This window comes from Enterococcus sp. DIV1083b, assembly GCF_051713705.1.
Lineage (GTDB): Bacteria > Bacillota > Bacilli > Lactobacillales > Enterococcaceae > Enterococcus_D > Enterococcus_D casseliflavus.
In genome coordinates this window covers 1,957,672-2,015,342 of sequence record NZ_JBIOQJ010000001.1, presented here as the reverse complement: position 1 = coordinate 2,015,342, position 57,671 = coordinate 1,957,672, and the positions used below count along the sequence as shown (strand labels likewise).

Below are 57,671 nucleotides of genomic sequence, written 5' to 3'. Positions count from 1 at the left end.
TCGCTTTGATATTGGCGTTTTTTTCGTCTCCCGTGCCCAGTTGCCCCGGAACGACGCCTAACTGATAAAGCGTGCCATTTTCTGCTAGTGGTTCGTTGTTTCGGTCGAGAATCTCACCGCGAGTGGCATTATCTACGGAAATGCTGACTTTGTCTTGTCCCTCCATTCCTGGAAAGATCAACTGAGGGGACCAATCGATCTTGGCTTCGTTATCAGCTACAGTGATCGTGCCACTATAAGAAAGCTCGGTTAATTCACCTAACGAGGTGGTCAAGGAACCGTTGTATTGGAAATTGAATTGATCGGAATCCTTGTCATTAGGAGTTACCTCAATCCCAGATGCTTTAAATGATTCGGCACCGATACCAGTGAAGATCGCTTCGTATTTTGCAGAGACTTCGTCTGCGGTAAAGCCGGTTGATGCTAAACTGTCTTCAGACACGAAGGCAGGCAAGTCACTGTACTTCTGATCGGCCAAAGCGTCGATAAAGGAAGTGAGGGCTTTTTTAGCAGCGGCTTCTTCTTGCCGATCCTGATAGACGGTATAACCATAATAGCCGCCGCCTAGTACCAATAAGGCGGCAGGAAGTGCCAACCAGACGAAGCGCTTGGGCTTTTTCGCTGGCTTTTCGTTGCGAGAGCGCCGATTTTCTGACATATTATTGTTCCTCCTTCAAAGCCGTCATACGGGCATGATAAAGCGGCAACAGTGTTTGATAAACTGCTAAAATATCCGCCATCTCAACGTCTTCGATCATTTCTTTCGGAAAAATCTTTCCAATTTGAAGCTCGCTTTTTTTGACTTTCTTCAATCGTTCCAGATAGGTTGGCCACATGGCGATAGGGTGGTGGTCGTATTTTGTGTGATCGGGAGAAAGTGTAAAGTCAGCTGGTAATTGATCGAATAATTCTTTTTGGGCCAACCAGGATTCAGCGATCGTTGCCTGATTTTTCGGTTGGTCGATCACGCTGAGCCAAACAAAGACATACGCTTGATTGATCCCAATTTGAAAGTGGGCATCCATTTTATAGCCTCGTTTGTTCGGACCGATCCCTGCCCAGGTTTCGGCAGGAGGGTAGACGGTTCTGCGCCGGTGCTGAGCAATATGCAAATAAAAAGGCTCTTGGCAGCTTTCTTCAATTAATGGGATCGCTGTCTCACCGATCGTTTGAAAAATCGGCTGAATCTCGGCACGGATTTTTTCCATTCGTTCGTCTAACGTTTCTAAAGAAAAAGCATCAAATGATTGTTTCGTAAATAGCATAATCGTATCCTTTCTGTTGTCTGAAAATAGTATAACAAAAAAAGCCCGATAAATTACGGGCTTTTGTTTATTTTACCTTTTTTTATCGAAGGATACTCAGTCAATTTGCCGCTGGACTCAATTTAAACGTTGGTGTCTGGCTTTGTTCCTTCAAAAGATGCAAAAGATCATCCAAGAAAGAAAAGTCCATTTCTTCTAAATTAAAATAAATCCGAAAAGAATACGTATGTTTAAATAAGCTTTGGCGATGGATTTGATGAATGATCAATTCGTCATTGCGCTCATTTTGAAATTGTAGAACACGCTTTTGTTCTTCGGCATAATGAGGGCGCGCCCCTTTTTTGAAGGGACTGAATAAATAGAAACTTGTTTGTTGGTTGATGGAAAGGATTTGCTGCACGGCCAATAATTCGTTATGGAGCTGTTGTTTTTCTTTGTCTGATAAATGAGCTAAAAAAAGTTCAGCACGATTCTTTAGCGACCACATATAGTACTCCTCCTTGAATGTAGCTACAATACGACCTAAATATAGCATGAAAAAAGAATATTGTAAACGCTTTATAAATCCTTCGCTGCTTCTAAAGAGGAATTTGCTTTCAACCAGCTGGGTAAAAAGCGAACATTCGTGTTTATTAATATGTAAATGTACAGATAATCGTTGACCCGCTTTTTCTGCGTTGTTAGAATAATAAGCAAATAAAGATGTGTGTCATCGCTATGTGAAAAATATTACTTAACTGAGGTGGATTATGGAATCAGAAGTGCTTCTTTATGAAGGAAAAGCCAAGAAATTGTTTAAAACCAACGAAGAGGATGTATTGAGAGTCGTTTATTTGGATCAAGCTACTGCATTGAATGGTCAAAAGAAAGATGCCGTTGTAGGAAAGGGTGCCTTGAACAATCAGATCACTGCGCATCTTTTTCAGCGCTTAGCCGACAAAAACGTCCCAAGTCACTTTCTTCAATTAGTGTCTAAACACGAACAATTAATTCGAGCTGTTGCTATGATTCCTTTAGAAGTCGTTGTTCGCAACACGGCAGCTGGTAGTTTTTCAAAGCGCTTGGGCATCGAAGAAGGAACCAAACTGCCAAAGCCGATCGTGGAGTTTTACTACAAAGAAGATCGCTTGGATGATCCGTTTATCAATGATGATCATGTGTTTTATCTAGGGCTTGCCTCAGAAGAGGAGCTGGACCAGATCAAAACATTGGCGCTGCAAGTCAACGCTGCGTTACTGGAAATCTTTGCGAACATCAACATTCGCTTGATCGATTTTAAAATCGAGATCGGCAAAACCAAAAAGGGCGAGTTGCTTCTGGCTGATGAGATTTCACCAGATACTTGTCGTTTATGGGATATGGGGACAAATGAGCATCTTGATAAAGATGTTTATCGACGTGATTTAGGGGACATCGTTCCTGTTTATGAAGAAGTCTTAAATCGTTTAGAAAAGGAGAATTCAGCATGTATTTAGTCAAAGTTTATGTAACCTATAAGGAATCTGTTTTAGACCCTCAAGGGGAAGCTGTGAAAGGAGCGGTTCATCGCTTGGGGTATCAAGATGTCAGTGATATTCGGATCGGGAAATACTTTGAAATCAAAGTGACACCTTCAAACAATCAAACACAAGCAGCTGTAGCAGAAGAAATCGAAGCGATCTGCGACAAGCTTTTGGCAAACGTCAATATGGAAACCTACCGTTATGAAATGGTTCAAATGGAGGAAGCGGCCCTATGAAACTTGCAGTGATCGTTTTTCCTGGATCAAATTGTGATGTTGATTTGATGTGGGCAATCAAAGATATCATGGGGGCAGAAGCAGAATATGTGCGCCATGATGCAGACAGCTTAGCTGGTTTTGACGGTGTTTTGCTTCCAGGAGGATTTTCTTATGGTGATTACTTAAGATGTGGAGCGATCGCCCGTTTTTCAACGATCATGTCAGAGGTCATTCGTCTGGCAAATGAAGGCAAACCTGTCTTTGGTACCTGCAATGGGTTTCAAATTTTAACGGAAGCGGGCTTGTTACCAGGGGTTTTACAAAGAAATGAATCACTCCATTTTATTTGCAAACCGGTCCGTATGCAAGTGAATAATCAAACAGCTTTTACTTCTGAATATGAAACGGATCAAGTCATTACGCTTCCTGTCGCTCATGGTGAGGGCAATTATTATTGTGATGAAACGACTTATCAGGAATTGGTTGCCAACAATCAAATCGTTTTCCGTTATGAAGATAACGTCAACGGTAGCCTACACAACATCGCTGGTATCTGTAATAAAGCTGGCAATGTTCTAGGCATGATGCCTCATCCAGAACGAGCGATGGAAAGCTTATTAGGCTCAGAAGATGGCAAGAAGTTTTTTGCTTCATTATTGAAAAATTTTGGGAAGGTGCCGGTAAATGGATAAAATGATCGTAAAAGAACCTACACCACAAGAAATCAAAGACACGAAATTATACGAGCAATGGGGATTGACCCAAGAAGAGTATCGGATGATCTCAGAAGATATTTTGGGACGTTTACCGAACTATACCGAAACTGGACTCTTTTCAGTGATGTGGAGTGAACATTGTTCTTACAAAAATTCCAAACCTGTTTTGCGGAAATTCCCGACAGAAGGGCCGCAAGTACTGCAAGGACCTGGCGAAGGTGCGGGTATCGTGGATATCGGCGATGATCTAGCCGTCGTTTTTAAAGCGGAAAGCCATAATCATCCTTCTGCGGTGGAACCTTATGAAGGAGCAGCAACTGGTGTTGGTGGGATCATCCGCGACATCTTCAGTATGGGTGCAAGACCGATTGCTGTTTTAGACTCCTTACGATTTGGTGAGTTAGATAATCCAAGAACGAAATATCTTTTGGAAGAAGTCGTTGCTGGGATCAGTGGCTATGGCAACTGTATTGGGATTCCGACCGTCGGTGGTGAAGTGGCATTTGATCCTTGTTATGAAGGCAATCCATTAGTCAATGCGATGTGTGTAGGGATTATTGCTCACAAGGATATTCAAAAAGGGCAGGCTAAAGGTGTTGGAAACACCATCATGTATGTCGGCGCAAAAACAGGACGCGACGGGATACACGGGGCGACTTTTGCATCGGAAGAATTTGTCGAAGGAGAAGAACAACAACGTTCCGCCGTACAAGTCGGTGATCCTTTTATGGAAAAACTTTTGTTGGAAGCTTGTTTGGAATTGATCGTGGATCATTCGGACATTTTAGTCGGAATTCAAGATATGGGTGCTGCTGGATTGGTTTCTTCTAGTGCCGAGATGGCATCAAAAGCCGGATCAGGGTTGCGCTTAACGTTAGATGATGTTCCACAACGAGAAACCAATATGACGCCTTATGAAATGATGTTGTCAGAATCTCAAGAGCGGATGCTGATCTGTGTCAAAAAAGGACATGAAGCTGAAGTGGAAGCACTCTTTAAGAAATACGATCTAGAAGCCGTCGTGATCGGTGAAGTAACAGATGATGGCAACTATCGTTTGTTCCATCACGGACAGGAAGTCGCTAATTTGCCAGTAGATGCTTTAGCTGAAGATGCGCCGACTTACTACAAAGAGATGGCAGAACCGAAACGGATCAAAGTGTTTAAGGAAACACCAGACTTTGTTCCAGTGATTCATTCAGCAACGTCTGTATTTGCCGATCTACTGCAGCAGCCGACGATCGCTTCAAAACGCTCGATTTTTGAAACCTACGACTCGCAAGTTCGTACTAATACCGTGGTAGGACCCGGCAGTGATGCCGCTGTTTTACGAATCAAGGGAACCAATAAAGCCTTGGCGATGACGACTGACTGTAATGCTCGTTACCTGTACTTAGATCCAGAAGTCGGCGGACAGATCGCAGTTGCAGAAGCTGCTCGAAATATCGTCGCTTCCGGTGGGCGTCCATTGGCGATCACTGACTGCCTTAACTTCGGCTCGCCAGATAAACCAGAAGGATTCTGGGAGTTATCCACGGCTGCTGACGGGATCTCAGAAGCTTGTCGTGTGCTAGAGACACCAGTCATTTCTGGGAACGTCTCGTTATACAACGAAACGGACGGACAATCGGTCTATCCAACGCCGGTAATTGGGATGGTCGGATTGATCGAAGAGCTGGCGCATATCACGACGCAGCATTTCCAAGCAGCGGGGGATCTGATCTATGTCCTAGGGGAAACCCATGCTGACTTCAATGGGTCTGAATTGCAAAAACTGCAGACAGGAAAGATCGCTGGGCGTTTAATGTCCTTTGACCTTGAAACAGAAAAAATGAACCAACAATTGGTTACCGCAGCGATCCAAGCAGGTCTTGTTCAAAGTGCCCACGATTGTGCCGAAGGTGGTTTAGCGATCGCTTTAGCCGAATCCGCTTTTGACAAGGGCTTTGGTCTAAATGTGACCGTGTCATTGCCAGCAGCACAATTGTTTTCAGAAACCCAATCCCGATTTGTGCTTTCAGTCGCACCTGATAAGCAAGCAGCTTTTGAAGCGCTGGTAGGCGCTGCTGCAACAGCGATCGGGGAAGTGGCTGCTGATGGCCAGATTCGCATGCAAGCACAAGATGATACGATCGAGATGCCCCTTACTGAGGCGAAATTGAAATGGGAGGAAGCCATTCCATGTTTAATGAAGTAAAGAGCCTCAACGAGGAATGTGGGGTTTTTGGTGTTTGGGGTCATCCAGATGCCGCTCGTGTCACCTACTTCGGACTACACAGTTTGCAACATCGCGGCCAAGAAGGTGCAGGGATTGTCACGAATGATGCGGGGAAACTCAATGGCCACCGTGATTTAGGGTTGCTAGCGGAAGTCTTTTCGGATGAACGTGTCCTCCAGCGTCTGACAGGAGATGCTGCCATTGGTCACGTTCGTTACGCAACTGCTGGTAATGGTAGCGTTGATAATATTCAACCATTTTTATTCAAATTTTTTGATCAGCAGATTGGCTTAGCTCATAACGGCAACTTGACGAATGCGAAAAGTCTACGGAAATCCTTAGAAAAGGCTGGTGCGATTTTCCACTCGAATTCCGATACAGAGATTCTCATGCACTTGATCCGTCGCAGCGAAGAACCGCTTTTTATGGATCGGGTCAAGGAGGCATTAAATCAAGTTAAAGGTGGATTTGCGTACCTTTTACTGACCGAAAATGCCATGATCGCAGCACTAGACCCCAATGGCTTTCGGCCATTGTCAATCGGGAAAATGGTCAATGGTGCTTATGTGGTGGCTTCAGAAACCTGTGCGTTGGAAGTCATCGGTGCGGAATTTATTCGTGATGTCCGACCAGGCGAAGTCGTGATCATTGATGATGCAGGCATTCAAATTGAACAGTATACCCAAGAAGTACAACCTGCGATATGTTCGATGGAGTTTATCTATTTTGCCCGTCCTGATTCCAACATCGCTGGCGTCAATGTCCATCGTGCCCGTAAAAATATGGGCCGTCGCTTAGCACAAGAGGCGCCGATCGAAGCGGATATGGTCATTGGTGTACCGAATTCATCCTTATCTGCTGCCAGCGGGTATGCAGAAGCTTCAGGTATTCCCTATGAATTAGGCTTAGTAAAAAATCAATACATCGCACGAACGTTTATTCAACCGACGCAGGAGTTAAGGGAACAAGGCGTACGGATGAAGCTCTCAGCTGTTCGTGGCGTAGTCGAAGGCAAACGAGTGATTCTAGTCGACGATTCGATCGTCCGAGGAACCACCAGCCGCCGTATCGTGCAACTGCTAAAAGAAGCCGGTGCCAAAGAAGTTCATGTACGTATCGGTTCGCCGCCTTTGCGCTATCCGTGTTTTTACGGGATCGACATTCAAACGAGAAAAGAATTGATCGCAGCCAAATATACGGAAGCTGAGATTTGTGAAAAAATCGAAGCAGATTCTTTGGCCTTTTTAAGTGAAGACGGGTTGATCGAAGCGATCGGTTTAGATTTTGACGCACCTTACTCAGGATTGTGTATGGCCTATTTCAATGGCGATTATCCAACCCCTTTGTATGATTATGAAGAAAACTATCTCGCGTCTTTAGCTGAATAAATTGTAGGCAAAAATGGTTTTTCAAACGAAGCAGTGAAGGACCGCTGGTTTACTTGCGTTAACGACGAATGAGCTGAATGAAGAAAAGCGGATGAATGATTGAGGAGGAACGAACGTGGCAAATGCATATGCAAAAGCCGGTGTCGATGTCGAAGCCGGTTATGAAGTAGTCGAACGGATCAAAAAGCATGTGAAACGAACAGAACGTCTAGGCGTGATGGGGGCAATCGGGGGTTTTGGTGGCTGTTTTGACTTATCATCGTACCAATTGAAAGAACCAGTACTCGTTTCTGGGACAGATGGTGTAGGAACTAAGCTTTTATTGGCGATCCAGCAAGAACAGCATACAACGATCGGCATTGATTGCGTCGCAATGTGCGTGAATGATATCGTCGCTCAAGGGGCAGAACCTATCTACTTCCTTGACTATGTTGCAGTCGGTAAAAACGATCCTGCAAAGATCGAACAAATCATTGCTGGTGTCGCAGAGGGCTGTGTGCAAGCGGGTGCTGCCCTGATTGGTGGGGAAACCGCTGAAATGCCGGGAATGTACCAACCAGAAGAATATGATCTTGCTGGCTTTGCCGTAGGAATCGTCGAAAAAAGTCGCTTGATCACTGGAGAAACCATCAAAGAAGGCGATGAGCTGATTGGTTTGCCTTCATCAGGCATTCACTCGAATGGGTACTCTTTAGTCAGAAAAGTCTTTTTTGAACAGCATGGCTATACAGGAGCAGAAACATTTGCAGAACTTGACAACCAAACACTTGTAGAATGTTTATTGACGCCAACGAGAATTTACGTGGATGCATTGAAGCCTTTATTGACAGAAGGATTGCTAGCTGGAATTTCTCATATCACTGGTGGCGGCTTTGTTGAAAATATCCCGCGGATGCTGCCTGAAGGTCTGGCGGCAGAAATCTCCTTAGACACTTGGCCGCAGTTGCCGATATTTGATCTAATCGCTGCTCATGGCGCGATTCCTCACCAAGAAATGTTCGAGATTTTCAACATGGGGATCGGTATGGTCTTAGCCGTTGCGCCAGAAAATGTTGTGGCAGTAATGGCGCTTCTATCCGCCAATGAAGAACCAGCGTATCGGATCGGTAAAGTGACGAAACGTGACAACGAAGCTGTCTGCTTTAAAGAGGCAGTCCGATGAGGATCGCCGTCTTTGCTTCTGGAACGGGCAGCAATTTTACAGCGATCGCCGACGCGATCCAAGCTAATGAAATCAAAGGGGCGCAGATCGGATTGGTCTTTTCCGATAAACCTGCAGCGCTAGTGATAGAAAAAGCCCGCGCAAGAGACTATGAAACGCTTGTCTTGGAGCCAGCGGCTTTTGCGTCAAAAGCAGCCTTTGAAAGGAAATTGATCGAAGAATTGCAGGATCATGCCATCGATTTTATTGTTTTAGCTGGGTATATGCGGATCATCGGGAACACCTTATTATCCGCTTATGAAGGCAGAGTCATCAATATCCATCCCTCGTTGTTGCCGAGCTTCCCAGGCAAATCTGGGATTGCCGATGCCTTCGCTTATGGCGTGAAAGTGACGGGGGTTACGGTTCATTATGTCGATGCTGGCATTGATACAGGGCCAATCATTGCCCAAGAAATCGTTCGGATTGACACCGACGATACGTTAACAAGTGTGACAGAGAAAATTCATCAAGTGGAACACCAAATCTATCCAGCTGTTTTAGCTGAAATTGTGGAAAAGGGGCTATCAAATCGTGAATAAACGTGCATTAATCAGTGTGTCTGACAAAGAAGGACTGGTACCATTTGTCCAAGAATTGACCAATTTAGGATTTGAGATCATTTCAACTGGCGGGACCAAAACCGTCTTGGAGGAAGCAGGGCTTCAACCGATCGGCATCGAAGCGATCACAGAATTTCCTGAAATGATGGACGGTAGGGTAAAAACGCTACATCCGCGGGTGCATGGTGGTCTGTTAGGGCGACGTGATCTGCCTTCTCATATGGAGGCAATGGCTGAGCACGGTATTTTACCGATCGACCTCGTTGTCGTCAATCTTTATCCATTTAAAGAAACGATCAGCAAGCCTGATGTCACAGAAGCCGACGCAATCGAAAATATCGACATCGGCGGACCAAGCATGCTGCGTTCTGCGGCGAAAAACCATGCCTCAGTAACTGTTGTCGTTGATCCCAAGGATTACGACTGGGTCTTAACTGAGCTGAAGGAAGGCAATACGACGCTGGCATCAAGAAAGAAATTAGCTGCCAAAGTCTTCCGCCATACCGCAGCCTACGATGCCTTGATTGGTGAATACTTGACCAAAGCGGTGGCTGAAACAGAAACGGAGAACCTGACGAAAACCTATGTTTTGAAACAAACATTGCGTTATGGTGAAAATAGTCATCAGAAAGCTTCCTTCTATCAAGACGCATTATCCGTGCCCTATTCGATTGCCAGCGCAAAACAAATCCACGGCAAAGAATTGTCTTACAACAACATTAAAGATGCTGACGCTGCCTTGCGGATCGCAGAAGAATTTACAGAGCCAACTGCAGTAGCCCTCAAGCACATGAATCCCTGTGGAATCGGAAGTGGAGAAACGATTGCTGAAGCTTTCCAAGAAGCTTACGAAGCAGACCCAGTGTCGATTTTTGGCGGGATTATCGTCTTAAATCGTCCAGTTGATGTGGCAACTGCGGAGCAACTGCAGCGGATTTTTCTTGAGATCATTATTGCACCTGCATTTGAAGAAGGAGCACTAGAAATTTTAACGAAGAAAAAAAATCTGCGCTTGCTGGTTGTTGATTTCGAAAAAGCAGCCAAACAGCCAGAAGTTGTCTCTGTCCTTGGGGGCTTATTGGTGCAAGAACCAGATGATCAAATGGAGTCACCAGCAGATTGGACAGTGGTGACCAAAAGACAGCCGACACCAGAAGAAATCGCAGCCTTGGCATTTGCTTGGAAAGCGGTGAAACACGTGAAGTCCAATGCGATCGTTTTAGCCAATCAACAGCAAACCGTCGGGATCGGTGCTGGTCAGATGAACCGCGTTGGTTCAGTGAAAATCGCTGTGGAACAAGCCCGTGAAAACAATAAATTGGCTGGTTCAGTGCTGGCAAGCGATGCCTTTTTCCCGATGGATGACAGTGTCGAATATGCAGCACAACAAGGAATCAAAGCGATTATTCAACCTGGTGGTAGTATCAAAGATCAAGAATCGATCGACATGGCAGATAAGTACGGTGTGGCGATGGTCTTTACTGGTGTTCGTCATTTTAAACACTAAGAAATAGGAGAAGACGATGAAAATACTTGTTATTGGTAGTGGTGGCAGAGAACATGCCGTCGCAAAAAAGTTTCTGCAAGACCCTCAAGTTGAAACAGTCTTTTGTGCAAAGGGAAATCCTGGAATGCGAAAAGACGGGATCGTGATAGTCGCAATTGAAGAGTCCGATCATGAAGGTTTGATTGCTTTTGCTCAAGAGCAGGAGGTTGATTGGACCTTCGTTGGTCCAGAAGTTCCATTACTAAATGGCATCGTAGATGATTTTCAGGCGGCGGGCTTGGAAATTTTTGGTCCCAATCGACAAGCAGCGATGATCGAAGGATCAAAAGAGTTTGCCAAAGAATTGATGCGTGCCAATCACATTCCAACAGCTGACTATCAAAGCTTTACAGATAGTGCGCAAGCAAAAGCATATATCCAACTTAAAGGTGCACCGATCGTTATCAAAGCGGATGGCTTAGCGGCAGGCAAAGGCGTAGTTGTTGCTGAAACCGTTGATGAGGCGAATGCAGCTGTCGAAGCGATGCTGGAGCAAAATGCTTTTGGTGAAAGTGGTGCAAAAGTGGTGATCGAAGAGTTTTTGGCTGGCGAAGAGTTTTCGCTCTTGGCGTTTGTTAAGGATGAAGCCGTCTATCCAATGGTCATTGCCCAAGACCATAAACGTGCGTTTGATGGCGATTTAGGGCCGAATACAGGAGGTATGGGGGCATACACACCAGTACCGCAGATTCCGCAAGAAATGGTCGATCAAGCGGTCAAAGAAGTTTTACTTCCTGCAGCAAAAGGGATGATTCGTAATAAGACACCATTTACTGGTATTCTTTATGCAGGTCTGATTGCTACTAATGATGGACCGAAAGTCATTGAATTTAATGCTCGTTTTGGTGATCCAGAAACGCAAGTCGTGTTAAGTCGTTTAGATAGTAGCCTGGCACAGATCATTGATGATCTCTTGCAGGATCGAGAGCCCGCGATCCGCTGGAATCAAGCGGCTTCGATCGGTGTCGTGATTGCATCGCAAGGATATCCTGGCAAGTATCAGCAAGGAATGCCTGTTCCATCTCCTCAAGGAGAAGGAACACAATTCTTTTATGCAGGAGTGGAGGAGACTGCTGATCAAGGCGATTTGACGGCAGCTGGTGGTCGTGTTTTTCTTGTGGAAGCTTCAGCTGAGGATTTAGCTACTGCACAAAAGAACGTCTATGAAGCAATCAATAAATTGCCTTTGTCGGGTTTGTTTTATCGAAATGACATTGGTGACAAAGCCTTACACTATAGCAACTCATCAAAGGCGATGAAGTAAAGAACGTTTCAATGCGTAATGCAAATTGAAAGTAAAGGATGACTGCCAGTAGAACCAATCGGTTGTGCTGGTGGTTTTCATTTTATGGGAGGTTTTTTTGACGTTGGTGTAGCGTTTTCATCTTGTTGTGCTAAAATAAGAATGTAGTTTAGATAAGGAGGAACTTTACGTGAAAAAAATTAAATTCGGTCCCACTGATTTAGAAGTATCTAGCGTGATTTTAGGCTTGATGCGAATCAACAATGCCAAAGACCCAGTGAAAGTATTGACGACAGCGATTGAAAATGACATTACCTTTTTTGACCATGCCGATATTTATGGTCGCGGTGAATGTGAAACGATTTTTGCGGAAGCATTAGCAAAAACGGATGCCAAAAGAGAAGATTTGTTTATTCAATCAAAATGTGGCATCGTTCCTGGTGAAATGTTTGATTTTTCGAAAGAGCATATCATTTCTTCTGTGGAAGGTAGTTTGCAACGATTAAAAACTGATCATTTGGATGCGTTATTATTGCACCGTCCTGATACTTTGTTTGAACCAGAAGAAGTGGCAGCTGCCTTTGATCAATTAGAAAAAGACGGCAAAGTGAAATACTTCGGTGTCAGCAATCAAAAACCTGGTCAAATCGAGCTATTGAAAAAATATGTTTCGCAACCTTTAGTAGCGAATCAACTGCAATTCGGGATCATGCATACAGGGATGATCGATCAAGGGATTCATGTGAATATGACGGATGCTGGTAGTGTCGATCATGATGGAGAAATTCTTGAATATTCTCGCTTGCATGAGATGACGATCCAAGCTTGGTCTCCGTATCAATATGGTTTCTTCGAAGGTGTCTTTATCGGTAACGAGAAATTCCCAGAGTTGAACGAAAAATTGACCGAACTAGCGGACAAGTATCAAACGACACCGACAGGTATTGCTTCTGCGTGGATCTTACGTCACCCTGCAAACATGCAGGTGATTGCTGGAACGATGACCCCACATCGGATCGAAGAAATCGCGCAAGCATCTTCGATCGTATTGACCCGCCATGAATGGTATGAGGTGTATAAAGCAGCAGGGAACATCTTGCCGTAATTTATTAGTAAATTCCGTTTTTTTCAGTACTTATAAGGATGAATGTTCGTAAAAGACGAACATTCATCCTTTTTTTTCAAAAAGTATTTCTAAAAAGCTTGTATTTCACTTCTAGGTGGTTTAAATTGTTGTGGGCGTTAAAAATAGGCTGATGCCATTTGATGCTTGCTTCACTCTTAGTAAGATTTGGAGGATATTTTTATGTTTGACATGAAAGTTTTTGATTACGAAGATATACAACTGATTCCTAACAAGTGTATCGTGAACAGCCGTTCAGAATGTGATACCACGGTGACATTAGGCGGACACTCGTTTAAGATGCCTGTTGTTCCTGCAAATATGCAAACGATTATTGATGATTCGATCGCAGAATTTTTAGCTGAAAATGGCTATTTTTATATTATGCACCGCTTTGATGAAGAAGCACGGATTCCATTTATCAAAAAAATGAAAAGCCGTGGCTTGATTGCTTCTATCAGCGTGGGTGTCAAAGAAAATGAATATGCCTTTGTAGAAGAACTAGCTGAGAAAGAGCTTGTTCCTGATTTTATCACGATCGATATTGCCCATGGCCACTCAAACGCCGTGATCAATATGATTCAACACATCAAGAAGCATTTACCAGCAACGTTTGTGATCGCTGGAAATGTTGGAACGCCAGAAGCAGTTCGTGAATTGGAAAACGCTGGCGCAGATGCAACAAAAGTCGGTATTGGACCAGGGAAAGTTTGTATCACAAAAATCAAAACTGGTTTCGGGACTGGCGGCTGGCAGTTAGCAGCACTACGCTGGTGTGCCAAAGCTGCTCGCAAACCAATCATTGCAGATGGAGGCATTCGGACACACGGCGATATCGCTAAATCTGTCCGTTTCGGTGCAACAATGGTCATGATCGGTTCATTGTTTGCAGGTCATGAAGAATCACCAGGGGAAACTAAGGTAGAAAACGGCGTTGTGATGAAAGAATACTTTGGTTCTGCATCAGAATTTCAAAAAGGTGAAAAGAAAAACGTGGAAGGAAAGAAAATTTGGATTCAATACAAAGGTTCTTTGAAAGACACGTTAGTTGAAATGCAGCAAGACTTGCAATCATCAATCTCTTATGCAGGCGGAAAAGACTTAGAATCGATTCGTAAAGTGGATTACGTCATCGTGAAAAATTCGATTTTTAATGGAGATACGATCTAAACAGGATACTAAAGAAGCGACCTTCTATTGGTCGTTTCTTTTTTTGTAAGAAGAACCATTTTGTTTTTCTGTTTTCTTCGTTATAATAGAAGCAATGAAGAGTAGAGGAGCGGGTGACCAAATGACAATCAAAGTGATGTCAGTGTTCGGTACCAGACCGGAAGCCATCAAAATGGCGCCACTAGTAAAGGAATTGGAAAACGACCCGCGTTTTGAATCGATCGTTGTGGTGACGGCGCAGCATCGAGAAATGTTGGATCAAGTATTAACGGTTTTTGAGATCGCACCAGACTATGATCTGGATATTATGACTTTAGGGCAAACCTTGACAGGGATCACCACCAAAGTTTTACTGGATCTAGAACCGATCCTGCAAAAAGAAACTCCTGATATCGTGCTGGTTCATGGGGATACGACCACGGCTTATGCAGCCGCGACGGCCGCCTTTTATCAGCAAATTCCTGTGGGGCATGTGGAAGCCGGTTTGCGCACATGGAACAAAAAATCTCCTTATCCAGAGGAAGCCAATCGTCAGTTGATCGATGTCTTAGCTGATTTTTACTTTGCGCCAACTTCCCAAAGCAAAAAAAATCTGCTGGCTGAAAACCGCAATGAGGCTGCGATTTATGTAACAGGTAATACCGCCATTGATGCGATGCGTTATACGATCTCGGAGGAATACCAGCATCCAGAACTTTCCGCAGCAGATCAAACCATGATCCTACTAACAATGCATCGTCGAGAAAACTTAGGTGCTCCGATGCAGCAAGTCTTTCGTGCTTTAGCACAGATCGCAAAAGAGAAGCCAACGATCAAAGTGGTTTTCCCTATGCATAAGAATCCTCAAGTGCGAGGGATTGCTCAGGAGATTCTTGGAGAACTAGCAAATGTTACGTTGATTGAGCCTTTAGATGTCATTGATTTTCATAACGTTGCGAATCAAAGTACCTTGATTTTGACGGATTCCGGTGGTGTCCAAGAAGAAGCGCCGTCATTAGGCGTTCCTGTTTTGGTCTTGCGAGATACAACAGAGCGTCCAGAAGGCATTGCTGCAGGTACGTTAAAACTGATCGGTACGTCTGAAGCTGCGGTTTATCAGGAAACAAAGCGACTGCTAGAAGATCCAGAAGCTTACAATGCCATGGCACATGCAGAGAATCCATACGGCGATGGGAAAGCAAGCCAGCGAATCCTGCAAATTTTAGCCGATCATTTTTCGTGAGAGCTAGAGTGAATAATAATTCTCCCAGTATAGGTGAACATAGAGAAAGAGGCAGCTGTTTGTTAAATGGCTGTCTTTTTATATACATGAAACCTGCGTGAACGCCGTTTCCATTTTTTCGTTGATTGTGACAAACGAAGAAGCTTGATTAAGTGTGAGTTTCGCTTTGAAAGGATTTCTGTTCATCTGCTCGTATATAAAGGTTTATCAAGTATAAAATCACATCAGTTCTTTAAAGTTGTTATTTTATTGTAAGACCTTTCATTTGAAAACCTATGGAAAACTTTGAAAAAAGGGTACTTTTTTCCTTAGATGCTGTTGACATTGGTTAGGATAGCAGTTATTATGTGGGTAGTTGGAAGAAAGACTTCCGACGAACTGACATTTTACACAAATAATTGTTAGGTGAGGCTCCTATATGGACACAAGCTGCTGCCGCAAAAGCATCGAGAGATGCTTAGTTGGTAGGACAGGTCTAATCGTGAAGGTTAAACCCAAAGTAGCTGATAGCAAATTTGCTATCTACGCCCTATAGTGCTAAAGCTCTACAATGATCATGAGTTTTTTACGCATGCTTATTGGGAGCGTGCGTTTTTTTGTGTCTTTTGCGCGCGTTCCACAGTGACTTACCTAATAAAAAGAAAGGAAGATTCACATGGAATACCCCAGTCCCCAGATGAAACAGCGGAGTAGTTATCGAATCGCTAGGGGTGGCGTAAGCAACTCCTAAGTGCTAGGAGGAAAAAAAGATGTTAAAAAAACTATCGAAAGATCAAGAACTAAAATTACTTGCAAAATTGACCGAAAGAGAATTATTGATGGAGATGCGGACCTCCTTCCAAGGGTTATCGGAAGAAGATGCTGCAGAACGTTTAGCAGAGTATGGTCCAAACAAAGTCGACGCACAAAAACCAACACCCGCTTGGTTGATGATCTTAGGCGCTTTTAAAGATCCCTTTGTGTTAGTTTTAGCCCTATTAATGATTATTTCTTTTGTAACAGGCGATATTGAAGCAGTGATTGTGATGGGAATCATGATTTTAGCCAGTGTCATGATTACTTTCGTCCAAGAATACCGTTCCCAAAAAGCAAGCTTAGCGTTAAAAGAACTTATTGAAAATACTTGTTCCGTAACCAGAGATGGAATCACGAGAGAAATTCCAATGGATGAAGTCGTTCCTGGAGACATCGTCACCTTAGCAACTGGCGACATGATCCCTGCGGATGCGATCTTGATTTGGACCAAAGATTTATTTATCAATCAATCTTCATTAACAGGCGAATCAATGCCCGTTGAAAAATTTGTCGATGCTGGGATCAAAGAAAGCGATGAACAAATTTCTGCACTAGATATGCAAGATCTTGTTTTCATGGGTACCGATGTCTTAAGTGGTCAAGGAAAAGCCATTATTTTGAAAACCGGTCAAAGTACATTCTTTGGCGATATTGCTAAAAATGCGACCACGAAACGCGGCAAAACAACCTTTGAAGATGGCTTAACGAAAGTCAGCAAACTATTGTTGCGAATGGTCATGGTTCTTTTCCCAATCGTTTTACTGATCAATGGATTAACCAAGGGTGATTGGGGCGAAGCGTTGTTCTTCGCGATTGCAGTAGCAGTTGGTTTGACGCCAGAAATGCTACCAATGATTGTTACCAGTAACTTAGCCAAAGGGGCGATCTCTTTATCAAAAGAAAAAGTGATCGTCAAAGAATTGCCTTCAATTCAAAACTTAGGTGCAATGGATGTGCTATGTACCGATAAAACGGGTACGATCACCGAAGATCGTGTCGTGCTGGTACAACATTTAAACCCATTTGGCGTAGAAGATAAACAAGTCCTTGATATGACGTATTTAAATTCTTACTATCAAACAGGGTGGAAAAACCTGATGGATATTGCTGTCTTAAACTACTATGAAGAAGAAGGCTTGGCAGCGCCATTTAACGATGTGACAAAAATCGATGAGATTCCGTTTGACTTCTCACGTCGCCGCTTGACGGTTGTTGTCAATGCAGATGGTCATCAACTGATGGTCACTAAAGGTGCCGCCGAGGAAATGGAACAAGTCTGCAAGTACGTAGAAGTTGATGGCAAAGTGATGGAATTGACTCCTCAATTGAGAAAACAATTGCGTCAAGTGAATTTGCGCTTGAATAAACAAGGAATGCGCGTGTTGACTGTTGCTGTAAAACGCGATGCCCACGCAGATGCCGTTTATTCTGTAGAAGATGAACAAGATATGATCATGATTGGCTTTATGGGCTTCTTAGATCCAGCAAAAGAAACAGCAAAAACAGCGATTGCTTCTTTACACGGTCATGGCATCAATGTCAAAGTGTTAACGGGAGATAATGCGATCGTTGCGCAAAAAGTTTGTCGAGATGTTGGTATTGATGCAGATGAATACTTGTTAGGAACCGATATAGATCATCTGTCAGATGAAGAGTTAGCAGAGAAAGCTGCAAAAACTAATCTGTTTGCAAAATTAAACCCAATGCAAAAATCCCGAATCATTGAAACCATTCAAGCGGCAGGCCATACGGTCGGCTTTATGGGAGATGGCATCAACGACGCGCCTGCTTTACGTACAGCAGATGTTGGTATCTCGGTTGATACCGCAGCAGATATCACCAAAGATGCCAGCTCGATCATTTTATTAGAAAAAAGTTTGAATGTCCTTGATAAAGGGGTCATCGAAGGCCGCAAAGTATTTACCAATATGATGAAGTACATCAAAATGACGTTGAGTTCGAATTTCGGGAATGTGTTCTCGATCTTAGTTGCTAGTGCCTTTTTACCTTTCTTACCAATGTTGTCCATTCAACTGTTGGTTCAAAACTTGGTGTACGATATGGCCCAATTGACGATCCCATGGGACAACGTAGACAAAGCAGAGTTAGAAAAACCAGTTAAATGGCAAGTGGGTGGACTATTGAAGTTTACCGTCGGCATTGGACCTGTCAGCAGCATCTTCGATATTTTGACTTTCTTTATGATGTGGCATGTCTTTAGTGCAAATACCATCCAAGAGCAAGCCTTGTTCCAAGCAGGATGGTTTATGATTGGCTTGACGACACAAACCTTAGTCGTTCACATGATCAGAACGAGAAAATTACCATTTATCAAAAGTATCGCATCACCTGCAGTTTTGATTTCAAGTGTTCTAGCGATTGCAGTTGGCTTCTTGGTCATCTTGACGCCATTGCATACCGTCTTTGATTTTGCAGCACTGCCATCAAGTTACTGGCCATGGTATGTCGGTATCAATCTAGCTTATTTAGTAACAGTTGAGTTTGCGAAACGCATTTACATTCATGTCACGAGAGAATGGATTTAAAAAAACAGGTCGGCGTTCTTCCTAACAGGGGGAGAATCGCCGATCTGTTTCTTTTTATCCGTTCTCTGTATTATTTTTTTCTCATATTAAGAAATTTCGCTTTGATTCAAGTCGAATCCTTCACAAGTGATAAAAGGAGGTTAATGATAAATCTGTTTAGCGGAATGGTGGATGCTGTACTATTCTTAAATAAAAAAAAGAATCTGAAAAGAAAAAATTGAAGAAAGCGATTGCTTTAATGTGATTAATTTCACTAATGTTTTCTTAAGAGTTGCTACAGTGGGAATTCTTTTATTAAAAAAAATACCCTTTTCACTTGTCATTTTCGAAGTTAAATGATAATTTATAAGAGTAAATGAAATTTCGATAGTACAGATTTAAACCCTGTTACATACGAAAGTGAATTTTTATATCAGAGAGGAAAGTGTGTCAAGATGGCAAAAAAACAAAAAGCACTTGATTTCCAAGCGATTTTGGAGCAAGTCAATGCGGATTTTCCAACTTACCAAGCTTTGGACAAAGACGGGAAAATTGTAAATCAAGAGTTAGTACCAGATTTAAGTGACGACGAATTAGTTGAATTGATGACTCGTATGGTATGGTCTCGTGTATTAGACCAACGCTCAACTGCGTTAAACCGTCAAGGTCGTCTAGGTTTCTTCGCGCCAACTGCTGGACAAGAAGCAAGCCAATTAGCAAGTCAATTTGCTTTTGAAAAAGAAGACGTTTTATTACCTGGTTACCGTGATGTACCACAATTGATCCAACACGGTCTGCCATTGAAAGAAGCTTTCTTATGGTCACGTGGCCACGTTGCTGGGAACCTTTATCCAGAAGATTTAAAAGCATTGCCACCACAAATCATTATTGGTGCACAATACGTCCAAGCAGCCGGCGTTGCTTTAGGATTGAAAAAACGCAACAAGAAAAATGTTGTATTCACTTATACAGGTGATGGCGGTTCTTCACAAGGGGACTTCTATGAAGCAATCAACTTTGCAGGGGCTTACCATGCAAACGCTGTATTCTATATCCAAAACAATGGTTTTGCGATCTCTACACCTCGTGAAGTACAAAGTGCGGCACCAACATTGGCACAAAAAGCTGCAGCAGCTGGGATCCCTGGTATCCAAGTTGACGGTATGGATCCATTGGCAGTGTACTATGTTTCTAAAGCAGCTCGTGAATGGGCAGCAAACGGCAACGGTCCTGTATTGATTGAAACCTTGACTTACCGTTACGGTCCACATACATTGTCTGGTGATGATCCAACCCGTTACCGTTCAAAAGACATGGACAGCGAATGGCAACAAAAAGATCCATTGGTACGTTTCCGTACTTACCTAACTGAAAAAGGACTTTGGTCTGAAGAAAAAGAAGAACAAGTCATTGAACAAACAAAAGAAGAAATCAAAGCAGCGATCGCTGAAGCGGACCGCGTGCCAAAACAAAAAGTTTCAGATTTCTTGAAAAACATGTTTGAAGTACAACCACAAAACATTAAAGAACAAATTGCAACTTACGAAGCGAAGGAGTCGAAATAGTCATGGCACAAAAAACAATGATTCAAGCAATTACAGATGCCTTAGCTGTTGAAATGGAAAATGACAAAGAGATTTTAGTCTTTGGTGAAGATGTCGGTAAAAACGGCGGGGTTTTCCGTGCAACAGAAGGTTTACAAGAAAAATTCGGCGAAGATCGTGTCTTCGATACCCCTCTTGCTGAATCTGGTATCGGCGGCTTGGCTTTCGGTTTAGCATTAGAAGGTTTCCGTCCAGTTCCAGAAATCCAATTCTTTGGTTTCGTATTTGAAACATTTGACGAAATCGTTGGTCAAATGGCGCGTACTCGTTACCGTATGGGTGGTACACGTAATTTACCAATCACTATTCGTTCACCATTTGGTGGCGGTGTGCACACACCAGAATTGCACTCAGATAACTTGGAAGGATTGATCGCTCAATCACCTGGTATCCGTGTCGTTATTCCATCAAACCCATATGATGCAAAAGGATTATTGATTGCTTCTATCCGCAGCAATGACCCAGTTGTTTTCTTAGAGCACATGAAACTTTACCGTTCATTCCGTGAAGAAGTGCCAGAAGAAGCATACGAAGTTCCTTTAGACAAAGCAGCAGTAACTCGTGAAGGTTCTGATGTTTCAATCATCACTTATGGTGCAATGGTTCGTGAAGCAATCAAAGCTGCTGACAACTTAGCGAAAGAAAACATCAACGCTGAAATTATCGACTTGCGTACAGTTGCTCCTCTTGATGTTGAAACGATCATCAAATCAGTTGAAAAAACTGGTCGTGTGGTTGTCGTTCAAGAAGCACAAAAACAAGCAGGTGTTGGCGCTCAAGTCGTTTCTGAAATTTCTGAACGTGCGGTTCTATCACTAGAAGCTCCAATCGGACGCGTGTCTGCACCAGATACGATCTTCCCATTCGGTCAAGCTGAAAACATTTGGTTGCCAAATGCAAAAGACATCGAAGACAAAGTGAAAGAAATCGTGAACTTTTAATAGTTGAAGAAGGGAAGAATAGAAAATGGCATTTCAATTTAAATTACCGGATATCGGTGAAGGAATTGCAGAAGGCGAAATCGTAAAATGGTTCGTCAAAGCAGGGGATACCATCAATGAAGATGATACCTTACTAGAAGTTCAAAATGATAAATCAGTGGAAGAAATTCCATCTCCAGTAACAGGAACAGTGAAAAACATCGTTGTCCCTGAAGGTACAGTCGCAAACGTTGGAGATGTCCTTGTTGAGATCGATGCACCAGGACATGAAGACAACGAAGGCGATGCAGGTGTAGCAGCAGAGTCTCAAACACCAGCAAAACCAGCAGCAGAACCTACAACGGAAACGGCTGAAGCATCAGCTGGTTCTTCTGAAGGCGCAGGCGTTTTCCAATTCAAATTACCAGATATCGGTGAAGGAATTGCAGAAGGCGAAATCGTAAAATGGTTCGTTAAAGCAGGAGATACCATCAATGAAGACGATACGTTGCTTGAAGTTCAAAACGACAAATCAGTCGAAGAAATCCCATCTCCAGTAACAGGAACAGTGAAAAACATCGTTGTTGCTGAAGGAACAGTTGCAAATGTTGGTGATGTTTTAGTTGAAATCGACGCACCTGGTCACAACAGTGCGCCTGCTTCATCAAGCGCACCTGCAGAAGCACCAAAAGAAAAAGTGGAAACTTCTGGTTCAGCAAGTGTTGTTGAAGCAGCAGATCCTAACAAACGTATCTTGGCTATGCCTTCTGTCCGTCAATTCGCACGCGAAAAAGATGTGGATATTTCCCAAGTATCTGCAACAGGTAAAGGCGGACGTGTAACAAAAGAAGACATCGAAAACTTCCTATCAGGTGGCGGACAAGCTGCAAAAGCTGAAACTCAAGCTCCTGCGAAAGAAGAAACAAAAGCTGCAGCAACTGAAAGCAAACCAGCAGCTCCAGCAAAAGCCTTCAAATCAAACTTAGGTGATTTAGAAGAACGTGTTGCCTTAACACCTACACGTAAAGCAATCGCTAAAGCGATGGTAAACAGCAAACAAACAGCACCTCATGTAACCTTGCATGATGAAGTTGAAGTAACAAACCTATGGGATAACCGTAAGAAATTCAAAGAAGTTGCTGCTGCAAACGGCACAAAACTTACTTTCTTACCATATGTTGTGAAAGCATTGACTGCAACAGTGAAAAAATTCCCTATCTTGAATGCGTCGATCGATGATGCAAAACAAGAGATCGTATACAAAAACTATTACAACATCGGTATCGCAACAGATACTGACCATGGTTTGTATGTACCAAACGTAAAAGATGCAGATCGTAAAGGCATGTTTGCTATCGCCGATGAAATCAACGAAAAAGCAAAACTTGCTCATGACGGCAAATTAGCTGCAGATGATATGCGTAACGGTACCATCACGATCAGTAACATCGGTTCAGTTGGTGGCGGCTGGTTCACACCAGTAATCAACTACCCTGAAGTAGCTATTTTGGGTGTAGGTACGATCGCGCAACAACCAATCGTAAACGCTGAAGGCGAAATCGTTGTCGGACGTGTGATGAAACTTTCATTAAGCTTCGACCACCGTATCGTTGATGGCGCAACAGCGCAACAAGCAATGAATAATATCAAACGTCTATTAGCTGATCCAGAGCTATTAATGATGGAAGGATGATTAACAAATGGTAGTTGGAGATTTTGCTGTTGAATTAGATACAGTTGTAATCGGTGCGGGACCTGGCGGCTATGTAGCTGCCATCCGCGCTGCTGAAATGGGACAAAAAGTAGCAATCATTGAAAGAGAATACATCGGCGGCGTTTGTTTAAACGTTGGTTGTATCCCTTCAAAAGCTTTGATCGCTGCAGGTCATCATTACCAAGAATCTTTGGATTCAACAATGTTTGGTGTAACAAGTGAAAATGTTTCCCTTGATTTTACCAAAACACAAGAATGGAAAGACAACAAAGTCGTTAAAACGTTAACTTCTGGTGTTGGTTTCCTATTGAAAAAACATAAAGTTGAAACAATTGAAGGAGAAGCTTTCTTCGTTGATGATCACACATTGCGTGTCATCCACCCAGATTCAGCACAAACTTACTCTTTCAATAATGCAATCATCGCAACAGGTTCTCGTCCAATTGAAATCCCTGGTTTCAAATTCGGCGGACGTGTCCTTGATTCAACTGGCGGATTGGCATTAAAAGAAGTTCCTAAAAAATTCGTTGTTATCGGTGGCGGTGTCATCGGTTCTGAACTAGGTGCAGCGTATGCAAACCTAGGTGCAGAAGTAACGATCCTTGAAGGTTCTCCTCAAATCTTGCCAACCTATGAAAAAGACATGGTCAAATTGGTTGAAGAAGACTTTGCGAAAAAAGGTGTAACAGTCGTTACCAACGCAATGGCGAAAGAAGCAATTGACAATGGCGATAGCGTAACTGTGAAATATGCCGTAGATGGTAAAGAAGAATCAGTTACTGCTGATTACGTGATGGTTACTGTTGGCCGTCGTCCAAATACTGATGACATGGGCTTGGAACAAGCAGGTGTTGAAGTAGGCGAACGCGGATTGATCACGGTTGACAAACAAGGCCGTACCAACGTATCAAACATCTACGCAATTGGTGATATCGTTCCTGGTGCTGCATTAGCACATAAAGCCAGCTACGAAGCAAAAATCGCTGCTGAAGCAATCTCTGGCAAAAAAGTTGCTGTTGATTACAAAGCGATGCCTGCAGTTGCCTTTACTGACCCAGAATTGGCTTCTGTCGGTATGACCATCAAAGATGCCAAGGATGCTGGAATTGAAGCAAAAGCATTCAAATTCCCATTCTCAGGTAACGGTCGTGCGTTATCTCTAGGAAAAACCGAAGGATTCATTCGCTTAGTAACAACGGTTGAAGACAATGTGATCATCGGTGCGCAAATTGCTGGTTTAGGAGCAAGCGATATGGTTTCAGAACTTGCTCTTGCTATTGAATCTGGCATGAACGCAGAAGATATCGCATTAACCATCCATCCACATCCATCTCTAGGTGAGATCACAATGGATGCTGCTGAGTTAGCTCTAGGTTTACCAATCCACATTTAAGCTTTTTGAAACTCGTTCATCATTTGGTGAACGAGTTTTTTTATCACTAAAAATAAAGCGATCCTAAGCTATTGACAGAATCTTCTGTAAATGATACGATGCTCTTAATATTTCAACCGTTGATGAGGAAAGTACATTGATTTGGCAAGCCTAGAGAGTCTTCGTAGGGTGCAAGAAGAACTTGTAGAATCAATCGAAAATGGCCTCAGAGGTGATCTTCTGAACTTGTACGAAAGATAAGAAGATCCGGGTGCGCCCGCTATCGCGTCAGAGTATAACGACGTTTATTTGTCGCGTACTTGCTGAGAAGCATGTTGGAAAGTCTGCTTGAATAAAGGTGGTAACACGTAAACACGTCCTTTGATATCTCGATATCAGAGGGCTTTTTTATTTGTATTATTAAGGAGGAATAGTATGACAGAAAGATTTGAGACGATTCAATTACACGGAGGACAAACACCAGATCCTACCACAGGGAGTCGCGCCGTACCCATTTATCAAACCACATCGTATGTGTTTGAGGACGCAGATCAAGCGGCAGCGAGATTTAGTCTTAGTGAGAATGGCAATATCTATACCCGTATTACCAATCCGACAACGGCTGTTCTAGAAGAACGACTAGCCCTCTTAGAAGGCGGTGTCGGTGCGCTAGCAACGGCTTCTGGCTCAGCAGCGATCACCTATGCGATTTTAAATCTTGCACAAGCAGGAGATCATATCGTTTCTGCTGCTTCAATTTATGGGGGGGCCTATAATTTATTCGCTCATACGTTGCCAGATTTTGGCATCACTACAAGCTTTGTTGATAGTGAAGATCTGGCAGCACTAAAAGCAGCCATCCAAGAAAATACCAAAGCAGTTTTTCTAGAGTCTTTAGGCAATCCAGATATTGATATTGCCGACTTTAAAAAGATTGCAGCGATCGCTCATGAAGCAGGGATTCCCCTCATCATTGACAATACCTTTGCGACTCCCTATCTGTTTCGAGGATTTGAGCATGGGGCGGACATCGTCGTTTATTCCACGACAAAATACCTCGGTGGTCACGGTGCTGCTTTGGGAGGGGCCATTATCGACAGCGGCAACTTTGATTGGACAAATGGCAAATTTCCCAAGCTGGTCGATCCCGATCATAGCTACCATGGAATCTCATGGGTAGAAGCCGCTGGTAACGCTGCCTATATCACTCGGGCACGAACGATTCTTTTACGAGATACAGGCGCTGCTATTTCTCCCTTCAATTCATGGGTGTTGCTGTTAGGCATCGAGACGCTTTCGTTGCGGATGGATCGTCATGTAGAAAATGCGCAACAAGTTGCTGAATTTTTAGCCAAGCACTCGGAAGTCTCTTGGGTTCATTTCCCAACACTGCCGGACAGCCCCTATTTTGATCGGGCGCAGGAGTATTTCCCCAAAGGGACCAGTTCCGTCTTTTCCTTTGGATTAAAGGGTGGATCAGAAGCAAGCAAAACCTTTTGTGGCGCAACCAAGCTCTTCTCTTTGCTGGCAAATGTCGGGGATGCAAAGTCCTTGATCATCCATCCAGCTTCGACGACCCATTCCCAGCTTAGCGTAGAAGAACTTGCAGCAGCCAAAATTCGTCCAGAGACGATTCGCCTATCCATTGGATTGGAAAACATCAACGATCTATTGGAAGATCTCACGCAAGCCTTCCAACAGCTCTAAATAGTTGAAGCAGTAGGAAAAGCGCAGGATACTATGCTGCGCTTTTTTGTTGTCGGTTAGTGTTTCAAATAAAACTGCGGTTTCTGTTGTTAGAAGGATAGTAAATCCATCGGTTCTATGCTATATTTAGTTGCTAAGGAATATGGATAAGGTGGGGGATGTATGCGTAATCATGCAAGTGACAAGAGGATTCGGTTTTACTACACAAGTTTGCAATTTCTTTATTGGATGATGTTTTGCTCAATCTATGGCTTTGCGACCCTTTTTTTGATTTATTTCAAGGTCGATCCAGCAAAAATTGGCGGTATTTTAGCCTTAGTCAATATTGCGTCTACGATTTTGCAGCCCTTCATCAGTCAAATCATTATCAAAAAAAGTAAAGTACCGCTGATCGTTGTCTTGAAAACGATGACAATCGGCGTGGTCGCGGTGCTCTTAGCAGGTGTGATTTTCCCTGCATTATCAATACTGACCTATGTCTTAGGAGGGATTTTGCTCGTTTCCATGCAGTCCTTTCTCAACGCCTTGGCGTTTGAATACACGAATAGCGGCAACAAAATCAATTTTGGCTTTTCGCGTGCGGGTGGGTCACTAGGATTTGCGGGGACCTCCTTTTTACTGGGTCAGCTCTTGGAGGAGTTTTCGGCAGCCCTTTTGCCAATGATCGCTATCGGGCAGGCCGTTTTGTTTCTCATTATTTTGCTTTTGCTGCCAGCGATCAAGAAGCCAGAAATGCCCGTGATGCATACAGAACAAAGTCATTCAGGTGCCTTTCTGAAAAAATATCCTTTTTTACTCTTTCTCTTTGTCGGGTTTAGCTTTCTTTTCAGCTTCCACACGATGATCAACAGCTTTTTGGCACAAATTTTTGCCGATATTGGCGGTGGCAGTAAGGAAGTTGGCATCGCCCTGATGGTTGCGGCGTTATGCGAATTGCCAGGCATGATTTTCTTTGAACAGTTAGTGAGGATACGGTCTAGCCGTTTTTGGCTGTTGTTTTCCAGTGTTGCCTTTGCCATTCGTGGGGTGCTGATGCTGTTGATCAGCTCCATTATCTTGATGGAATTGAGCCATTTGATGCAAGGGGTTAGTTTTGCTTTGTTTATTCCAGCTTCGGCTTATTTGTTCAACCATAGTTTGGCAGATGAAGATCGGGTTTTTGGACAAACGATTATTATCATTGCTACCACGATCGGTGGCGTGATTGGCAATCTTTTGGGCGGGATGCTGATCCAAAGCTTCGGTGTTTGGGAAATGCTTTTGGTTGGGACTGGGTTTGCCGTTCTAGGTGCTGCATTGACCTTTATCGGTGTGAAAAAAATCCCTAAAAGTAACAAGAAACTAGCGATCCTAAGCGAATGATCGATAGGTAGAAAAAAGAGTTGCGGCCGTATTTGCTTCGGTCGCAACTCTTTTGAATCTGATTAACGGGTACTATTTCTTTTCTAGTACAGCGATAAATTCCCGCATATAGTCTGGTAGATCTGGAGGACGGCGGCTGGAAACGATATGTCCATCCGTAACCACAGGTGTATCCACCCATGTGGCTCCAGCATTTGTCATATCATCTTTGATGCCTGGTGTACTGGTGACCGTCTTGCCTTGCAGGATATTCGCAGAAATCAAGACCCAGCCTGCATGACAGATTTGACCAATGACTTTTTCGTCTTTGTCCATCGTTTGCACGAAAGAGATGACCTCTGGGAAACGTCGTAATTTATCAGGCGCCCAACCACCTGGAACTAAGATGGCATCGTAGTCATCGGCATGAATATCAGAAAAAGCATAGGCTGATTCTGCGGGTACACCGTATTTGCCAATATACGTTTTATGCGCTTCTTCACCGACTAAATCGACTTGCGCGCCTTCTTCCCGTAACCGATGAACCGGGTACCACAGTTCTAAATCTTCGAAATCATTGTCGACTAAGGCAATGATTTTTTTGTTTTCTAAACGCAAGAGAATTCCTCCTTTTTCTTGTTATTCTTACTGTAACATCATGCAAAGAGAAACACCAAAAGTATGCTTCTTAAAAAATGCCAAGAAGCTATTTTGAGAATGGTCATTCAGAGAAATGGTAGTGATGTAAGCGTTGTAATCATTAGGAAAGTAAGAGATAATGAAAGAAAGCCAAAGGAGGCGAAGATGTGGAAGCATTCGAAAATGCTCGAAAATTTATTTACAAAAACGCGCGCCCTTTAGACCTTGCTCGTTGGCAGTATCATTTTGAAAATGGATCTCGCGAGGCTGTATTACAGGCGTTACAATTCTACCAAAATGAAGATGGTGGGTATGGGCATGGTTTGGAACCGGATCATTGGAATCCCAACAGTACACCGATTGCAGTGTGGGAGGCATGTCGAATTTTAAGAGAGCTTGAATGCCTTCATTCGACAAATCCACAAGTCCAAGGGATTTTAAGGTATTTAGCTAGTGGAAAAGAGTTTTCTGAAGGGAAATGGTTCAACCAAGTGCCGTCAACGGTATCCTATCCGCATGCGATTTGGTGGGAGAGTCCTGTAGGCGTGCCAGCAGACAACCCAACGGTAAGTCTAGCTGGTATGATCTTAAAAACAGGGGAAACTACCCTCTATCAAAAAGCACAAGAAATCGTTGAAACAGCAGTTGCAAGTTTCCTTAAGGAACCAACCAGTGAAATGCACACATTAGTCGTCTATCTAGAATTATTACAAGACTGTGAAGAAATCCAGTATCAGCCTGTTTTAGCAAATGACCGCTTTCGCGAGATCTTATTCCAGCAAATTCGCCATACTGTCTCAAACGAGCCAGAAGAGTGGTTCACGTCTTATGTCAGTAAACCTTCAAATTTTTTCTTTACAAGAGAGCAGCTGCTTGGGATCTTTAGTGAAGAATTATGTAAAAAAGAAGCCCAAGAAATTTTAAAATACCAACAAGAAGATGGATCATTTGTCATTCCATGGCAATGGGGAACGGATTATCCAGAGTTTTTCATAAGTAAACAGTGGTGGAAATCAATTACTATCATTAAAAATTTTTTGTTTTTGCGGGCTTTTCTAGACGAACCTTTTTGAAATCGGTCATCTTTTACTAAGCAATCTCGTTGGAAGAAAAAAGGAATTTCCTTCTTATTTGAGATTCACGGATTTCAGCTTTTAAAAATCTCAATAGTTTGTATACAAGAGGTACATTCATTGCTAGGATGTACCTTTTTTGCAGCGGAGGCTCTGACCTATTTTCAATTTTGTGGTACACTGAATAAGATGAATAGGAGTGGTAATATGCGGGATTATCAATATCCTCTTGACTTAGATTGGTCGACAGATGAAATGGTCGTCGTCATGAAGATGTGGGAACGATTAGAACAAGCCTATGAAAAAGGCCTTCCTAGTAGTACGTTTCTTGAGGCGTATCAAGCCTTTAAGAAAGTCGTTCCTAGCATTGGCGAGGAACGCCGTTTAGGCAGAGAATTTGAAGAACTATCAGGCTATTCGCTGTACCATGCTGTGCAGGCAGCGAAAAAGACTGAGGGAAAACTAAAAATGAAAGGGTAGATCAACGAATGCATGAAATCGTTAATGAAGTTCGCCAGTGGATGATCGCTGCAGGTGAAACGATCAAAGACAATTTAAATAAAGAAGACTTAGTGGTCGAGACAAAATCAGGACGGAAAGACTTAGTGACAGAATTGGATAAAGCCACGCAAGATTTTCTGATTGGTAAGATCCAATCCTATGATCCGGATGCCAAAATTTTAGGTGAAGAAAACGGACTGGACACACTTGCCGACATGAGTGGGCGGGTCTTCATCATTGATCCGATCGATGGAACGATGAATTTCGTGTTAGAAAAAGAAAACTTTTGTATCATGATCGCGATTTACGAAGAGGGCAAAGGGCGCTTTGGCTTTGTCTATAATGTTATGAAAGATGAATTCTTATGGGGTGGTCCAGAGATTGGTGTCTATAACAATGGCGAGAAGATCGAACCGCCGAAAGATATTGCCTTATCCGAAGGTCTCGTTGGCTTGAATTCGCCCATGTTGATCCATAACCGCCACCACGAAACCGAGGTCAGTGACAAAGCATTAGGCATTCGTATGACTGGCTGTGCTGGGGTAGAGCTGATCGCCCTCGCTAAAGGACAAAGAGCAGGCTATCTTTCTCATCTTGCGCCATGGGATTATGCGCCAGGGGGCGTTTTGTTAGAAACCCTTGGATTAAAGATGGCAAACATCAAAGGAGAGCCGCTATCCTTGAATGGACGGGAATTGTTCGTAGGCGGTACACCGAAAGCTTTTGAAGAATTATTGGCGATCGTTAATCAATAAGAAAAAACCAGATATTTTATTAATATCTGGTTTTTTCTGTAAAAATGAAAACTTTGCACTATATTTCAGAAAGAAATTCTGGTATAATGGCTTGTCGAGTGCAATGTCACCAAAAAAGGAGTTTATAAATTGAATATTAGAAATGATATCCGCAACGTCGCTATTATTGCCCACGTTGACCACGGAAAAACTACATTAGTTGATGAATTATTGAAACAATCCCAAACGTTAGATAGCCATACCCAATTACAAGAACGGGCGATGGATTCAAATGCGATCGAAAAAGAACGTGGTATCACGATCTTAGCGAAAAATACAGCGGTTGAATACAACGGAACCAAAATCAATATCATGGATACCCCAGGACACGCGGACTTCGGTGGTGAAGTAGAGCGGATCATGAAAATGGTCGATGGTGTTGTTTTAGTTGTTGATGCTTATGAAGGAACAATGCCTCAAACACGTTTTGTATTGAAAAAAGCGTTGGAACAACATTTAGTACCAATCGTTGTTGTTAACAAAATCGACAAACCATCTGCTCGTCCTGAGCATGTTGTCGATGAAGTATTAGAACTATTTATCGAATTAGGTGCAGACGATGACCAATTGGACTTCCCAGTGATCTACGCTTCTGCGATCAACGGAACTTCAAGTGAATCAGATGATCCTGCTGATCAACAAAAAACGATGGCACCATTGTTTGATACGATCATCGAACATATTCCAGCGCCAATCGACAACAGCGACGAACCATTGCAATTCCAAGTATCATTGCTTGATTACAATGACTACGTTGGACGTATCGGTATTGGCCGTGTTTTCCGCGGATCAATCAAAGTTGGCGACCAAGTTGCATTGATGAAATTAAACGGAGAAGTTAAAAAGTTCCGTGTGACCAAACTATTCGGATTCTTCGGTTTGAAACGTTTAGAAATCCAAGAAGCCAAAGCTGGTGATTTGATTGCTGTTTCTGGGATGGAAGATATCTTCGTTGGTGAAACAGTTACACCAATCGATCATCAAGATTCATTACCTGTTTTACACATTGATGAACCAACATTGCAAATGACCTTTATCGTGAACAATTCACCATTTGCGGGTCGCGAAGGAAAATTCGTAACCGCTCGTAAAATTGAAGAACGCTTAATGGCGCAACTGCAAACAGACGTTTCATTGCGTGTTGATCCAATCGGACCTGACTCATGGATCGTTTCTGGACGTGGTGAACTTCATTTGTCAATTTTGATCGAAAATATGCGTCGTGAAGGCTTTGAATTGCAAGTTTCTCGTCCAGAAGTTATCGAACGCGAAATCGATGGCGTGAAATGTGAACCATTTGAACGGGTGCAAATCGATACCCCAGAAGAATACATGGGATCAGTAATCGAATCATTGGGAATGCGTAAAGCAGAAATGCAAGATATGATCAATACAGGGAATGGACAAGTACGGATCATTTTCTTGGCACCAGCTCGTGGCTTGATCGGTTACACGACAGAATTCCTATCAATGACTCGCGGCTACGGCATCATGCACCACACCTTCGATCAATATTTGCCAATGATCCAAGGACAAATTGGTGGCCGTCATCAAGGCGCACTTGTATCGATCGATACAGGAAAAGCAACAACATACTCGATCATGAGTATTGAAGAACGTGGAACGGTCTTCGTTGAACCAGGTACCGAAGTGTACGAAGGAATGATCATTGGTGAAAACTCTCGTGACAAAGACTTAACGGTCAATATCACGAAAGCAAAACAAATGACCAACGTCCGTTCAGCAAACAAAGACCAAACCTCAGTTATCAAGAAACCTCGTATTCTTTCTTTGGAAGAATCACTGGAATTCTTGAATGATGATGAATACTGTGAAGTAACACCAGAAAGCATTCGTTTGAGAAAACAAATCTTGAACAAGAGCGAACGGGAAAAATCACAGAAAAAGAAAAACAACTGATAACTAAAACAGTGATCGAAAGTTTTAAACACTTCTGATCTGTTCGATTTTCCGAAGGATGGAAAAGGGATTGCTCCTGTGGTGCAGCGGCTCTTCGCCGCAACCCCTAGAAAAGCAATCAGCCGATTTCCCTCCTTCGGTTCTTTTTTGCACGTCTACCCGATCTGTTGAACCGTTAAAATAAGCACCGCTTGCAATTTCGACCATTCCTTTTTAAAATGGAGAAAGTAAGCACAAAGGAGAAATCTATGAAAAATTATCCTGTTAAAAAGAATCAGGAACTTGAAGTCGATATTTTGGACCTTTCCCATGAAGGAAATGGGATCGCCAAAGTCGATGGGTACTTATTATTTATTGAAAACACCCTGCCAAATGAACGTGCCTTAGTCAAAGTATTGAAAGTCGGCAACAAATTTGGTTTTGCCAAAGTGATGAAACTGTTGCAAGCAAGTCCTGATCGTCAAGAATTACCGAATGAAGCATTGTTGCGCACTGGGATCGCCCCATTGAGTCATTTGAGCTATGACAAACAATTAGCCTTCAAACAGCAGCAAGTAGAGAATGTTTTGGCTAAAATCGCCAAACTGCCTGAAATCAAGGTCAATGCACCAATCGGAATGGAAAAACCATTTGGTTACCGCAACAAAGCGCAAATCCCTGTGCAAAAGATTCATGGGAAATTAACGACTGGATTTTACCGCAAAAACAGTCATACTCTGGTACCGATCGAAGACTTTTATATTCAAGATCCAAACATCGATCAAGCAATCATCAAAGTCAGAGATATTTTGCAGCGCTTCAATGTCAAAGCCTACAATGAAGAAGCCCATGAAGGGTTCTTACGCCACATTGTCGTTCGTCGTGGGCATCACTCAGGTGAAATGATGGTCGTATTAGTGACACGTAAACCGAAATTCTTCAAAGGAGAAGAAATCGCGGAAGTGATCCACGAAGAGATTCCAGAGGTTGTTTCTGTCATTCAAAACATCAATGAAGAAAAAACCAATGTGATCATGGGCGAGTTCGAGCGTGTCTTGTATGGCAAGTCATCGATCGATGATCAATTATTAGGCAAAACCTTCCAAATCTCAGCGAAATCTTTCTACCAAGTCAACACAGCGCAAACAGAAGTCTTGTATCAAACCGCCTTCGAGATGGCGCAACTGTCTGAAAATGATGTCGTTGTGGATGCTTATGCAGGAATCGGAACGATCGGGATCAGTTTGGCTGATCGTGTGAAAGAAGTGTTAGGGATGGAAGTCATTCCTGAAGCAGTGAACGATGCCAAAGCCAATGCCAAAAGAAATGGTGTCGAAAACGTGCATTACTTTATCGGTAAAGCCGAAAAAATCATGCCGCAATGGCTACGTGAAGGCATTCAACCGACGGTCGTCTTCGTTGATCCACCTCGCAAAGGTTTAGATGCCAGCTTTATTGAAACGACCGCTGCAGTTAAACCAGAGCGCATCGTTTACATTTCCTGCAATCCAGCAACCTTGGCTCGTGACCTCGCGTTGTTTGCGGAAGAAGGGTATGTGACAAAAGAAGTCCAACCTGTTGATTTGTTCCCACAAACGACCCATGTGGAGTGTGTCGTGTTGTTAGAACGTCGTTAAGAAAAACGAGTTCTTTTCAGTGATTTTGATCGTGAGTTCTTTTTATGGTAATTGTCATAAAGTCTTACGATAACAAAGTTACTAGAGAAGGCGAATCAATTGAGAAATAAGCAACTATAACCCATCTGTCTATCTAATTACGTCGATTGTGACGTTTAGAATGGATGAAATATAAAACCAGAAACTGGAACAGAAAGACATTCTTTTTTGTTCCAGTTTTTTTGTTCTTTCTCACTATTGATGAGCGGGGACAAAATCAATGCAAAAAGCAGTGAAGCTACAAATATGCAGACAGCCAAATCCTTTAACAAAATGGTTTGTCGGCAATTTATAGTTAATGTGTATAAAAATATGGCGTGTGGTGATTAGAAAGTATTATAATAAACGTAGTAAACAGAAAATTTTGTTAGGAGGGATTGCACATGGCAACGATTCGTGCATTTTCACACAAAGAGATTACACCGCAGAATGCGCATTTGTCTAGTTTTAAAGTGTTGATAGAGTCAGCTTTTTATGGGAACAATGTCACTTGGATTGATGATCTAGCCACTGCCTATCACTTAGCAAAAGAATCTTCTGGCGCTATTCTTACGGATATGCCGGTCACCCACACCGAAGAGCTAGGTTTACCAGAGGATGCAAAAGTCATCGTGTTCAATGACGGAAAAGTAGTCGGACGGACAGCGGCAGCTCGCCGCATCATCGGACATCCCGGGATTGATCGAAAATTGTATGAAGGGATTTTAAGAGATGCTTTATTTCAAGGGACACGTAAAAAATTTTATGGCAGTGAGGTTGTTGTAGGATTAGACGAAGCGTTTATGGTCAAAGCTCACCTGTTGTTACCAGAGCACTATGAAACCAATTTTTACTCTTATTTGTTGAATTTTCAATTGATGACGAAATCATGGGAGGAAAGGTATCAACGTTCCAAAGAATATCCAGAGACGGACATTTTTTTGTACGCTGATCCAGATTGGTCTCATCCTGATTTTCCTTATGGGCTGTCTCTCTTTGATCCTGAACACAATGTTGCGGCAGTCTTAGGCTTAAACTATTTCGGTGAATTGAAAAAAGCGACATTAACTTTGGCTTGGGCTACCGCGCATCGCAATGGTTTTGTGGCGTGTCATGGGGGAATGAAGCAGTATCAGTTACCGAATCGAACATTTACGATGGCTGCTTTTGGTCTTTCAGGATCAGGAAAATCGACTATCACATTGGCAGAACATGATGGCAAATATGAGATCAAGGTTCTGCACGATGATGCATTTGTGATTAATCAAACAAATGGTGCCTCCACTGCTCTGGAGCCTTCTTATTTTGATAAAACGCAAGACTATCCACTAACCAACCCAAATGTCCGCTACTTTATCACCTGTCAAAATGTTGGGGTTACTTTAGACGAGGAAGGAAAAAAGGTCCTCGTGACCCAAGATATTCGTAACGGGAATGGCCGAACCGTCAAATCTCGTTATGTCACACCTAATCGGGTGGACCATTTAGATTCGCCGATCGATGCCGTATTTTGGATCATGAAAGATGACACGCTGCCTCCGGTAGTAAAAATTGACGATCCGATTTTAGCCGCTGTTTTTGGTTTGACCTTAGCTACGAAGCGCACGACAGCTGAACATATTGTCGAGACCACGGATATAGATAAACTGGTCATCGAACCTTATGCCAATCCATTTAGAGTCTATCCTTTAGGGGAAGATTTTGCCCATTTCACGCACTTGTTTAAAGAAAACCAAACGGCTTGTTACATTCTAAATACAGGATTTTACAAAGGCAAGAAAGTCACGCCTGAAGTTACGCTGACATCGATTGAAAAAATTGTGGAAGGCGAGGCTGAATTTAAAAATTTCGGCGGGATCACAGAAATGAGTTTCCTGCCAGTAACAGGCTTTAAAGTCGATTTTCAAGATGCCTCCTATGTTGCTCATTTAAGAGAGCGGATGCAAGGACGGCTGGACTTTATTTTGGCTCAAGAGACAGAAAATGATGGCTATAATAAGTTGCCTAAAGAAGTAGCAACGGCAATGGAAAAGGTGATTTCTACATTAAGTGAGCTTCCTAGCTAATTTAGTTGAATCAAACTTCCGCAAGCGGCTTTTTTCCTGAAACACTTATTTTGTTAGCCAGAAAGGAGCGAATATCAACATTCAGTTTCACCATATCCAAATCACAGTCAATGATGTAAAAAAAGCAGAAGGCTTTTATGATCAATTATTGCACTATTAGGTTTTGACCTCCAGAAGAAATATTCTGGGTATTTAGAACATGCCGATATGGAAGTAGTAGAATATATAGGCGATTCATTTGATTTCGGCATTTGTTCCCCACGAAAAGAATGGAAGAACGAGAAAATCGATTCAAGAAAACCTGGCTCTGTTCAGCACATAGCATTTAAGGCGGAAAGCCGCGAAGTCGTAGATGCGATCTTTCCCAAAATAAAAGCTTTAGGGGTAAAGATTCTTCACGATCGACCAATGGAATACAAAGAGCGCATCGCCCCTAACTACTATGCCTTATTCTTTGAAAGCCCAGAAGGCATTCGTTTTGAACTATTTCATTATGCCTGATTCCTTAAACTAAAAGAGCGTGGCATGAACTTGTTGCGCGAGCGTGTTCTTATTCAGGTGATCTTTCATTATGGGGTTCGGATGATCATGCGATTTCAGTGACAAACTTTTTTCGAACCTGTCATCAGGAAAACTAGAACATTCTTTTTAAAAGTACGTCCGTCTGGAAAAAACTATTTGATTTCTAAAATTCATTTGGACAATTCAAAAATAAAAACCTAACTCGTGTGTTAAAAAGTGTTCGAATTTTTATCATTCTAGAAGCGAGTGCACCGCGGGTCAATGAGGATTATTGGGTTGATTGCACGACACTTAAGAGATGGAGGAAGATCAATATGGATCAGAGGGTTCAGCAAGACATCGAAGCAATCATTTCCCATCAATATGATCATGGCGCCGATTTATGGTCGACGCCAGACCATAAATTACTAAAAGGAGCACCCTTTACGACCTTAGAAAGTCCTCTTTATTTACTTGAACTTGGCATGCCACATGAGGAGAACTTATTAAAAGAGACAGCCGCATTAATCTTTCAAGGATGGAGAGAAGACGGCAGATTTAAAATTTCTCCGTCAGGGGGGATCTATCCATGTCATACAGCGTTGGCTTTGCGAGCGCTGTGTGCTCTTGGTTACGCAAGGGACCAGCGGCTGCAACAGACCTTTCACTATTTTCTTGCTACTCAGGAAGCAGATGGCGGCTGGAAGTGCAATAAGTATAGTTTTGGTCGCGGCCCTGAGACCCACTTTTCCACGCCAATGACGACGTTAACGGTCCTTGATGCCTTTCGCTATACTCATGATCGTGAACAAATGGAAACGCTTAAGCAAGCAAGCGAATTTTTGCTTGCTCATTGGGAGATCCGTCAGCCAATCAGTCCCTGTCATTATGGGATGGGTACATTATTTATGCAGACAGAATATCCCTTTAGAGGATACAATCTTTTTTATTATCTGTATGTCTTGTCTTTTTATCCTTCTGCCAGAAAAGACGCACGATTTTTGGAGGCTTTGCAGCAGTTTGAATCGAAAGTTCAAAATGGCAATGTCATCGTAGAACGGGTCGTACCCAAACTGGGGAAACTGAATTTTTGCCAAAAAGGGCATATCAGTCCCTTTGCCACACAGCGTTACCAAGAAATTCTTGCTCGATTGGCAGAGGATTGAGGAAAAAAACAGCCCTTTGAAAGGTTCCCCCCATCTAGACGATTCTTTTTCTTTTCTGGTACACTGTCTGTAAAGAAGCAAGTGATTAATCAACAGAGAGGAGAAAGACATGCAAAAAATATATCTTGTTGAAGATGATGCAACGATCGTCTCTGTTCTAGCAGAATATTTGCAGCAATGGGGGTACGAATGTGTTTCCGCGAAGAATTTTGCTAGCATCTTGCAAGAGTTTCATGAGATCAAACCGGATCTCGTTCTTTTAGATATTTCGCTGCCTTATTACAACGGGTATCATTGGTGCCAAGAAATTCGCAAGACGTCAGAAGTGCCGATCATTTTCCTTTCGTCGATGGATCAACAGATGAATCAGATCATGGCGATGAACATGGGAGCAGATGATTATTTAACAAAACCCTTTGATTTAGCCTTCGTTTTGGCAAAAATCCAAGCATTGCTGCGGCGGAGCTATCAGTATAGCCACCAACAAGCGCTGACCTTTGAGATAGGGCAAGTAACCTTTTATCCCACAGAAAATGTATTAAAAAAACAGGGGGAACAGTTGCCACTGTCTCCAAATGAAGCTCGGATTCTTTCCTTGCTTTTGCAGCATCGAGGGAAGATCGTAGCCAAAGAGACCATCATTGAAATGCTCTGGAATAGTGAAGAATTCATCGATAATAACACATTAGCGGTCAATATGACCCGCTTGCGAAAAAAATTAAGCCAGATCGAACTATCCGATTTGATCCAGACGGTAAAGAATAAAGGGTATTTGATAGAAAAGGAACACGCCTATGACTAACGTGAAAGAATATTTCGTCCTTTATGGAAAGTTTTATCTCGTTTACCTGCTGTTTAGTGCGGGCCTATTTGGGCTATTCTTTCTCCACAGCCTTTCGTTGGAGCCCTTCATTGACTATGTGGTCTTTTCAGGGGTGATCTTAGGGGGACTTTCCCTTTTTCATTATTTTCGTTACGCACAAAAAAGAAAGCAGCTGCAGCATTTATTAAGAAAAGAACGTATGACGGAAGCGGCGTTGGCGTTCTTGCCTGCCACTCGAAATCGTTTAGAAGACGAATACCAAGCCCTTCTTAAACAATTGGCAAGAGAAAAAACCACTTCTGATTACAAGGCAGCGTTAAAAAATGAAGAAATTTATGAAGATTTCGGCTTGTGGCTTCATCAAATCAAAACGCCTCTAGCTGCGCTGGATCTTTTGGTCCAAAGCGATTCGTTGTCACCGACGGAGGTCAAAGCGGAATTATTTAAGGTGAATGATTACTTGCAAATGATGTTGAATTATTTACGACAAAATTTAGCGAATGAAGATTTTGTCTTTGAGTCGATTGCTTTAGCGCCCCTCGTTCGTCAAACGATCAAAAAGTATGCCTTGTTTTTCTCGAAAAAGAATCTGCAACTGGACATGGCGGTGGATTTGACGGTGACATCCGATCGAAAGTGGCTCGTTTTTATTTTTGAACAGGTTCTTTTCAACAGCTTGAAGTATACCGAAATCGGTGCCATCAACGTTTTCACTAAAGACAATGCCTTGGTGATTCAAGATAGCGGCATTGGTATTCGTAAGGAAGACTTGCCAAGGGTGTTTGAGAAAGGATATACGGGACAAAATGGTCGCTTTCAGCAACGAGCGAGCGGGCTAGGCTTATATATGAGTCAACAAGCGGCTGAAAAAATCGGCTGCCGTTTATCGATTGATTCTGAAGTAGGACAGGGAACCATCGTCACACTTCATTTTCCCACCACAAATAACGGATAGCCGCAAACTTTCAACACTGTAAGTTTGCGGTTTTTATTGTAAGTCGCTTTTTTCTGCCAGTCAGCTTATTCTAAAAAGGAAGGAGGGAACAAGATGACACTTTTAAACATTCAACAAGTAAAAAAAATCTATCAAAGCCAGCTGAACGGACAACCCGTTGAAGCGTTGAAAAATATTACCTTTATGGTAGAAAAAGGGGAATATGTCGCTATCATGGGGGAATCAGGTTCGGGAAAGAGTACGTTGCTGAACTTGATGGCGACGTTAGACCAACCAACAGCGGGTGAAATGCAGCTGAATGGCATCGATCTGACCACGATCAAAGAAAGAGACGCAGCGAGTTTTCGACGGGATCACTTAGGCTTTGTTTTTCAAGACTTTAATTTATTGGACACCTTTTCGGTAAAAGACAATATTTTATTGCCATTAGTTTTATCAAAAGTTTCCGTCAAACAAATGGAAAAGCAGCTTCAGCCTATCGTACAAACTTTAGGGATCGCCGATTTATTGCAGCACTATCCGTATGAATTGTCTGGCGGACAAAAACAACGAGTTGCTGTCGCACGAGCAATCATCACAAAACCGGAACTGCTATTAGCAGATGAGCCAACCGGAGCGCTGGATTCGAAAACCTCTGATCAATTACTGACATTATTTCAACAGATCAATCAAAATGGACAGACGATCGTGATGGTCACTCACAGTTCGATCGCAGCCAGTCGCGCACAACGCGTCTTGTTTATCAAAGACGGGTATGTGTTTCACCAGCTGTATCGAGGGGATCGCAGCAATACCGCTTTTCTAGAAGCAATAGCCGAAACAATGACTGCTGTCTTTGCAAAGGAGGAGTAACCAATGTTCTTTCAAAAAATCGCCTTCTCCAATTTGCGTAAAAATGCCAAAGCTTACACACCCTTTTTATTATCTATGAGTTTCTTGGTGGCTGTTTTGATGATGACGCAAATCATCGTGAACAATCCAGGAATGAAGGAACTTCCTAGTAGTCAAAGCGCCATCTTCATGTTTCGTTTAGGAAATATCATCCTCATGATTTTTGCGGCGATCTTTTCCTTTTACACCAATAACTTTTTGATCAAACAGCGAAAAAAAGAATTTGGTCTCTACAATGTTTTAGGACTAGGAAAACGCGAGATAGCCTTCGTGGTCTTTTGGGAACTCTTTTACAGTTTTCTCATTAGTCTTGCCGCAGGATTGATCAGCGGCTTATTGTTTGCACGATTAGGATTTTTGATACTGAAGAAAATCTTAGCCGTAGGCGAGTTCTTTGTCTTCAAACTGTCATTTGAGAGTATTGGCTTGGTGATCCTGTATTTTATGTTCGTCTTTGGTTCTTTATTTTTATTTGACATACTGCAAGTACGCAAAACCAATCCACTTCAACTACTGCAGGGAAGCAAGCGTAATGAAAAAGAACCACGAGCAAAAGGCATTTTGGCACTATTAGGTGTCCTTTGTTTAGTGGCAGGCTATACGATCTCTGTGACGATCAAGTCTCCTATCAGTGCATTAGGCCTGTTCTTTGTCGCCGTTATCCTCGTAATCTTGGCTACCTATTTGTTGTTTATTGCGGGCAGTATTAAAGCATTGCAGTTTTTAAGAAAACGAACGACCTATTATTATCAAACGACCCATTTTATCAATGTCTCTACCATGCTGTATCGGATGAAGCAAAATGCGGCTGGTTTAGCAAGTATTTGTATTTTATCAACGATGGTGTTAGTGACCGTTGCTACGACCGCCAGTCTTTATTTTGGACAAAAGAATGTGATCGAAACCCGTTTTCCTTACGATGTTCAAATTGAGTCAGCGGCTGATTCCCAGCAAATAAACACAGCAATTAATGGACTTGAAGAGAAGCTAACGATCAAAGAGCGCCAGCATGTCACTACAACAAGACCATTGCTTTTTACCTTTGAGGAACCAAATTTTGTTCCCTCAACCAATTTTGAAGAAAATAGCGGTAGTTTAGATAAAGCCGTGTATCTTATTTTTCTTACCAGTTCTGAATACCATGAAATCACCGAGAAAACAGGCCCCGCTGACGACGAACTATTCGTTTTTCCCGCCACCTGGACGCATCAAGCATTACCAGAAAAGACGACGATCGATGATCGTCAATTTCGCTTGCGGGAATTGAAAGAACTGCCAACATTCACGAAAGTAGAAAACCCCGTTCAGCATCTTGTTCTCGTGGCGGATGATCAGTGGCTTGCCGAAAAGCTAAGCGCTTGGTATCAAAACGAAGAGTTTCAACTTTACCAGCAACCAGTGACAACAACAGTCTTTAATTTTCAAGCAGCAGAAACAAGCGATCGCGAAGCCATCGCAAAAGAGATTCGCAGCGAACTTCTGGCAGCAGATACTCAGGCGAGCGTTGAGTCAAAAGATCTTTTTGAAGTTGAGACAAAAACCTTTACCGGCGGCTTCTTCTTCTTAGGCTTGATTTTTGGTGTGATCTTTATTTTAGCTGCTGCATTGATCATTTATTATAAACAAGTTTCCGAAGGGATGGAGGACAAAGAACGTTTCGAGATCTTGCAAAAAGTTGGGTTAAGCCATAAGGAAGTCAAGCAAGTGATCCAGCAGCAAGTTTTGATGATCTTCTCATTTCCTTTGGTGGCAGCGATCATCCATTTGGCGTTTGCTTTACCAATGATTCGAAAATTACTGATTCTTTTTGGTCTGACGGATCGTAACTTATTGATTACGGTAACGATTATTTCTGTCCTGTTGTTTACAATGATTTATCTGCTGGTGTATTTCATCACCGCAAGAGTCTACTATCGATTGGTGGAGCGCAAACAGTAGCGGGGGGACAAATGCTATTTTGTCAGACGATAGCTAGATGGATTAGCCGTCACCGCCAAGAGCTACAAAAAAATAAAATGTAAGAACACCTCATCCATGAAGCGACGCTCAAAAGTTAGAATTTTTGGTCTAACAGTTTGGAATCACTACATGATTGAGGTGTTTTTTGATAGGCACGCCCGTTAGCCCACTTTTTAGAGTTGAAAAAAATCCTTAGGTGACCTATAGTGAAAAGGAGTAAAGCATGGGTATAGAGTGCCGCGCGATTGATAGTCATTTCAAAATAAAAGAGATCATGTGATCCAAAAAGGAGAAAGCCCTATGAAAGAGCAGCCGATAACCATTGGATTCCCCTTAAGAGGTGAGTGGCTTGCGCCGACTACACCAGCCGAGAAGATTCCTAGCCATGGTACCGATCGAATGGGGTTGCGTTATGCCTTTGATTTTTTACAAGTTAATTTTGAGGGGAAAACCAAAGCTTTTCATAATCGAAGCTTTCTGCGCTATTTCTTCTTAGGGGTTCCGCTGGAGAGCTGTTATTGTTGGGGCGAAAAAATCTATGCGCCTTGTGATGGCGAAGTAATTGTTGCAAGAGATGGCTATCGGGAACGGAAAATCGTTCACTGGATCAGAGATTTTTCGATCGCTGTAAAAAATGGTTTGTTTTTTGATGAACAAAAAGATGATTATCAACAAATAGCTGGCAACTACATTGTGATAAAAGCTTCTGAGGGCGTTTATATGGCATTTGTTCATCTGCAAAAAGGATCTGTCACTGTTTCCGTAGGACAAAATATCACCAAAGGGATGGTGATAGGAAACGTTGGCCATTCGGGAAATTCGACTTCGCCTCATCTGCATTTTCAAGTGATGGACACAAGTGATATCGGCCATGCAAAAGGTCTTCCTTGCCGCTTTGAAGAATATGAAGTGTACCAAGCAGGGGGATGGACAAAGGTGCAGAATCGGATACCAGGAAGTACGGATCGGATACGATTGTTGAAGGAATACTAAGGACCAGTTTTGAAACATTCGCATCAGGGCTTGCAGGATGCTCAACTGAAAGAACGTTTAAAAGTCTTTGGACTACTTTTAAGTACGTGAAATAATCTTAGGCTTTCAAAATTTGTGAAGAAAATGAAATGCAAGGAGAACAAATGAATCATTTACCCAATATCCTTACCACATCTCGACTGATTCTCGCACCACTTTTACTATTCCTTCAGCCAATGTCTGGCTGGTTTTGGCTGCTCTATTCCTATTGTTTTGTAAGCGACCTCGTCGATGGGCTGCTTGCAAGAAGGATGAATCTTACGAGTGAGGTGGGTGCCTTACTAGACAGTTTCGCAGATGTAAGCTTTTTTCTCGCAGTTTTTCTTTCTTTTCTACCACAGTTGTTGGCGGCACATACGCTTTGGGTCTGGCTACTAGTGATTGCTATGATTCGTTTTGTCAGTTATCTGATTGGCTATGTAAAATATCGGTCTTTTAGTAGTCTGCATACATGGCTCAACAAAGCAGTCGGTTTTCTTTTAGGTAGTTTCCCATTGCTGCTCATGGTGAGTCATGCAAAAATTGTTGTCTTGATTTTGGGGACCATCGCCACTGTGTCCGCATTAGAAGAATTGCTGATAACGATCCTCTCAAAAAATCTGGATAGAAATCAAAAATCGATATTCGAAAGTTTTAAGTAAGGCGCCTCTATCATTGAGGGCCTTTTTTTGCGTATTCATCGCTAATAGACTTTTAAAAGACCCTTCAAAACAATTTTAAAAATAACATTGAAAACAATTTTTAATGGTATTATGCTTATCTTTGAAGGGAGGCTTCACAAATGAATAGACAAGAACTGCATGCATGTATCAGTAAAAACCAGCCTAATATTTGCCAAATTGCTGCCTACCAAAATGGAAAGGAAGTTTACTCGGATGAATGGCATGAGTATAAGCCAGAGGATACTTGCCACCTTATGTCCGCTACGAAAAGTATCGTTTCTCTACTAGTTGGGATAGCGATCGATCAAGGCCTCATCAGGAGTGTCAATGACAAAGTCCTCGATTATTTTCCAGACTATCAAGTAAAACGGGGCGAAAAAACGATTCAGGATATTACGATCAAACACCTATTAACGATGCGAGCCCCGTATAAATGCAAAGGTGATCCATGGACAAAGGTTTGTTCGAGTGACGACTGGACCAGCGCCTCGCTTGATTTATTGGGAGGAAGAAAAGGGGTGACAAATGAATTCAATTATCAAACCGTTTGTCTGCAGATACTCACTGGTTTGTTAGCGAAAGCTTCTGGAATGACGACCGTTGATTATGCGAACCATTATTTATTTCGACCTCTTGGTGTAGCCGAACTGACCAATTATTATGCGGAAACGGCACAAGAGCATAAGCACTTTACGATGAGCAAGGCACCAAAAAAACCGGTTTGGTTTTGCGATCCTTTAAATATTGGCACTGCAGGTTACGGGCTTTGTCTTTCAGCAAAAGATTTAGCCAAAATCGGTGAGCTATGCTTGAACCAAGGCATCCATCAAGGACAACAAGTGATTTCTTCACAATGGCTCACTGAAATGGTCAATCCGCTAGAGACAAACATAGAGAAATTTCAAAATATGAGTTATGGGTATTTATGGTGGATCTTGGATGCTGAGAAAAGCACCTATGCCGCCATCGGCAATAGTGGAAATGTCCTTTATATTGATCCCGAATCAGAGACTATTATCGCCATTACGGCGTATTTTAAGCCAACTGTCTTTGATCGCATCGACTTTATCGAGACAGAGCTAAAACCTTTCCTTTTGCACTAATGAGCGTTAAGAAAAAGCAGTCTGCTGTCAAAAGTTGATTGCTTTTTTTGTAGACGAAAGCTTAATGATCCCTTTTGTGACTATGGCAGGCAGGTGACCTACTGATAAAGCTCGGCTGCTAGCCTTTTTATGAAATTATAATTTAGCAATTTGATCCCGCAGGTAGCAGGCTAAATCAATAATAAACGGAAGATAAATGAGAAATGAATAAAATGACCAAACTATCAACGACGTAAACTTGGTATACTATAATTGAGAAGAAAATCACAAGTGAAAGGAGCGGTCAGGGTGTTTTCAGAAATCAGTATCTATCAAGTGAAACCCAGTAGTGTTGAGACCTTTGAAGCAGTCATGCAGGAAGCAACAGAGGCAATGAAGGCCATGGAGGGGGCTTTGTTCTTTCGATTAATGAAACGAACCCATTACATCAAAGAAATGAGGACCATCAAGGAAGGTCGCCTGCCAGATCCATTGACGAGAGTCATAAAATGTGTGAAATATGCTCACTATTGGGAGTTTGATAGCGAAGAAAATTATGGCAAAGCTCAAAAAAAGTTGTATGAAAGTTACTGGAAAGCAATGGAGAAATATTTGATCGTTCCCCACGACAAACTATTGGGGGAAGTTCTTGAGTGCTCGCTTTAGTACCAAATGCTCTCCTGCTGAACGGACTTTTTGTTGCAACTGTTAAGAAAGGACAGGGTAGAAATACAACGGACGTTAAAAAAGTCATTTGAACGGTTGAATGGAGAACTGTTAGTTTTTTTTAAAACGCTCTATTACTTGATGGAATCTAAAAGGAGGAAGCCCCGATGGCACAGGTTGCTTTTCATAATTCGTACAAATTAAAAAAAGGCGTTTCAACAGCGGAATTTGTTCGTGTCGTTGAACAATTAAACCGAGAATACATTTCCAAACAAAGAGGATACCTTTCTTTTGAATTATTAGTAGATGGAGAAACTTGGGCGGACATCACCAAGTTCGAAACGAAAGAAGATGCGGAAACATTTGCCCGATGCGGCACGCCTAATGCCTTTGCACAAAAGTTTTATTCATTCATCAATCTAAACAGTTGCACCTCTCACCTATACACCATTGAAAAAACGTTCCAATAACTAGCCACTATGGAATGAACAGCTCAAAAAACAATTCATATGAAAAGAGGAACTTCTTATGACAAAACCAGCAGAATGGTATCAAGGAAAAGCCGGTCGGGCAGAACATTTGGTCTATTTAAATAAGGAAGCCAAAGAGCTTGAGAAACTGATTCACGGTGACAAAACAATGATCATTCGGGGGGCAGCCGGCAGAAAATCACCTTTAGGAGGAAGAGCCAAAATCAACGATCTTGTGTATTTTGTGGAGACCGGCGGCGATTTGACCATCACTCATCGGGGCATCATTGCCAACGTGATTGAATCTGAAAAGATGACGAAAGAAGAATCCATAGATTTTGTAAAACGCTATGAAAAAGAGTTGAATTTATCGAAAAAACAAGTCGATCGATGGGCAGGGAAAAAGTATCTAGCGGTCTATGAAATCGCTGAATTAGAAGAAATAACACCATTTCAGTACAATCGTGAAAAAAATATGGATGATTGGGTCATCACAGATGATATCAACAAAATCAAATTGTAACGTAGCGAAAACCTTAAAAAACGAAGCGCAAAGGAGTTGAGTGGAAGGATGGAAGGCAAAAAGCAATTGTTTCGAGACAAAAACGTGAAACCAACAGAGCAGCTGATTGCAGAATCTTTGGGTGAAGGATATGTCATTTATCAACGTTTTATCGAAACCCTTGAAAACGAGGGCATCTCTCTTATGGATTGGCGCTATTACCAAGATGGAAAAGCGTGGTTGTCCAAAGGCGAATACAAATGGACAACGACTCGTGGAACGAATAAAGTGAAACCAATTTTTTGGCTCTCGATGTGGGAGGACTTCTTCAAAGTCTCCTTTCACTTTAGCGAGAAAGTCCGAACACAGTTATTGTCTTTACCAATCAGTGAAGAGACAAAGGAAACCATTCATAAGGCGCCAACTAATGGCACGAAAATGAAGTTTTTTTCTGTGATTTTTGATGTCGCTAATCCATCACTCTTTGAAGATATCACCGAATTGATCGTGTTCAAAAAAAGTAAATAAAGTAAGAGTATGTTTATTTAACTTGGATAGTCTGATTTTATTACATCTATCAAAAAGGAATCTTTGTTATAGTTTACCCATATTTTAGATTAAGAAAAGTAAAAGTCAATCAGAAGACTCTAAGTTTATCGCCTTTCCTCTGATTGGGTTTTAATATAAGTAACTCTTGGGAAAACCAACGTTAATTTTGATTAGATTATCGGATAAAATTCACAATGAAATAAATTTTACTCGCTAAATATGCTATTATGGGTAAAATATGCTTTAATTACTTTTGAATTGATGGAAGACACATTGGAAAAGGAGAAAAGACAAATGACTATTCAACGAATCACAGCTTGCGTTCAAGTCAAAGGAGACTATCAGAAGTGTTATCATTTTTATACGGAAAAAGTTGGTTTGGTACCAACTTATGGCGATGAGTCAGGTCCTTATACAAGCTTTGCATCGAAGAAAGAGGAGGCGCCTTTTTTTGGTATGTTCCAAGTGGATGCCGTGATCGATCAAATGGAGGGCTATCCGATTTCGGATAATCGGATTTCATCTGATACGCTTTCGGCAACGTTTCACACCACGGATTTTGAAGAAGATTATACGAGAATGAACAATGCTGGTGTAGTGTTTGAAGTGAGTAAAACCGTTTTGGGGGAAGGGGACCAAGCTTTTCATATTGCCTATTTCCGCGATCCAGAAGGAAATTTGCTAAGCTTGGAGGATGGCGGTGTCTAAAGAGTTCACATTCAAAAAGAATCAGAAAAAAACGTAAAGAAAGATTTATCTCATAATTGTTTTGAGATAAATCTTTTTTTATTTGAAATCATTCCTCTATAAAGCGTTCCTTCATCCGCTCCAAGAAAAGTCCAGAGGCTTTTGAAAAAACTTGGGTGTTCTTCCAAATGACTGCAAGATCTGATTCAAGAGTGGGACTCAATTTTCTAAAGCATAAAGGACTGTCAGGGGTGAAGTTGATTAATTTGTCGAGGGTCAATGCATAGCCGATGCCTTCTTCAACCAACTTTGACGCATTGTACACGAGATTATACGTGGCAACGACAGTCAATTTGTTCATGTCTTTTTTCAACCATTTAGAAAGCTCACTGCTGACCAGACTTTGTCGTGAAGTAATCAAGGGAACCTCCCAGAGATCCTTTGGTGTGATGACTTCGTTACTAGCAAGGGGACTGTCTTTTCGCATCAAGACGCCCCAGGTGTCTCTGGTAGGTAAGCGCAAGGAATGGTACTTTTTGACGTCGACGGGGCTGATCACGACGCCAAAACCCAACAATCCTTTGTCCAACCGTTCTTTGACCTCGTCAGCATTGCCACTAAATAAATGAAATTTGATGTTAGGGTATTCAACTTGAATCTCCTTGATGATTTTTCCCAACAGCTGGATCACGCAGGTTTCTCCAGCACCGATCGACACGTTACCGGTAATCGTATCTCGAGGCGACAAAAATTCAGAACGGTTCTTTTCTAACAATTCTACAATTTCTTCCGCCCGCTTACGAAACAAGAGGCCATCTTCCGTCAGCGTAATTTTGCGATTGCCTCTGGTGAACAGCGTGACACCTAATTCTTTTTCTAACTCCATTAACTGTCGTGACAGGGATGGTTGCGAGAGATGCAGATGTTTTGCGGCAGCTGAAATCGTTTCTTTTTCTGCAACTGTTAGAAAGGTGGTTAAACTTTTTAATTCCATAGGTCTATACTCCTTTTTCTATGCTATATATGAATAGTTGGGTATTTGATATTAGTATTTTACATAGAAAGATGCTGCAAGTACAATAGGTTTATCCAAAAATAGCTCAAGCGATCAAGAAAAAACGATCATCCAGACCTTGATCAGTTGAGAAACATTGGAGAATCGCCCTAAGGTACAGGATAGTTGACCGAGAAAGAAGGCGAATGAAATGAAAAAATGGCAAAAGAAGGCCCTTGTGTCTTTAGTTGTGCTGGCACCGTTGGTTTTAGGTGCTTGTAGCAGCAATAATGAGGAGACGAATGAAGAGCCGCAAGCCAGCTCAGGAGGAGAAACGATGACAGAAAATGTTTCATTGACAGATGAATGGGATAAAGTTTTCCCAGAAAGTGACACGGTGAATCACCGAAAAGTGACTTTCCAGAATCGTTACGGGATCACTTTAGTTGCTGATCTTTATGAACCAATTGATGCGCAAGGACCACTTCCAGCAATCGCCGTTAGCGGACCTTTTGGAGCAGTCAAAGAGCAGACATCTGGTCTATATGCGCAAACGATGGCAGAGCGTGGTTTTGTTACGATCGCTTTTGATCCGTCCTATACAGGTGAAAGCGGTGGCGAACCACGCTATGTGGCTTCCCCAGACATTAATACAGAAGATTTTCAAGCAGCCGTCGATTTTCTATCTGTCCAAGAAAACGTAGATGAAGAAAGAATCGGTTTGATCGGGATTTGTGGCTGGGGTGGTCTAGCTTTGAATGCCGCAGCTATCGATACCCGTGTGAAAGCGACTGTTTCTGCCACCATGTATGACATGTCGAGAGTCAATGCTCAAGGGTATTTTGATGCAATGGGGGCTGAAGGACGCCATGAATTGCGCCAGCAGCTGAACGCCCAACGTACAGTTGATTTTGCCAATGGCAGCTACGAACGAGCAGGTGGGGTACCAGATACACTGCCAGAAGATACGCCGGTCTTTATGCAGGATTATTTTGATTATTACAAAACAGAACGAGGCTACCACGAACGTTCCTTGAACTCTAATGATGGTTGGAATGTCACGTCTTCGCTGTCATTCTTAAATATGCCACTTTTGTCTTACATTGATGAGATCCAAAGCGCCGTTTTATTGCTTCATGGAGAAGAAGCCCACTCACTTTACTTCAGTCAAGACGCTTTTGAGCAATTGCAAGGTGATAACAAAGAGCTGACAATTATTCCTAATGCTTCGCATGTTGATCTATACGACCAAACAGAGGTGATTTCTTTTGACCAAATGACCGAATTCTTCCAAGAGCATTTGAATTAAACCGCAACAACCAGCTGCACGACTGTTCAGTCCCGTTTCCTCTGCTGAGCAGTCGTGTTTTAGAAAATAAGCATTCCGTTGCCCGCCGCTACATCGAATCATCAGCAGAAAGGAGCGAAGCCATGCTGATAAAACTCATCCCTGCTGTCTTGCTGCTCCTACTAAGTGCCTGTGGGACAAGTGGGACAGAGGAGAGGCATGCGCTGTCTGACAGCGAAACTTCCTCTGAGGCAAGTCAGGATCATGATCAACCGACGATTGAATCAGCAACAGCTGTGGTCATTACGGTTGGTCAACAGGATTTTATAGCGAAGTTTTATGAAAATGAGGCGTCTGAATACCTAATGAATCAAATGCCCTTCACGTTGACAATGAGTGACTTGAACAATAACGAGAAATATTATCGTTTTTCTGAGAATTTGCCAGAATTGACTACAGAACGGCCGGAGATCATTCACGAAGGAGAAATCATGAGCTGGAATAGTCATACGTTGGTGCTGTTTTATCAGACCTTTACCAATTCTTATGGTGGCTATAGTCGTATCGGCGTTATTGAAGATCCAGCAGGATTAAGAGAAGCGTTGGGGGGAGAGGACGTGGAGGTTGTCTTTTCGCTAGAAAATACTCGTGAGTAACGAATGATTAGGAGAAAAACAAATGACGATCGATCAATTAAACAAACTTATGGCAAGTGGTGAACCCTTACTTGCCGGTTCGCAAGCTTCAAAACAAATGGTGGCTTTGAGTGCTGAGGCGAGAAAACTGACCATGAAAATCAATACGGCTTATCATGAACCTCATGAATTACAAGAACTTTTTGCCCAATTGACTGGGAAAGCAGTTGAACCGACATTTTCGCTTTTTCCGCCTTTTTATACAGATTACGGCAAAAACATCCGCATTGGTAAAGGGGTGTTTCTTAACGCCGGTTGTCATTTTCAAGACCAAGGAGGGATCACGATCGGTGATGATACCCTAATTGGGCATAACGTTGTTCTAGCTACCTTGAATCATGGCCTTCACCCTGAAGATCGTAGCACGCTTTATCCAGCCCCCATTACGATTGGGAAGAATGTCTGGATTGGCTCAAATGCAACGATCGTTGCCGGTGTGACCGTCGGTGACCATGCGATCATTGCTGCTGGGGCAGTGGTGACCAAAGATGTCGCTGAACGCACGATCGTGGCTGGTGTACCTGCAAACTATGTCAAAGAGGTCACTGAGTAAGCACAATAGCAATGAGTAAGAAAAAAACTGCTGTTCGCCTTGTCGCTTTTGAAGCGATGAAGACGAACAGCAGTTTTCTTATTCTTGAGGCGGCTCGCTCGTATTGGAACCGGCGAAGTTTTCGATCAACGATTTCACATCAAGACCAAGGGTTTCTTTCAAAGTTTCTTGTGTGGTCGATAAGAGATTGGTGGCGTAATTGGTGACACGATTGGCACCGCCGCCTTCGCTTGATCCTATATCAACGACCGAAATTTTATCGATATTGCCTAATGGGGCGGCAGCCTCTTTGACTAATTGCGGCATGATCTCAACGATCATGCTAAGGATCGCTGCTTCATCATATTTCTTGAAGGCTTCAGCGATTTTTTCCTTCGTTTCAGCTTCCGCCGTTCCTTTCGCCAAGGTCGTCTCGGCTTCTGCCAAACCAATCAGACGAATCTTATCGGCTTCAGCTTTTGCCAACGACTCTGTTCGAAACTGCTCAGCTTCAGTGGTTGCTAACGCAGACGCTTTTTTCGCTAATGCTTCTTGTTCAAGCGCATAACGATCGGCATCGGCTTTTTTCTTGATCTCAGAATCAAATTGGCGTTCACGACGCAAGATTTCTTTTTCTTCCAATTCGATTTGTTTTTGTCGTTCAACGACTTCAACTTCAATCTCTTGTTCTCGAACTTTTTGTTTCATGATGGCACTTTGCAGATGATAGGCTTGATCGGCATCGGCTTTGGCGATGTCTTGTTCTTTCTTATAAAGCGCCAACTTCAATTCTTTTTCCTTTAATGCTTCAGCGATTTCGGTCATGCGTTTTGATTCCGCTGTTTGCGATTCTTGTTCCGATTGGGCTTTTTTGATGCGGGTTTCTTTCAGCGCTTCGGCTTCTGCAATTTCAGCATCCCGTTTGACTTGGGCGATTCTAGGTTTTCCAAGAGAATCTAAATAGCCATTTTTGTCTCGTACTTCTTTGATCGTAAAGGAGACAATGATCAAGCCCATTTTCGCTAGATCGACAGAGGCCACTTCTTGCACGCTTTGGCTGAATTTGTCGCGATTTTGATAGATTTCTTCGACGGTCATCGAACCAAGGATCGAACGCAGGTGACCTTCCAAGACTTCTCGTGCCTCATTTTCTAATTCTTCACGGGTTTTTCCTAGAAACTGTTCCGCTGCCGTTGCGATTTCTTCTACGGATGAGCCAATCTTGATAATGGAAGTTCCATCACACATAACGGGAACTCCTTGTTCCGTATATACTTCTGGTGTTGAAACATCCAGCTTGCTGGAAAGTAAGCTGATTCGGTTTGATCGTTGGAACACTGGCAAAACAAAGGCTCCGCCACCACGCACGATTTTGATTTTGTTATTGCTCTCATCCGCATGAACATTTTTGTTGCCAAGGTAACTTCCGCTGATAATCAACGCTTCATCGGGCTTGGCTGTTTGATATTTCGTGACAAAGATGATCAAAAGCATCAGTAAAATGAACGCCACGATTGCGATCGGAAAGACAATTGGTGATAAGAAAATATCCATAGATGCACCTCTTTAGTGATTTATTTTAGTTGTCCAAAAATTTTTCTGTATAGGGAACGACGTAGCAAATACGCTCTTTGACTTCAATAATCAACACTTTTGATCCTGCTGCTAATGGTTCATCGATAGGTTGAAAAGCCGAGGCTGGACGATTACTTGAACCAGTGACACTTGTGAGTTGAATTTCACCCATTCCTTCACAAGGAATCGGCGTCAGCACCGTTGCGATTCGACCTTCAAAGTCTTTCTCGGAACTCGAAAGCGTCGCTTCAGCATTCCTCATGGGAATCAGCACGTAAAAATTCAAGAGAAAAACGAGCCCTGTAGAAAGACAAGCGCTACCAATGAAAAGCATCATCGAATAGCCTGGGAAAATAGTTTCCCCTAAGTAACCGAAAAGACTCGTAAAGGCAAACCAGGGGATGATCAACATCGGATCAATTGGACCATCAAAATCGAAGATATCGCCAAACAGAAGCAGCAAAAAGGCTAAAATGGCACAGCCAATCAATACATACAAATAAATCTGATCAGGTGCATAAGTGTGCAGCACGTATCCACCTCCTTTCAAATAGAGTGATTTGTAAGAACAATGAAAGCTAAGAAACAATCGGAAGAAGAACGAGGGAAGGAAAAGAACGGAATAGGTGTTCTGTTATAATTATACCAATAAATAATAAAAAAACTTAAATAAAATAGTAAAATTGAACAAATAGTACAACAAAGGGAGGTTTATTTTTTTGAAAGAGTCGATCAAAAATCAGCTTTTTTTAACCAGCCATTGACAAACCAGGAAAATCAAAGTAGATTAAATCAGGGTACTAGAAAAAGGCAAAATCAGCTGCTGATGATTTGAATCGTAAGAGGCAGCTTTTATTTTCTATTACCATAGATCGAAGGTAGTTGTTCGCAAACATAAAAGAAGTCAGGAACACTTCTTTTCAACCGACAGTATTGCTAAGAAATAGAGGTGGAATCGATGGATCAAAAAGAAAAAATGTTAGAACTAATCAAGAAAAAACAAGGCGGTGGCCGTTCAAAAAAAATGGAATCCCCAAAAAACGATCGAAAAAACATGCGTAAAGGCCCGAAAATTTATAATAAGTAAGGCGATGCATTAGAAACATGAAATGGTTGATGAAAAAAAAGAGAGAAGGACAGGATTTCTGTCTTTCTCTCTTTTTTATTTACTCTTGAGAATCCACGTACAACTCACTCAAAGCTGGCAGATCATGGACTTGGTATTTTGCTTTAAAAGCTGCGATTTCTTCAGGGCTGAAGCGGTTCGGATCAAGTTTCAGTTCTTCGACAGGAAGAGGTCGTTCGTTAGCGATCTTGACATCGATCACCACAGGTCCGTGGCTTTCTTTAGCTTGTGTAAAGACGGATGCTAATTCTTCTTCCTTCGTTACCGTGAAGCCTTTCGCACCCAATGCTTCCCCAACTTTACCAAAATCAGCACCGGCTAGTTGGACACCGAACTTGGTTTGCTCGGTATCTTCTTGCTCCGCTTCAATGAAGCCGAATGAGTCATTGGAAAAGACCACGTTGATGATTGGCAAATCATATTTCACTTGGGTGATGATGTCTTGCATTTGCATCGCAAAACCGCCATCCCCACTAAAGGTAAATACTTGGCGATTCGGATAGCTCAATTGAGCTGCGATCCCACCAGGTACACCATTGCCCATTGTCGCAAACCAGCCAGACGTTGTGAAACGCTGTTCACCCGTCATTTCTAAATGACGGATACTGTGGATCGTCACATTACCAACATCCGTGACAAACAGGGCATCAGGAGCTGCAATCCGGTTAATTTCTCGATAGACAGGTTCAGGACGCAAAGGAACTTGCGAATCATGGTAAAAACGATGGCGCCATTCATGCCAATTGCGACAGTTTTCTTGATTGGCTTTTAACCAAGCATCTGCAGGACGAGGGGCTGCCATCTCTGTCCATTTTCTAAGAGCGGTCGCACCATCTCCTAAAACGGAGACATCCGTCTGATGACGACGACCAAATTTCGAGGCGTCGATATCAACTTGGACAAAGTTGGCACCAGGATTGAAAAAGCGGCGGCCAAAAGGGAAGTCACTGCCGACAAAAACGATGAGATCGGCTTCTGCCAAAGCTTCATTGGCAGGTTTTGTCGCAACCCGTCCAGCAAATCCAAGAAAGTTTTCATAAAGATCAGGCACGATGCCTTTGGCTAAGACAGAAGCTGCGATAGGCATCGAGAAATGCTTAGAAAAAGCATCGATGGCATCAAAATGACCAAAGAGACCTTGTCCGATATAAAGGACGGGTTTTTTTGCTTGTTCAAAATAAGGAAGGGCAGCCTGTAAATCCTCTTCATCAGGCTGGAGAACACCTGTCTTATGATTTTTTGCGGTTGCAATCTCCTGTTTGTCGATTTCTGCAAACCCGTAATCGACTGGGATCGTTACCACAGCCACTCCTTTAAATTTGTAAGCTGCTTTAATGGCTTCGTCCACCACGTGGGGCAAACTTTCAGGGGACATGACCGTGCGATTGTAGATACTGACATCAGCGAACATCGGATTTTCATTCATTTCTTGAAAATCATTGTAGTTCATCGAGCTCGAAGCTACTTGTCCTAACAAGGCAACGACGGGCACGTTATCCATTTGAGCATCATATAAGCCATTGATCAAATGGGTGGCACCCGGACCAGCAGAACCAAAAACCGCACCGACTTTTCCCGTTAGCTTGGCATCAGCCGCTGCTGCCAGCGCACCCGCTTCTTCATGACGTACTTGAATATACTTGACCGATTGCCGTTCATGGTACAAAGCATCCATCGTTGAGTTGAAAGAGCCACCGGGGATTCCATAGATATGGTCGATGCCCCAAGCTTCAAAAACCTTGATCATTGCTGTACCAGCATTGATTTTTGTCATTTTCTTCACTCGCTTTCTCTGTTGTCATTCGTTCTCTTTTAAGTATAAACGTTTCTCAAAAAGACAACAAAGAATGCGCCTTCTGTCACAAGGCGCAGTGAAAGACTTATTTTAGGAAATGAACGACTCAGTTGCGCAGCTCTTGCACGAATCGGCTGGCGATCTCTTTTGGTCGGGTGATGGCACCACCAACCACGATACCCGTCACACCCATATCTTGGATTTTCTTTGCTTGTTTCGGGGTGTGGATCTTGCCTTCGGCTATCACTGGAACCTTTGCCGCAACCAATTGCTGGATCAATTGATAATCTGGTTCGTCAATGGTGGGACTATTCGCCGTATAGCCGGACAAAGTTGTACCTACAAAATCGACACCCGCTTCAAAGGCATTGATACCTTCCTCATAGGTGGCGATATCTGCCATGAGTAGTTGATGGGGATAGAGAGTTTTGATTTGTTTGATAAAGGCACTGACCATCAAGCCATCGTGACGTTTGCGCAAGGTGCAGTCCAAAGCGATCACCGCAATCTGTAAAGCTGCTAATTCGTGCACCTCTTTGATGGTCGCTGTGATAAATGGTTCTTCAGGTGGATAGTCTTTTTTGATGATTCCGATGATCGGCAGATCAACAGCGGCTTGGATCTCGCGAATATCGCGAACGGAATTGGCACGGATGCCAACAGCTCCAGCTTCTTGAGCTGCTTTTGCCAATAGGGGCATGACACCGCCGTTTTCGGTATATAAGGGTTCTCCAGGCAATGCTTGACAAGAAACAACCAACCCGCCCTTGATTTGTTGGGTAAAGACTTCTTTTTCCATTTATATGACACTTCCCATTCTGATAAAGGTTCGTTTCTCCCTTCGACTATATCATGAGGTTTTTTGCTTGTAAATGAATCAACACCTCTTTGAATCAAAGATAAGACATTCAAAAAAAGTGCAGCAAGCATCACTGTCAAGGATACTTGCTGCACGTAACGAATAGGCTAGGCAGATTTTTTATTCTGCTTGTTTTGACGTGCATTGCTTGAACTTTTCAAAATCGATCGTTTGATTAGCAGGCAGCACTTCGTATTGCAATCGTTCTGTTTCTTCATCGTGAATGATATGGAGGATTTTTCCTTCGTCATCTACTGGTCCCAGACTGATGATCGTAAAGCGTTCATTGATGACTTCTAAATTTTGTAGAACCCCAGAAAACACTTTGCGAATATGATGGGCGGTCTTGATTTTTTTGTCCGCTTTTTCAACAGCCTTGGCCAACGTAAAGCCTTCATCTAAAAACGTTTTGATCATTTCCACTTTGACGACCGTGGGCAGTCGGTATTTTCGTGGGGCATTTTCTTCTTGTGGGACCGATTGAATAAATCCTTTTTGTTCCCAATAACGCAATTGGCGAGGGGAGATATCACACATTTGGCTAAGTTCGCTGATGCCGACCAACAAGTTTTCATTATCAACGAGTTTTCGAAAAAGATGAGACATACGGACTCCATTCTTGTAAAGGTATTTGTTAATATTGTAACTTGTTTTACTTTTATGTCAAGTAGGTTGACAAATGTTAGGGAAAGATTTAAAGTAAAGAAGGTTTTATGAAAAATATACTGAAAAGAGTGTGAAATATGTCAACGAGTCGTCCTTTAGATATCTACGGCAAACCTTACAACCGTTCCTTACTGGTCATGGTTTTGCTGATCGGTACGTTTTGTACTGTTTTGAACCAAACATTGTTAACAACGGCTTTTCCAACTTTGATGGATG

The 57,671-nt window shown here is 42.5% G+C and carries 53 protein-coding genes, 1 pseudogene, 1 riboswitch and 1 other annotated feature (2 of these 56 only partly in view); of the genes and pseudogenes, 44 read left to right on the top strand and 10 right to left on the bottom strand.

Going from position 1 to position 57,671, the window contains the following annotated elements:
* The 3 genes from pbp4 to IGI69_RS09310 all read right to left on the bottom strand — a co-directional run.
* Positions 1-658 carry the 5' end (the start) of a penicillin-binding protein PBP4(5) gene (pbp4, locus tag IGI69_RS09320; RefSeq protein ID WP_438740597.1) on the bottom strand. The gene continues 1,391 nt to the left of window position 1, outside the view, so the window shows 658 of its 2,049 coding nt (coding positions 1-658); it begins with the start codon at positions 656-658; its stop codon lies off the left edge, out of view.
* A gap of 1 nt (position 659) precedes the next feature.
* Positions 660-1,265, bottom strand: coding sequence for a DUF1054 domain-containing protein (locus IGI69_RS09315; protein ID WP_074932671.1), 606 nt, complete (start codon positions 1,263-1,265; stop codon positions 660-662).
* A 100-nt stretch (positions 1,266-1,365) separates the two neighbouring features.
* Positions 1,366-1,800: a hypothetical protein gene (locus tag IGI69_RS09310; protein WP_016611022.1), complete on the bottom strand. Its 435-nt coding sequence runs from the start codon at positions 1,798-1,800 to the stop codon at positions 1,366-1,368.
* A gap of 214 nt (positions 1,801-2,014) precedes the next feature.
* Here IGI69_RS09310 and purC point away from each other — a divergent pair, with 214 nt between their 5' ends.
* The 19 genes from purC to IGI69_RS09215 all read left to right on the top strand — a co-directional run bounded on the left by purC (position 2,015) and on the right by IGI69_RS09215 (position 27,374).
* The gene (gene purC, locus IGI69_RS09305) at positions 2,015-2,740 is read left to right on the top strand and encodes a phosphoribosylaminoimidazolesuccinocarboxamide synthase (protein WP_015509889.1); all 726 of its coding nucleotides are present in this window, start codon (positions 2,015-2,017) and stop codon (positions 2,738-2,740) included.
* A complete protein-coding gene (gene purS, locus IGI69_RS09300) occupies positions 2,731-3,003 on the top strand; it encodes a phosphoribosylformylglycinamidine synthase subunit PurS (protein WP_010749587.1) in 273 nt (90 codons plus the stop codon). The genes purC and purS overlap by 10 nt, the downstream gene beginning before the upstream one ends.
* Positions 3,000-3,677 carry a phosphoribosylformylglycinamidine synthase subunit PurQ gene (purQ, locus tag IGI69_RS09295; protein ID WP_438740595.1) on the top strand — a complete coding sequence of 226 codons (678 nt, stop codon included), beginning with the start codon at positions 3,000-3,002 and terminating at the stop codon, positions 3,675-3,677. The genes purS and purQ overlap by 4 nt, the downstream gene beginning before the upstream one ends.
* On the top strand, positions 3,670-5,898 hold the full coding sequence (gene purL / locus IGI69_RS09290) for a phosphoribosylformylglycinamidine synthase subunit PurL (RefSeq protein ID WP_438740593.1): 2,229 nt from the start codon (positions 3,670-3,672) through the stop codon (positions 5,896-5,898). The genes purQ and purL overlap by 8 nt, the downstream gene beginning before the upstream one ends.
* Positions 5,883-7,307: an amidophosphoribosyltransferase gene (purF, locus tag IGI69_RS09285; RefSeq protein ID WP_010749590.1), complete on the top strand. Its 1,425-nt coding sequence runs from the start codon at positions 5,883-5,885 to the stop codon at positions 7,305-7,307. Before purL ends, purF begins: the two co-directional genes overlap by 16 nt.
* A 115-nt stretch (positions 7,308-7,422) precedes the next feature.
* Positions 7,423-8,469: a phosphoribosylformylglycinamidine cyclo-ligase gene (purM, locus tag IGI69_RS09280; protein ID WP_438740591.1), complete on the top strand. Its 1,047-nt coding sequence runs from the start codon at positions 7,423-7,425 to the stop codon at positions 8,467-8,469.
* The gene (gene purN, locus IGI69_RS09275) at positions 8,466-9,050 is read left to right on the top strand and encodes a phosphoribosylglycinamide formyltransferase (RefSeq protein ID WP_438740589.1); all 585 of its coding nucleotides are present in this window, start codon (positions 8,466-8,468) and stop codon (positions 9,048-9,050) included. Before purM ends, purN begins: the two co-directional genes overlap by 4 nt.
* Positions 9,043-10,578 (top strand): bifunctional phosphoribosylaminoimidazolecarboxamide formyltransferase/IMP cyclohydrolase, encoded by a 1,536-nt coding sequence (purH, locus tag IGI69_RS09270; protein WP_438740587.1) that lies wholly within the window; start codon positions 9,043-9,045, stop codon positions 10,576-10,578. The genes purN and purH overlap by 8 nt, the downstream gene beginning before the upstream one ends.
* A 16-nt stretch (positions 10,579-10,594) precedes the next feature.
* Positions 10,595-11,881 (top strand): phosphoribosylamine--glycine ligase, encoded by a 1,287-nt coding sequence (gene purD / locus IGI69_RS09265; RefSeq protein ID WP_438740585.1) that lies wholly within the window; start codon positions 10,595-10,597, stop codon positions 11,879-11,881.
* A gap of 169 nt (positions 11,882-12,050) precedes the next feature.
* Positions 12,051-12,965: an aldo/keto reductase gene (locus IGI69_RS09260; RefSeq protein WP_081116645.1), complete on the top strand. Its 915-nt coding sequence runs from the start codon at positions 12,051-12,053 to the stop codon at positions 12,963-12,965.
* 210 nt (positions 12,966-13,175) lie between these two features.
* A complete protein-coding gene (guaC, locus tag IGI69_RS09255; RefSeq protein ID WP_081487946.1) occupies positions 13,176-14,153 on the top strand; it encodes a GMP reductase in 978 nt (325 codons plus the stop codon).
* A gap of 121 nt (positions 14,154-14,274) precedes the next feature.
* Positions 14,275-15,375 (top strand): non-hydrolyzing UDP-N-acetylglucosamine 2-epimerase, encoded by a 1,101-nt coding sequence (gene wecB / locus IGI69_RS09250; RefSeq protein ID WP_016611033.1) that lies wholly within the window; start codon positions 14,275-14,277, stop codon positions 15,373-15,375.
* A gap of 390 nt (positions 15,376-15,765) precedes the next feature.
* Positions 15,766-15,937, top strand: a riboswitch (M-box (ykoK) riboswitch).
* Positions 15,938-16,124: 187 nt separating this feature from the next.
* A complete protein-coding gene (gene mgtA / locus IGI69_RS09245) occupies positions 16,125-18,716 on the top strand; it encodes a magnesium-translocating P-type ATPase (RefSeq protein WP_438740583.1) in 2,592 nt (863 codons plus the stop codon).
* A gap of 434 nt (positions 18,717-19,150) precedes the next feature.
* Positions 19,151-20,260 (top strand): pyruvate dehydrogenase (acetyl-transferring) E1 component subunit alpha, encoded by a 1,110-nt coding sequence (gene pdhA / locus IGI69_RS09240; protein WP_005231936.1) that lies wholly within the window; start codon positions 19,151-19,153, stop codon positions 20,258-20,260.
* Between the two features lie 2 nt (positions 20,261-20,262).
* Positions 20,263-21,240, top strand: a complete 978-nt coding sequence (locus tag IGI69_RS09235; protein WP_005230047.1) for an alpha-ketoacid dehydrogenase subunit beta — start codon at positions 20,263-20,265, stop codon at positions 21,238-21,240.
* A 25-nt stretch (positions 21,241-21,265) separates the two neighbouring features.
* Positions 21,266-22,912: a dihydrolipoyllysine-residue acetyltransferase gene (locus IGI69_RS09230; RefSeq protein WP_438740581.1), complete on the top strand. Its 1,647-nt coding sequence runs from the start codon at positions 21,266-21,268 to the stop codon at positions 22,910-22,912.
* 7 nt (positions 22,913-22,919) lie between these two features.
* Positions 22,920-24,326, top strand: coding sequence for a dihydrolipoyl dehydrogenase (gene lpdA, locus IGI69_RS09225; protein ID WP_005230052.1), 1,407 nt, complete (start codon positions 22,920-22,922; stop codon positions 24,324-24,326).
* A 110-nt stretch (positions 24,327-24,436) separates the two neighbouring features.
* Positions 24,437-24,690 (top strand) — a binding site (T-box leader).
* Positions 24,691-24,740: 50 nt separating this feature from the next.
* A complete protein-coding gene (locus IGI69_RS09220; protein WP_438740579.1) occupies positions 24,741-26,012 on the top strand; it encodes an O-acetylhomoserine aminocarboxypropyltransferase/cysteine synthase family protein in 1,272 nt (423 codons plus the stop codon).
* A 162-nt stretch (positions 26,013-26,174) separates the two neighbouring features.
* Positions 26,175-27,374 (top strand): MFS transporter, encoded by a 1,200-nt coding sequence (locus IGI69_RS09215; RefSeq protein WP_438740577.1) that lies wholly within the window; start codon positions 26,175-26,177, stop codon positions 27,372-27,374.
* 72 nt (positions 27,375-27,446) lie between these two features.
* On the opposite strand, the gene IGI69_RS09210 is transcribed toward IGI69_RS09215, so the two are convergent.
* On the bottom strand, positions 27,447-27,971 hold the full coding sequence (locus tag IGI69_RS09210) for a type 1 glutamine amidotransferase domain-containing protein (RefSeq protein WP_005230058.1): 525 nt from the start codon (positions 27,969-27,971) through the stop codon (positions 27,447-27,449).
* 188 nt (positions 27,972-28,159) lie between these two features.
* On the opposite strand from IGI69_RS09210, the gene IGI69_RS09205 reads away from it, so the two are divergent.
* The 20 genes and pseudogenes from IGI69_RS09205 (at position 28,160) to IGI69_RS09110 (ending at position 47,946) form a co-directional block, all read left to right on the top strand.
* The gene (locus tag IGI69_RS09205; RefSeq protein WP_086295493.1) at positions 28,160-29,065 is read left to right on the top strand and encodes a hypothetical protein; all 906 of its coding nucleotides are present in this window, start codon (positions 28,160-28,162) and stop codon (positions 29,063-29,065) included.
* Positions 29,066-29,272: 207 nt separating this feature from the next.
* A complete protein-coding gene (locus IGI69_RS09200) occupies positions 29,273-29,545 on the top strand; it encodes a UPF0223 family protein (protein ID WP_008381425.1) in 273 nt (90 codons plus the stop codon).
* 8 nt (positions 29,546-29,553) lie between these two features.
* On the top strand, positions 29,554-30,321 hold the full coding sequence (locus IGI69_RS09195; RefSeq protein WP_016611043.1) for an inositol monophosphatase family protein: 768 nt from the start codon (positions 29,554-29,556) through the stop codon (positions 30,319-30,321).
* Between the two features lie 129 nt (positions 30,322-30,450).
* On the top strand, positions 30,451-32,280 hold the full coding sequence (gene typA, locus IGI69_RS09190; protein ID WP_005236363.1) for a translational GTPase TypA: 1,830 nt from the start codon (positions 30,451-30,453) through the stop codon (positions 32,278-32,280).
* Between the two features lie 248 nt (positions 32,281-32,528).
* Positions 32,529-33,896: a 23S rRNA (uracil(1939)-C(5))-methyltransferase RlmD gene (gene rlmD / locus IGI69_RS09185; protein WP_074535237.1), complete on the top strand. Its 1,368-nt coding sequence runs from the start codon at positions 32,529-32,531 to the stop codon at positions 33,894-33,896.
* A 422-nt stretch (positions 33,897-34,318) separates the two neighbouring features.
* Positions 34,319-35,980, top strand: coding sequence for a phosphoenolpyruvate carboxykinase (ATP) (locus IGI69_RS09180; protein ID WP_438740574.1), 1,662 nt, complete (start codon positions 34,319-34,321; stop codon positions 35,978-35,980).
* Between the two features lie 73 nt (positions 35,981-36,053).
* Positions 36,054-36,481, top strand: a pseudogene (locus IGI69_RS09175) (VOC family protein).
* A gap of 335 nt (positions 36,482-36,816) precedes the next feature.
* The gene (locus tag IGI69_RS09170) at positions 36,817-37,647 is read left to right on the top strand and encodes a prenyltransferase (protein ID WP_438740572.1); all 831 of its coding nucleotides are present in this window, start codon (positions 36,817-36,819) and stop codon (positions 37,645-37,647) included.
* Positions 37,648-37,756: 109 nt separating this feature from the next.
* Positions 37,757-38,449 (top strand): response regulator transcription factor, encoded by a 693-nt coding sequence (locus tag IGI69_RS09165; protein ID WP_016611088.1) that lies wholly within the window; start codon positions 37,757-37,759, stop codon positions 38,447-38,449.
* A complete protein-coding gene (locus IGI69_RS09160) occupies positions 38,442-39,425 on the top strand; it encodes a sensor histidine kinase (RefSeq protein WP_438740570.1) in 984 nt (327 codons plus the stop codon). Before IGI69_RS09165 ends, IGI69_RS09160 begins: the two co-directional genes overlap by 8 nt.
* Before the next feature lie 93 nt (positions 39,426-39,518).
* Positions 39,519-40,277, top strand: coding sequence for an ABC transporter ATP-binding protein (locus IGI69_RS09155; protein ID WP_438740568.1), 759 nt, complete (start codon positions 39,519-39,521; stop codon positions 40,275-40,277).
* Between the two features lie 3 nt (positions 40,278-40,280).
* A complete protein-coding gene (locus IGI69_RS09150; protein WP_438740566.1) occupies positions 40,281-42,254 on the top strand; it encodes an FtsX-like permease family protein in 1,974 nt (657 codons plus the stop codon).
* Positions 42,255-42,575: 321 nt separating this feature from the next.
* The gene (locus IGI69_RS09145) at positions 42,576-43,268 is read left to right on the top strand and encodes a M23 family metallopeptidase (protein ID WP_438740564.1); all 693 of its coding nucleotides are present in this window, start codon (positions 42,576-42,578) and stop codon (positions 43,266-43,268) included.
* 128 nt (positions 43,269-43,396) lie between these two features.
* Entirely contained in the window at positions 43,397-43,948 is a 552-nt protein-coding gene (locus IGI69_RS09140) for a CDP-alcohol phosphatidyltransferase family protein (protein WP_142968180.1), read from the top strand.
* Positions 43,949-44,088: 140 nt separating this feature from the next.
* Positions 44,089-45,072 (top strand): serine hydrolase domain-containing protein, encoded by a 984-nt coding sequence (locus IGI69_RS09135; RefSeq protein WP_438740562.1) that lies wholly within the window; start codon positions 44,089-44,091, stop codon positions 45,070-45,072.
* A gap of 270 nt (positions 45,073-45,342) precedes the next feature.
* The gene (locus tag IGI69_RS09130; RefSeq protein ID WP_438740560.1) at positions 45,343-45,717 is read left to right on the top strand and encodes a hypothetical protein; all 375 of its coding nucleotides are present in this window, start codon (positions 45,343-45,345) and stop codon (positions 45,715-45,717) included.
* A 167-nt stretch (positions 45,718-45,884) separates the two neighbouring features.
* Positions 45,885-46,187 carry an antibiotic biosynthesis monooxygenase family protein gene (locus IGI69_RS09125; RefSeq protein ID WP_015509867.1) on the top strand — a complete coding sequence of 101 codons (303 nt, stop codon included), beginning with the start codon at positions 45,885-45,887 and terminating at the stop codon, positions 46,185-46,187.
* Positions 46,188-46,245: 58 nt separating this feature from the next.
* Entirely contained in the window at positions 46,246-46,710 is a 465-nt protein-coding gene (locus IGI69_RS09120; RefSeq protein ID WP_005230093.1) for a hypothetical protein, read from the top strand.
* Between the two features lie 48 nt (positions 46,711-46,758).
* Complete coding sequence (locus IGI69_RS09115) at positions 46,759-47,217, top strand: DUF3788 domain-containing protein (protein WP_167821933.1); 459 nt, start codon at positions 46,759-46,761, stop codon at positions 47,215-47,217.
* A gap of 315 nt (positions 47,218-47,532) precedes the next feature.
* Positions 47,533-47,946 carry a VOC family protein gene (locus IGI69_RS09110; protein ID WP_034858575.1) on the top strand — a complete coding sequence of 138 codons (414 nt, stop codon included), beginning with the start codon at positions 47,533-47,535 and terminating at the stop codon, positions 47,944-47,946.
* Between the two features lie 88 nt (positions 47,947-48,034).
* Here IGI69_RS09110 and IGI69_RS09105 read toward each other — a convergent pair whose 3' ends face one another.
* A complete protein-coding gene (locus IGI69_RS09105; RefSeq protein ID WP_438740556.1) occupies positions 48,035-48,919 on the bottom strand; it encodes a LysR family transcriptional regulator in 885 nt (294 codons plus the stop codon).
* Between the two features lie 211 nt (positions 48,920-49,130).
* Here IGI69_RS09105 and IGI69_RS09100 point away from each other — a divergent pair, with 211 nt between their 5' ends.
* The 3 genes from IGI69_RS09100 to IGI69_RS09090 all read left to right on the top strand — a co-directional run bounded on the left by IGI69_RS09100 (position 49,131) and on the right by IGI69_RS09090 (position 51,455).
* Positions 49,131-50,228 carry an alpha/beta hydrolase gene (locus tag IGI69_RS09100; RefSeq protein ID WP_438740554.1) on the top strand — a complete coding sequence of 366 codons (1,098 nt, stop codon included), beginning with the start codon at positions 49,131-49,133 and terminating at the stop codon, positions 50,226-50,228.
* Between the two features lie 122 nt (positions 50,229-50,350).
* Positions 50,351-50,863, top strand: coding sequence for a cyclophilin-like fold protein (locus IGI69_RS09095; protein ID WP_438740552.1), 513 nt, complete (start codon positions 50,351-50,353; stop codon positions 50,861-50,863).
* A 22-nt stretch (positions 50,864-50,885) separates the two neighbouring features.
* Positions 50,886-51,455: a sugar O-acetyltransferase gene (locus tag IGI69_RS09090; RefSeq protein ID WP_438740550.1), complete on the top strand. Its 570-nt coding sequence runs from the start codon at positions 50,886-50,888 to the stop codon at positions 51,453-51,455.
* Between the two features lie 78 nt (positions 51,456-51,533).
* Here the strand turns inward: IGI69_RS09090 and IGI69_RS09085 are convergent, their stop codons facing one another.
* On the bottom strand, positions 51,534-52,988 hold the full coding sequence (locus IGI69_RS09085; protein WP_438740548.1) for a flotillin family protein: 1,455 nt from the start codon (positions 52,986-52,988) through the stop codon (positions 51,534-51,536).
* A gap of 25 nt (positions 52,989-53,013) precedes the next feature.
* On the bottom strand, positions 53,014-53,559 hold the full coding sequence (locus tag IGI69_RS09080) for an NfeD family protein (RefSeq protein ID WP_016611105.1): 546 nt from the start codon (positions 53,557-53,559) through the stop codon (positions 53,014-53,016).
* A gap of 408 nt (positions 53,560-53,967) precedes the next feature.
* Between IGI69_RS09080 and IGI69_RS09075 the strand changes: the two genes are divergently transcribed.
* Positions 53,968-54,096: a hypothetical protein gene (locus tag IGI69_RS09075; RefSeq protein WP_005236316.1), complete on the top strand. Its 129-nt coding sequence runs from the start codon at positions 53,968-53,970 to the stop codon at positions 54,094-54,096.
* A gap of 79 nt (positions 54,097-54,175) precedes the next feature.
* On the opposite strand, the gene spxB is transcribed toward IGI69_RS09075, so the two are convergent.
* The 3 genes from spxB to IGI69_RS09060 form a co-directional block, all read right to left on the bottom strand.
* Positions 54,176-55,909, bottom strand: a complete 1,734-nt coding sequence (gene spxB / locus IGI69_RS09070; protein WP_438740545.1) for a pyruvate oxidase — start codon at positions 55,907-55,909, stop codon at positions 54,176-54,178.
* 127 nt (positions 55,910-56,036) lie between these two features.
* Positions 56,037-56,729: an N-acetylmannosamine-6-phosphate 2-epimerase gene (locus tag IGI69_RS09065; RefSeq protein ID WP_438740543.1), complete on the bottom strand. Its 693-nt coding sequence runs from the start codon at positions 56,727-56,729 to the stop codon at positions 56,037-56,039.
* A 180-nt stretch (positions 56,730-56,909) separates the two neighbouring features.
* Complete coding sequence (locus IGI69_RS09060) at positions 56,910-57,395, bottom strand: MerR family transcriptional regulator (protein WP_005230125.1); 486 nt, start codon at positions 57,393-57,395, stop codon at positions 56,910-56,912.
* A 137-nt stretch (positions 57,396-57,532) separates the two neighbouring features.
* Between IGI69_RS09060 and IGI69_RS09055 the strand changes: the two genes are divergently transcribed.
* Positions 57,533-57,671, top strand: partial view of an MDR family MFS transporter gene (locus tag IGI69_RS09055; RefSeq protein ID WP_010749631.1) — the beginning only. It continues 1,340 nt past the right edge of the window; the window shows 139 of its 1,479 coding nt (coding positions 1-139); its start codon is at positions 57,533-57,535; its stop codon lies beyond the right edge, outside the window.

Excerpts from the sequence above, each read along its gene's own strand:
- IGI69_RS09105 (WP_438740556.1), bottom strand. The coding sequence starts at position 48,919 with ATGGAATTAAAAAGTTTAACCACCTTTCTAACAGTTGCAGAAAAAGAA.
- purD (WP_438740585.1), top strand. The coding sequence starts at position 10,595 with ATGAAAATACTTGTTATTGGTAGTGGTGGCAGAGAACATGCCGTCGCA.
- IGI69_RS09085 (WP_438740548.1), bottom strand. The coding sequence starts at position 52,988 with ATGGATATTTTCTTATCACCAATTGTCTTTCCGATCGCAATCGTGGCG.
- IGI69_RS09170 (WP_438740572.1), top strand. The coding sequence starts at position 36,817 with ATGGATCAGAGGGTTCAGCAAGACATCGAAGCAATCATTTCCCATCAA.
- lpdA (WP_005230052.1), top strand. The coding sequence starts at position 22,920 with ATGGTAGTTGGAGATTTTGCTGTTGAATTAGATACAGTTGTAATCGGT.
- purS (WP_010749587.1), top strand. The coding sequence starts at position 2,731 with ATGTATTTAGTCAAAGTTTATGTAACCTATAAGGAATCTGTTTTAGAC.
- wecB (WP_016611033.1), top strand. The coding sequence starts at position 14,275 with ATGACAATCAAAGTGATGTCAGTGTTCGGTACCAGACCGGAAGCCATC.
- IGI69_RS09065 (WP_438740543.1), bottom strand. The coding sequence starts at position 56,729 with ATGGAAAAAGAAGTCTTTACCCAACAAATCAAGGGCGGGTTGGTTGTT.
- IGI69_RS09120 (WP_005230093.1), top strand. The coding sequence starts at position 46,246 with ATGACAAAACCAGCAGAATGGTATCAAGGAAAAGCCGGTCGGGCAGAA.
- IGI69_RS09310 (WP_016611022.1), bottom strand. The coding sequence starts at position 1,800 with ATGCTATATTTAGGTCGTATTGTAGCTACATTCAAGGAGGAGTACTAT.
- IGI69_RS09195 (WP_016611043.1), top strand. The coding sequence starts at position 29,554 with ATGCATGAAATCGTTAATGAAGTTCGCCAGTGGATGATCGCTGCAGGT.
- purL (WP_438740593.1), top strand. The coding sequence starts at position 3,670 with ATGGATAAAATGATCGTAAAAGAACCTACACCACAAGAAATCAAAGAC.
- IGI69_RS09110 (WP_034858575.1), top strand. The coding sequence starts at position 47,533 with ATGACTATTCAACGAATCACAGCTTGCGTTCAAGTCAAAGGAGACTAT.
- purN (WP_438740589.1), top strand. The coding sequence starts at position 8,466 with ATGAGGATCGCCGTCTTTGCTTCTGGAACGGGCAGCAATTTTACAGCG.
- spxB (WP_438740545.1), bottom strand. The coding sequence starts at position 55,909 with ATGACAAAAATCAATGCTGGTACAGCAATGATCAAGGTTTTTGAAGCT.
- purF (WP_010749590.1), top strand. The coding sequence starts at position 5,883 with ATGTTTAATGAAGTAAAGAGCCTCAACGAGGAATGTGGGGTTTTTGGT.
- purC (WP_015509889.1), top strand. The coding sequence starts at position 2,015 with ATGGAATCAGAAGTGCTTCTTTATGAAGGAAAAGCCAAGAAATTGTTT.
- IGI69_RS09115 (WP_167821933.1), top strand. The coding sequence starts at position 46,759 with ATGGAAGGCAAAAAGCAATTGTTTCGAGACAAAAACGTGAAACCAACA.
- IGI69_RS09135 (WP_438740562.1), top strand. The coding sequence starts at position 44,089 with ATGAATAGACAAGAACTGCATGCATGTATCAGTAAAAACCAGCCTAAT.
- IGI69_RS09125 (WP_015509867.1), top strand. The coding sequence starts at position 45,885 with ATGGCACAGGTTGCTTTTCATAATTCGTACAAATTAAAAAAAGGCGTT.
- IGI69_RS09075 (WP_005236316.1), top strand. The coding sequence starts at position 53,968 with ATGGATCAAAAAGAAAAAATGTTAGAACTAATCAAGAAAAAACAAGGC.
- purQ (WP_438740595.1), top strand. The coding sequence starts at position 3,000 with ATGAAACTTGCAGTGATCGTTTTTCCTGGATCAAATTGTGATGTTGAT.
- IGI69_RS09060 (WP_005230125.1), bottom strand. The coding sequence starts at position 57,395 with ATGTCTCATCTTTTTCGAAAACTCGTTGATAATGAAAACTTGTTGGTC.
- IGI69_RS09150 (WP_438740566.1), top strand. The coding sequence starts at position 40,281 with ATGTTCTTTCAAAAAATCGCCTTCTCCAATTTGCGTAAAAATGCCAAA.
- IGI69_RS09230 (WP_438740581.1), top strand. The coding sequence starts at position 21,266 with ATGGCATTTCAATTTAAATTACCGGATATCGGTGAAGGAATTGCAGAA.
- IGI69_RS09215 (WP_438740577.1), top strand. The coding sequence starts at position 26,175 with ATGCGTAATCATGCAAGTGACAAGAGGATTCGGTTTTACTACACAAGT.
- IGI69_RS09140 (WP_142968180.1), top strand. The coding sequence starts at position 43,397 with ATGCAAGGAGAACAAATGAATCATTTACCCAATATCCTTACCACATCT.
- IGI69_RS09160 (WP_438740570.1), top strand. The coding sequence starts at position 38,442 with ATGACTAACGTGAAAGAATATTTCGTCCTTTATGGAAAGTTTTATCTC.
- IGI69_RS09220 (WP_438740579.1), top strand. The coding sequence starts at position 24,741 with ATGACAGAAAGATTTGAGACGATTCAATTACACGGAGGACAAACACCA.
- mgtA (WP_438740583.1), top strand. The coding sequence starts at position 16,125 with ATGTTAAAAAAACTATCGAAAGATCAAGAACTAAAATTACTTGCAAAA.
- IGI69_RS09100 (WP_438740554.1), top strand. The coding sequence starts at position 49,131 with ATGAAAAAATGGCAAAAGAAGGCCCTTGTGTCTTTAGTTGTGCTGGCA.
- IGI69_RS09095 (WP_438740552.1), top strand. The coding sequence starts at position 50,351 with ATGCTGATAAAACTCATCCCTGCTGTCTTGCTGCTCCTACTAAGTGCC.
- IGI69_RS09315 (WP_074932671.1), bottom strand. The coding sequence starts at position 1,265 with ATGCTATTTACGAAACAATCATTTGATGCTTTTTCTTTAGAAACGTTA.
- IGI69_RS09145 (WP_438740564.1), top strand. The coding sequence starts at position 42,576 with ATGAAAGAGCAGCCGATAACCATTGGATTCCCCTTAAGAGGTGAGTGG.
- pdhA (WP_005231936.1), top strand. The coding sequence starts at position 19,151 with ATGGCAAAAAAACAAAAAGCACTTGATTTCCAAGCGATTTTGGAGCAA.
- IGI69_RS09090 (WP_438740550.1), top strand. The coding sequence starts at position 50,886 with ATGACGATCGATCAATTAAACAAACTTATGGCAAGTGGTGAACCCTTA.
- guaC (WP_081487946.1), top strand. The coding sequence starts at position 13,176 with ATGAAAGTTTTTGATTACGAAGATATACAACTGATTCCTAACAAGTGT.
- IGI69_RS09200 (WP_008381425.1), top strand. The coding sequence starts at position 29,273 with ATGCGGGATTATCAATATCCTCTTGACTTAGATTGGTCGACAGATGAA.
- IGI69_RS09180 (WP_438740574.1), top strand. The coding sequence starts at position 34,319 with ATGGCAACGATTCGTGCATTTTCACACAAAGAGATTACACCGCAGAAT.
- IGI69_RS09155 (WP_438740568.1), top strand. The coding sequence starts at position 39,519 with ATGACACTTTTAAACATTCAACAAGTAAAAAAAATCTATCAAAGCCAG.
- IGI69_RS09235 (WP_005230047.1), top strand. The coding sequence starts at position 20,263 with ATGGCACAAAAAACAATGATTCAAGCAATTACAGATGCCTTAGCTGTT.
- rlmD (WP_074535237.1), top strand. The coding sequence starts at position 32,529 with ATGAAAAATTATCCTGTTAAAAAGAATCAGGAACTTGAAGTCGATATT.
- IGI69_RS09165 (WP_016611088.1), top strand. The coding sequence starts at position 37,757 with ATGCAAAAAATATATCTTGTTGAAGATGATGCAACGATCGTCTCTGTT.